The organism is Lachnospira rogosae (ex Hitch et al. 2025) (assembly GCF_040096455.1).
GTDB classification, from domain to species: domain Bacteria; phylum Bacillota; class Clostridia; order Lachnospirales; family Lachnospiraceae; genus Lachnospira; species Lachnospira rogosae.
Map to the genome: position 1 here is coordinate 57,672 of NZ_JBBMER010000006.1, position 57,671 is coordinate 115,342.

Consider the following 57,671-nt stretch of genomic DNA (forward strand, 5'->3'; position numbering starts at 1 on the left):
CTTTACTAATATATTACAAAGTGGTGACGAGATTGTATGCAGTGCAAGTTTATATGGCGGAAGCATTGATTTATTCAGGGATTTAGAAAGCTTTGGAATTAAGACACATTATGTTAATAATAATGATGTGGAACAGTTCAGAGCAGCTACGAATGAGAATACCAGGCTTTATTTTGCAGAGACAATTGGTAACCCAAGACTTGATGTAACAGATATCAGATTAATAGCTGATGAAGCTCATAGGGCAGGCGTTCCATTTATCGTTGATAACACAGTTGCTACAGCATATCTTATTAAGCCAATAGAGTATGGTGCGGATATAGTTGTTAATTCAACATCGAAGTATGTTAATGGCAATAGTAATTCAATCAGTGGTGTCATAACTGATTCTGGTAATTTTAAATGGGATATTATAAAATATCCTGGTATGAAAGATTTTAAGAAATATGGTCCATATGCGTATACAGCCAAGTTAAGAAATGGAATATATCGTAATACAGGGGCTTGCTTATCACCACAGAATGCATTTTATAATATTCTTGGAATGGAGACACTTGGAATAAGAATGGAACGTGTCTGTAGCAATGCAATGATATTAGCCAAGTATCTTAATGATAATTATGGTAATCTTAGTGTTAATTATCCTGGACTTGAGAATAGCGAATTCTATAATATTGCTAAGAAAGAACTTAACAATGGGTTTGGTGGCATAATAACAATCCGTACAGGAAGCAAGGAGAAAGCATTTAAGTTTATTAATGCATTACAGATTCCTCTTAACGTATCTAATATAGGTGATACTAAGACATTGGTTATACATCCAAGCTCAACAATCAGTGCTCACAGCACAGAGGAAGAGAAGAAGATTGCTGGTGTATATGATGATCTGGTGAGAATAAGCGTAGGAATAGAAGATGTGCAGGACCTTATAGAAGATTTCACACAGGCGTTAAAAGCAGCTAATTAAATATCAAAAAATGACTAAGAAAAGAATAGAAATGAGGTAGAATTATGGCTAAGATTGATTATGCAGCACTTAAAAAGGGCGGATTTATGAGACAGAAGCAGAAAGGATATTTTTCATTAAGAATACAGGTAGTTGGTGGTAATCTTACATCTGAGAATATCAGAGCTGTAGCTGATGTAGCTGATAAATATGGAAAAGGCTATGTACATATGACATCAAGACAGGGTGTTGAAATTCCATTTATTAATTTTGAAAATATTGAAGAAGTTAGAGCAGCTTTAGCAGATGGTGGTGTTAAGCCGGGTGTATGTGGACCAAGAGTTCGTACAGTTACTGCTTGTCAGGGTAATGAAGTCTGTCCAAGCGGCTGTATTAATACATATGAACTTGCTAAGAAGCTTGATGAACATTACTTCGGAAGAGAACTTCCACATAAGTTCAAGTTTGGCGTAACAGGTTGTCAGAATAACTGTCTTAAGGCAGAGGAGAACGATATCGGTGTTAAAGGTGGTATGGACGTAACCTGGGTAGAAGATAAATGTATCAATTGTGGCGTGTGTGAGAAAGCTTGTAGAATGGGTGCTATAAGCTGTGCTAATAATACAGTTACTATTGATAGAACTAAGTGTAATAACTGTGGACGTTGTGTAAAGGCTTGTCCTACAGAAGCTTGGGAAGGCCAGAGTGGTTATATTGTATCATTTGGTGGATTATTTGGTAACCAGATATACAAAGGCGAACAGCTTCTTCCACTTATTAAAGATGAAGAGACACTTTTCAGAGTAACAGATGCAGCAATCGGCTTCTTTGAAAAGAATGCTAACCCAGGAGAGAGATTCAGACTTACATTACAAAGAGTAGGTGAGGATGAATTTAGAAAAGCTATTAAAGCTGCTTACGAGGGTAAATAATAAAATTTATAGTCAAAAGATTATAAATTCGTATATGCTTACACGATAAGGCTTTTGAACTTATACGGTTTAAGAAAAAGGAGGACTAATATGGAGATTGAAGGAATTAAGATTGACGATACAGTAGATATTACAGATAAGGTTTGCCCACTTACATTTGTAAAGGCAAAGGTTGCTATCGATGAATTAGATGATGGTGAAGTTATTGCAATCTGTATGAATGACGGAGAGCCGGTAGCTAATGTTCCAAGAAGTATTAAAGATGAGGGACATCAAATCCTTAAACTTGTTAATAATAATGATGAGACATATACACTCATTGTTAAAAAAGTTGAAGAATAAGGAGAAGATTTATGGCTGAGAGAATAAAGTTATCAGATTTTGAAGAGAAGGTATTAAATAGTTCAGTTCCAGTTCTTGTTGATTTTTATTCAGACAGTTGCGTTCCTTGCAAAAGGCTTGCACCAGTTGTTGGAACAGTGGAAGATGAGAGGGCAGAAAGCCTTTCGGTATACAAGGTTAATATTAACTTTGATGCAGATGCAGCTTCTGAATATGAAGTAACAGCAGCACCTACACTTGTTCTTTTTAAAGATGGAAAGGAAACTGCAAGACATACAGGCGTATTCAGAAAAGATGAACTTACAAGCTGGATAGATGCTAATATTTAATTGATTTTAATAAAAAATAATTATGCCTAAGAGGCAGGAAAGAGGTTTAATATGCAGTTAACAGTATCAGGAGTAAAGAAAGAATATGAAGAGGGAATTACACTTCCAAAGCTTTTTGAAATTGAAAATGTTGAAACACCAGAATATGTTACAGTTTCAATCAACGAAGAATTCATTCCAGGAGACCAGAAAGAAACATACCAGTTAAAAGATGGTGATAATGTTGAATTCTTATACTTTATGGGTGGCGGACAGAGATAATTATAATAGTGTAATTAACTATAATGTCACAAGATAGTATTAAAATATCAGATTCAAGTAAGAATTACTTTAAAAGGAGTAAGATCTACTTTAAAAGGAGGTATATATGGCTTTAACAGATGAGCAGATAGAACGTTATTCACGTCATATCATTTTAAAAGAAGTTGGTGCTAAGGGACAGAAGAAGCTTCTTAATGCCAAAGTGCTTATAATAGGTGCAGGTGGACTTGGAGCACCAGCAGCTATGTATTTAGCAGCAGCAGGTGTTGGAACAATAGGAATTGCAGATGCGGATGAGGTAGATCTTAGTAATCTTCAGAGACAGATAATACATCAGACAGCAGATGTAGGCAAAGCAAAGGTTCAGTCAGCTAAAGAGACAATTAATGCTATGAATCCAGATGTAACAGTTAACACATATAGAGAATTCATTACAAGTGATAACATAATGGATATTATCAAGGACTATGATTTCGTAATCGATGGAACAGATAATTTCCCAGCTAAGTTCCTTATTAATGATGCCTGTGTAATGGCTAAGAAGCCATTCTCTCACGCAGGAATAATCAGATTTAAGGGTCAGCTTATGACTTATGTTCCGGGAGAAGGACCTTGCTACAGATGTGTATTTAAAAATCCACCACCAAAGGATGCAGTACCTACATGCAAGCAGGCTGGTGTTATCGGAGCTATGGGTGGTGTTATCGGAAGCCTTCAGGCTATGGAAGCAATCAAGTATATACTTGGTGTAGGGGATTTACTTACAGGTCATCTCCTTACATATGATGCTATAACACAGGAATTCCATAAGATTAAGTTGCCATCTGATACTGATGGCTGTGCTGTATGTGGAAAGCATCCAACTATCACAGAACTTATTGATTATGAGCAGGTAGTTTGTGAAGACCACTGATAATTATATCCAATCATAAGGACAATAAGGAGGCGTCACAAAGTGATTACATTTAATAAGAGTGATTTTGATACAATACTTGAATATGCTAAGAAGAATCTTCCAGAGGAGGCTTGTGGTCTTATTGGAGGAACAACAGAAAATGGGGATAAGCACATAAAAAAGATATATCTTCTTACTAATATTGACCATTCCAATGAGCATTTTTCAATGGATCCTAAGGAACAGTTAGCGGCAGTTAAAGATATGAGAGCTAATGGTTTAGTTCCTCTTGGCAACTGGCATTCACATCCAGAGTCACCATCAAGACCATCTGATGAGGATAAGAGACTTGCATATGACAGCAAAGCAAGTTATATGATACTTTCACTTATGAATATAGATGAACCAGTGCTTAATTCATTCCATATTGAAGGCAATGTATCAAATAAAGAAGATCTGAGAATAATATGATAAAGCATTGAGCCGTGCCGTAATAAACTATTAACCATTGCTGTGCTTGCACAAAGCGATGGTTAATAGTTTATTACGATAGGGCGAAAGCCCGGCAGTTCCATAAAGCTTTGCTTTATGGAACGTGCACGGCGAAAAAGGCGTTGTGCACGGCGAAAAGCCGGCGTGCATGGCGAAGAAGGCATTGTGCACGGCGAAGAAGCGAATAAATAGTGGTTCAGTGCGATAGGAATGGAGATTTATTATGAGTAATCTAACGGATATTTCAGATGTTATTATTATAGGAAGTGGTCCGGCAGGACTATCTGCTGCTATATATGTTGTCAGGGCTGGATTATCAGTTACTGTTATAGAGAAAGAATTTATGGGAACAGGACAGATAGCTGACAGCAGTAAGGTAGACAATTATCTTGGTATTCCAGCAATAAGCGGTTATGACCTGGGTGAAAGTTTCAGGGAACACGCACTTTCGCTTGGAGTAACAATAGAAGATAATAATGTTACCAGACTTACCACTGTTGATGACATATGGGAATTAGAGTTATCAGACGGAAGCACTAAGAAAGCCCAATGCGTAATATATGCGGCTGGCTGTAGCCATAAAAAGTTACAGGCAGAGAATGAAGAACAGTATACAGGCAAAGGAATATCATATTGTGCCGTATGTGACGGAGCATTTTATAAGGATAAAGATGTCGCAGTAGTAGGTGGCGGTGACACAGCACTTTCTGATGCACTTTATCTTTCAGATATATGTGCCAACGTATATATTATACACAGAAGGGAAGAATTCCGTGGAGCGGCTTCACTTCTTGCAAAGTTAAAGGAACGTACGAATGTGCACATATGCACTAACAGAACAGTAAAGAAAGTGGAAGGCAGTAATAATCTTGAGAGGATAATACTTGATAATGATACAGGCATTGACGTTAATGGATTATTTGTTGCCGTTGGAATGAGCCCACAGACAGAGCTTCTTAAGGGTATTGCAGAACTTGATAATTCAGGATATGTAATAGCAGGTGAAGATTGTGTTACATCAGCCAGAGGTTTATTCGTGGCAGGTGATGTCAGAACGAAAATATTAAGACAAGTAATAACAGCCGCAGCAGATGGTGCTATGGCAGCAACACAGGCAGTACAGTACCTTAGATAAAAGGTATGTACTGCCTGCTGGCATTTTCATATAAGTATAGTTTAGCTGTGTATATTTATATAATATGTATTTATTATATATTTATTGTATCTATTATATCTAGTTATTTAGTGCGTTATAGCTTCATATATATAATCAAGAACCTTTATGTTATCTTTTTCGTGTAAAATGTCGTGGCGCATATTATTAAATATCACGATATCTTTTATATTAAATCCCTGTTTAGTCATTAAATTTACGGTAGTTTTAATATTTTTTCCATACTCACTTACAGCATCATCACTGCCGCTAAGAATATATACAGGTGCCAAGCTTGCTGTCTTAGCCTTTTTAGATACACAGTTAATCATTCCTGATAATAGTTCATACATAAGGCTTGCTGTAATCTGTGCTGGAATATGAGGGTCGTTAAGATATTTATCACGTTCTTCTTCATTATAGAGAAGCCAGTCTGCACGCGATGTAGCATTTTTAATCTTATTATTGTACATTCCAAATGCAATGAACTGTATAAGCGGACTGCAATTCTGTCCGTTAGCCTGCATACAGGCGTGGTCGATATAACTTCTTATTGCTTTGAGAATAAAACGTGGCTGAGAACCAGTTCCGATAAGGAAACATCCGTCAATCTTAGTCCTTAAGTGAGGAGATAAAAGCATATCCCTTACGATGAATGAGCCCATAGAGAAACCAACAATATAATAAGGAAGTTTAGGGTAGCGTTTCTTCATTTCGGTGTAGCAGGTATGAACGTCTTTAACCACATATTCCCAGCTTCCTTTCTTGCCAAGATATGCTTTCCTGCTGCCATTCTGTAGTGAGTGGCCGTGTCCTATAATGTCAATACCGCATACAACGTATCCTTTGCTTGTAAAATACTGGGCAACTTTGTCATATCTTCCCATATATTCTGTTATTCCGTGTACAAGCTGTATTACGCCGATTGGTTTGCTTTCAGCTTTCCATACAGCTGCCTGTATAGTTGTCTTATTATCCGATGATTTAAAATTAAACATATATAACCTCAATTCTTAGCCAGTAGGCCTTTGGTACTAAAAAGCATTATACGACAAAATATTTAATAAAACTACATAAAAATTGCTAATTAAAACATATAATTATTTATTGAAAAAGAATAATAAATGTGTTATAGTCAGTATCCGTCTGAATGGCTTGATTTGCTTAATAAAATAAAGAATATCGAGGTATATATGGGTAACGATAATACAAAAGCACTAAGCGGTATGGATATGACTACAGGTTCGATACCGGTTAAAATACTAAAGTTCAGTATTCCACTTATGCTGGCACAGATTTTGGAAGTTCTGTTTAATATGTCAGATGTGGCAGTTGTTGGTAAATTTTCAAGTTACGAGGCACTTGGAGCAGTTGGCTCTACATCATTGCTTGTAACATTATTTACAGGATTTCTTATAGGTATGGGATGTGGTGTCAATGTAAGAGTTGCACAGCAGCTTGGTGCAGGTCAGAAAGAAAATGTACGAAAGACTATTCATACATCATTTCTTCTCTGTCTTATTGTAGGACTTACAGCACTGGTTCTTTGTATATTGGGTGCTGAATTCTTCCTGTCACTTATGAATACTAAAACAGAGCTTATAGATGGGGCGGTGCTTTATTTTAGAATATACGCACTTGGTATGCCGGCTATGGCTATATATAACTTTGGTAATGCGGTTATGAGTGCGAGCGGAGATACTAAGAAGCCTCTTATATATCTTACGTTTGCAGGCGTTGTGAATGTATGCCTTAACCTTATACTTGTTATAGGGATAGGTATGGCTGAGGATGGTGTCGCATTTGCTAGTATAACAGCCCAGTACATATCAGCAATACTTGTAGTGGTTAATCTGTTAAGAAGAAGTGACACAGACAGATGCCGGTTAAGAGTAAGAGAATTAAAGCTTTATCCGGGTGTGCCAAAGGTAATACTTATGCTTGGAATTCCAGCAGGTATCCAGAATGCTATATTTGCTATGGCTAATCTATTTATCCAGACAGGTGTTAATTCATTCAGTGCGGTTATGGTGTCAGGAAATGCCGCCGCCGCTAATGCAGATATGCTTATATATAATGTTATGATGGCTTTTTATACTGCGTGCTCAAGCTTTATGGGACAGAATATGGGAGCTTGTAACAAGAAACGAATGTTAAAAAGCTACCTTATAAGTATGGCTTATGCTTTCTTAGCGGCGGCGATACTTGGAGGACTTCTTATAATATTTGGAAGACAGTTCCTGTCATTATTTACAAGTGAGCCAGAAGTTATAGATGCAGGTATGCAGAGGATTATGATTATGGGCTTATCGTATGCTGTATCCTCATTTATGGATTGTACGATAGCGGCATCAAGAGGACTTGGCAAGACTATAGTTCCAACAATAGTGGTTATTATAGGTTCGTGTGTGTTCAGAGTAGCATGGGTGTATACAATATTTGCACATTTCCACACTATACCATCATTGTTCCTGTTATATCCATGTTCGTGGATAATTACAGCTGCCGCAGAGATAACCTATTTCGTGCATATATTTAAGAAAGTGACATTTTAAGGATAGTTACATTATGATTGCCACATAATATGTGTTAATAATATCTATATTCAGGTTCATCATCTGTAAGTTATAGCAATAACAATGCAGGACAGATTCGTTTCTTTGTTGCTGACAGCAAGGATTCGTTAATGGATACTGAAAAAGTAACTAACAAGTATGGCAGCTATACAGATTATGACTGCTATAATGTATTCAATGATGATGTAGTAAATGGTATTATTTCAAATAATAATGGTTATACATATTATAGCAGTGCATACTATGCAGGTGATAAGATTAGCTTATCAAAAGAAGCAGCAGAAAAGCTTATATCAGCAAGACGTAGAATTTCTGTGACAGCTTTTGATAAAGCTAGTAAGATATCTGGAATGACTGTTGAATTCGATGGCTATTTCCTTAATAATGAAGCTGTTTCTGTAGATATACCTAAGATTACATTAAGTAAAGATGCAAGCACATTATCAACTACATTTGCAGGCGGAACACCTGAATATGTATATAAGGTAGGAACTATACCATCAATTAAGGGCGTAAGCTTTAGAAGCACATTTTACAATTCAGGTGATGGAAGATTTAACGTATATGCTGTAGATGATGGAAGCTGTATTCCAGTGGTACAGAGAACATACGGATATACAAGGAACTTTACAGAAAGTGATTCTAATAGTGAATACTTCACAATATCTTTAGATAATGATAACTTTATAAAGACTGCAACAGTATCAGGTGGAGATTATGATGGTACAGAATATTCATATATTGCTAATCCTGATGTTCAGACAATAAAGAATATCGTTAAATACAATGCTAAGAAAAATATATCATCATCAATTAATGTATGCACAGATAAGGTTACATTTGATGCTGAGACAATTAATATGATTAAGAATGCTGAGGATGCAGGCATAACAGTTAACTTCTATGATTCTAACATCGGAAGAAGTGCAGGTTCAGCTACAACTTCAACATACAAGCTTGAAAATGTTGAAGCTAAGGATGTTACTATAGAAAGACCAGCAGTTGAAATTACATCAAACAATGCTGATTTTGAAAAGGTTATGGATCCAACATTAGCAGTAAGATATGTATCAGCAAGCAGTGCATTAGCAGATGGATTTACATATAGATTTACTGATCCAACTGTATTAAATGCTAAGTTTGATAATGAACAGACTTATGTAAAGCTTTCATTAGTAGATGGTAAATTAGTGAGAAGCGGATCTTTAGTTCCAAGCAGAACTATCGTTGTAGAAAAGAATACATATGCTTTAGTTCGCTCGGCAGATTACTCAACACCAGGTGATACACCAAGTACACCTAGTGACACACCAAGTACACCTAGTGACACACCAAGCGAACCAGAACAGCCAAGTGAGCCAGAGCAGCCAAGCCAGCCAGAACATCCTGCTCAGCCAGAGCAGCCATCTGATAATGGCGATACAACAGGCAAGAATGTTGAAGCAGAAGTTATCTCTGCGGATAAGCTTACTAATGTAGAAAATGTAAACAACGAACTTACAGAGCGTTTAACTAATTCATCTCTTTCAGAGGTAAGCATTGTAAGTGCCAAAGCAGCTCCTACACTCAGCTCTAATGTATTCTCTAAGATGAAGGAAAACCAGAAAGACATTACAGTTGGTGTAACAGATGAGAATAACAGACTCCAGTATCAGTGGAAGTTCAACAGTGATACAATTACACAGCCAGATATGGATATTGATTTAACAATTTCATTCGATACAGATAGAGAAAATGAGGTTAAGGAAATTACAGGACGTGATGATCTTATGTATCTTTCATTCAGTCATCACGGAGCATTACCTGGACCAGCTACAATCAAGACATATGTTGGTAACAAATATAAGGATGGAGATATAGTATACCTCTACTACTTCAATGAAGAACAGAACAGAGTTGAATCAGTAGGCGGTGTTAATAAGGGGCTCGTTGTTAAGGACGGATATGTTGAGTATACAATTACCCACTGCTCATTATACTTCTTATCACAGGATACAGCAGAAGTAATAAAGGCTGTTGACCCGGATACAGCAGATAATAATGGACAGGTAGCAGATGTGGCTGATACAGCAAAGGATTCAGCTGCAACAGGAGATACAACAAGAGTATTCTTATATGTTCTTGAAACATTAATGGCTGCAGTATTAGTTGCAGGACTTGTAGTTGCTGATGTGAAGAAGAACAGAATTAACAGGTAATTAAACAGCTATAACATAAAACAGCCGTTATAATGATAGATTAAATAGCTATCATTAACCGGCTGTTATTATATTAGCATCATATATTACTTAATGGCTTCTGCCAGCTTGTACATATTGGCAATATCTTCATCTTTCATAGTAGATTTGATAGTTACTGTATCGCCACATATAGTTATGTTCTTCATTCCTTCAAATGCTGTCTTAATACATTTGCCGGCAGTAGGTGCCCACGAGCCATTTTCGATGATTCCGACTTTACGGTTCTGATAAGCTTTGTGGGAAAGACGGTTAAGGAAGTCTTCCATAGGTGGGAATACACCACCATCATAAGATGCTGCAGCAACAATAAGCCTGCTGTATCTGAAAGCATCTTCAATAGCTTCTGCCATATCATTTCTTGTAAGATCAATAAATGCAACTTTGGCAAATCCCTTTTCTTTAAGAATATCAACCATCTTTTCAGCGGCTGTCTTAGTATTGCCATGTATTGAAGCACATGCTACAAGTACGCCGTCATCTTCAGGTTCGTAACTGCTCCATGTAAGATATTTTCCAATGTAGAATTCAAGGTTCTCTTTAAGTACAGGACCATGCAGAGGGCATATAGTCCTTATATCAAGTGCGGCGGCTTTCTTGAGTAAAGTCTGTACAGGTGCACCATATTTTCCTACTATATTAAAATAGTATCTTCTTGCTTCGCAAGTCCAGTCATCAGAAGCACTTAATGCACCAAATTTGCCGAAAGCATCAGCAGAGAAGAGTACTTTTTCAGTTGTTTCATATTCAAGCATAACCTCTGGCCAGTGAACCATAGGAGCCATAATAAATTTCAGGTTGTGAGTTCCTAATGATAATTCCTGTCCCTCTGCAGCTATAATACATTTGTCATCAAGATTATCCATAGCAAAGAACTGAGGAAGCATAGCTTTGGCTTTAGCACTAAGTACAAGCTTAGCATCTGGATATTTGTCTGAAAGTGCTTTGATATTAGCGGCGTGGTCAGGTTCAAGATGTGAGATTACAATGTAATCAACATTTCTTCCGGCAAGAACATTAGAAAGGTTATTAAACCATTCCTCTGACTTTCTTGCATCTATTGTATCCATAACGGCTACCTTTTCATCAAGAATCACATATGAATTATAGGAAATGCCGTTAGGAATGATATATTGGCTTTCAAATAAATCCAAAGTAGTATCATCAGCTCCTATATATTTAATTGATTCAGAAATTGTAACATTACTCATAATTAAATCCTCCTTATTAATGTTTAGTAATACTTGTTAGTTGTTAATTATTTAATCTATTATTTAGTGTATTAATTAATTCATCTTGAGTATTAATATTTTCATCAGCAAGATTAATACAGGCTGTTGAAATCTCAAAAGGTATCTTATTACTTTTGAATAGAATATGTTCTGGAATGGCTGCGGCTATAAGATTATTAATTCTATTTTCAAAATCTGTGTACTTAAGATTAGTGTCTAATATAAAGAATAAATCTTTGTCGTAGCGAACAAGCATCAATTCGCCATCAGATATATCTTTAAAAGTATGTGTAATTAAATTGTACAGACAGCATACAATTCCATTAGAAGCGATATCACCATATTCGGCTATTGTGTCAGCAAGATTAGTAATCTTTACAAATGCTGCATTAGACTGGTGGTTATTCTCTGCCTTATATAATTCATAAGGAAGATGTTCTGAAAGATAAGAACGGTTGTAAGCACCAGTTTCCTCGTCAAGCAGAAGGCTCCTGTTGGCATTTTGTATCAGAGATATTAAAGCGTTGTTAGTATTGCCGGCTTCAAGCTGTCGGTAAGTGTATGAGAAATGCTGGACGGTTTCAAGAACAAGCAGGGAGTTATTGACTCTTACTGGCCGCGAAGTGACATGGTATACAGTATCATCGCTTACATCAAGTTTGGATTGTATATTACCGGTAAGAAGTGTTCTTGCAGAAGTGCAGTTAATACATTGAAATATACATTTCCAAGAGTCATAACAGGAAATCGGTGTATCAGATGGTGTAAGACAAGTATCATTAATATCAATAATCTCACATTTGAATGGATTGACAAGTCGCACTACATCATATAGTGGTGATAGCAGCTCCATTTCTTTCTTTAATTCTTCAAAAGTATATTCAACAATTTCGCTCATACTTAAACCTCGTTTCCTATGTTAAAGTACATAAAGTAATATATATCATGGTGTGTTATATATATTATTCTGCATAACTTTATCTATGATATAGTGATATGAACAATGTTTTATATAGTTATATTCATATAATATGGCTGTACATATATAATTATAATAATTGATATGTGATGCAGCAATATAATAATATAACTCCATATGTATAATTGTGTTAATATATCCGTATTCATACATAACATAGATTGTATAAATTCTAACACATTTAATTAAACTTGCCAATTGAAAATTTGCATAAATAATAGATGATTAAACAAATTATTCGGCTTTATAGATACATTTATTGACATTTAATTATCAAAAATGTACTATCAATATAATAAGCGAAAGGACGTGGGTATATGATTGATAATGTGTTGCAGATATCAAGAGAACAGATAGAAAAAGCAATTGCGATATTAAATCCGTGTATGAATGATTATATTTATGTGTATGATTTGATAGATGATTATTATGTGATTTCGGAACATGCTGTGGAAAGGTTTATTCTTCCAGAAGACAAATTCTACGATGCAGCGGCAAAGCATAAAGAGTTCGTATATGAAGATGATTACGAAATGCTTAGTAAGGAACTTCAGGATATAAAGGATGGCAAGAAAGTATTTCATAATATGAAATACCGCTGGTTAGATAAGAACCACAATCCAATATGGATTAATTGCAGGGGAAGCGTGCTGTTTAAAGATGGAAGACCACATTATCTTATGGGCTGTATTAATGAGATTGGTGTTAAGCCTGAGGCAGATAACGTCAGTGGTCTGTTAGGGGATGTGGGACTTGCTGATTATATCAGGGAAGCATATGCGGCTTTAACACCTAAAGGTTTTATAATAAGGATAGGAATAGATAATTTCAGTGCCATTAATACCAATTATGGTATGGCTTACGGAGACTACATATTAAAGAAGACGGCAGATTGCATAGCAAATACCCTTAATTCTAATCAGAAACTTTTTAAGCTTGTATCAGATGAGTTTATGATTGTTGATTTTAGCGGCAGCAATATAACAGAAGCAATTAAAATCTATATGAATTGTAAAAAGAATGTCAATAAATTTATAGAGGACAATAATTACAAAATAATGTATACATTATCTGCGGGAGTTATTGATGCATCACACATAAAAGATGAGGACGATTCATATATAAAATTATCTGAATTCGCCTTAAAGCAGGCGAAGGACAGTGGAAAGAATACATATTATATATATAGGAATGAAGATTTTGAGCATTACAATAGAAGAAGGGTTATTAATACAGCACTTCATAATGCCGTAGATGATGATTTTGCAGGTTTTGAAGTATATTACCAGCCTATAGTTGATACAAAGACTTACAGGCTTATAGGTGCAGAAGCACTTATGAGATTTTTCATGCCTGACCCAGATGGTGGAAGCCCACAATTTGTATCACCGGTTGAGTTCATTCCGCTGTTAGAAGAAAGCGGACTTATTATACCGGTAGGCAAATGGATATTAGAGCAGTCAGCCAGACAATGTGCTATATGGACTAAGCAGATAGAAAGTTTCCGCATAAATGTCAATGTATCATATATTCAGGTCATTAAAAGTGATGTGTTAACAGATATTATGGCAGCTATTAATGACAACGGAATAAAGCCATATAATATAGGAATAGAGCTTACAGAGAGTGGTTATTTAGACTCCAATCCACATTTTAATGAATTGTGGTCAAAGCTTAAGGATAATGGTGTTGTGGTTGTTCTTGATGATTTTGGTACAGGATATTCTAATCTGCATTGCCTTAGTGATTTAAAGCCGGATTACATTAAGATTGACCGTTCATTTACAGTAAAAGCTCTTAAGAACCATTATGATTATGAATTGCTTACATATATAATTCAGATGACACACAGTCTGTCACTTTCATTATGTATAGAAGGTGTAGAGACACCGGAGGAGCTTGATGAGTTAAGAAGAATAAATCCCGACTATATACAGGGATATTTATTTGGAAAGCCTTATCCGGCAAATGAATTCGATGAAAGATTTATGTAGTGTATCATGGGTCTTAATGAGATGTGAATATTTATGCAACGTAAAGAAAATGGTTGATTTTAGAGGTTGATATAGTGCATTTTGTCAAAAATCAGTGTATAATATCTAAAATATAGTGATACAGGGTTAGGAGAGGCTCTGCATTAGAAAAGGAGGCACTAATATAATGAAAGATAATAATTTTATAAAAAAGCTTATACTTGCGGCAGCAGCTTTTATAGCACAAATATTAATCGTTATGATTATAATATTTATATTGCTTAATAAGAATATTATTAATGTATTGACTGCTTTTGTATTAATTACAGTTGTATTTGCGATATTTGTTGTGTTAATTCTTAATATTTTAAGAAGCATAGTTGTTCTATTAAGGGGAGCAATAGCAGGTACTGCATCAAGTGATGATAAGACTGCTGAAAAGATTAAGAAGGTTTCAGCAAGAAATGATGAAGTTGGAGAAATCGTCCGCAATGTAACAGTTGCATTTGAGGGTATTACAGGAACAGTTGCTGCAATAAGAAATGCTACAGTTGAACTTGAACAGGTTTCAGAAGAATTTGTTGCAATGTTTGATACAATGCACACAGTTGCCGACAGCACCAATGCAGCGGTAACAACAATTACAGATAATACTACAGTACAGGCTGATAAGGTAGCCGATATTAAGGTAAAGACTGACTCAATAAGCAAGGCTGTTGATAATATACAGACTAATATTGAAGGGCTTAAGGAAAGCATAGATACACTTAATGAGTGTAACAACAGAGCTGCTGATATTATGAAAGAGCTTATTACAATAAGTGAAGAAAGCGGACACGCTATGGACGAGGTAAGTAATGAAACAGAGCGTACTAATGCCTCAGCCCAGGAGATTAGAAAGGTAACTGAGATTATTGCCGGTATATCTAACCAGACTAACCTTCTGGCTCTTAACGCAAGTATTGAGGCGGCAAGAGCAGGTGAGAATGGCAAGGGCTTCGCAGTTGTAGCAGAGCAGATAAGAGAGCTTGCAGATCAGTCAAGAGAGTCTACAGAGCATATTAACCAGATTGTCAATGGACTTATTGAGAATTCTAATATCAGTGTGGAAACAGCTAAGAAGGTATCGGAAGCATTTGAAAAGCAGGATGCCAAGATTAAAGATACAGAAGCTATATTTGCAACTCTTAATTCAGAGATTAACAGAGTTGGAAGTGCTGTAAGCGGCATAGCGGCAGAAGCCTCTGACTTAGAGCAGCATAAGAACACAATAGCTTATGGTGTTGATAATCTTGCACAGTTTGCAGAAGAAAATGCAAGCAGTGGACAGATTACCAAGGAGAATATGAATAATCTTGAGCAGGTTATGGAACAGTGTAAAGGTTCTACAGATAAGATTGCTAATGTATCCGCAGAGCTTGTTACACAGATAAAGAAATTCAGCGGTAACGGGTTAAAGAAGAGATAATATAATTAATATTATTTGATGAATAGGTTAAATATGCAGGTGAAATATGTTTTCGCCTGCGTATTCATTTGTATGGTTGACATATTGTACGAAAAATGGTAAAACATACAATAATGATATGAATTTTAAAATGCCTTATTTTGTCGTTAAGGTACAAAGGTTAGTAAAGGAGATATTAGAATATGCAGTATTCAGATAAAGTTATAGAGCATTTCAGCAATCCTCATAATGTAGGTGAGATAGAGAATGCAAGTGGTGTCGGTACAGTTGGTAACGCTAAGTGCGGAGATATTATGAGAATATATCTTGATATAGATGAGGATACTAAGATAATCAAGGATTGCAAGTTCAAGACATTTGGCTGTGGTGCAGCTATTGCAACAAGCAGTATGGCTACAGATATGGTTATTGGCAAGACAATATACGAAGCTATGGAAGTAACTAACAAGGCAGTTATGGAAGCACTTGATGGACTTCCACCAGTAAAGGTACACTGTTCGCTTCTTGCTGAGGAATCAATCCACGCAGCTCTCTGGGATTATTGCAAGAAGCATAATGTTGATATTCCTGGTCTTAAAGAGCCTAAGAAAGATGTTCACGATGGCGAGGAAGAAATAGAGGATGAAGAATAATATTATCAATGGATATGATAATTTACAGCACAATCTTATTGATTTAATCAGGGAAGAAGAAGCTAAGCTTGGTTACAGAAAAGAGAATATAAGATTATATTATCCTTTAAGCTCATTATGTCATATGTTTGGGTGCGATGTTAGGGATACAAGCTATAGTGATATGGTAAAGCTTCTTGAAGGCGATGATGAGGATTTCAGGCAATATACTTATATTCTTGGCGGTGTCACATTCAGTAATAAAAAAGACAGGTTCTGCTTTGAGATTAATGAAAATGGAGTGGAATATATTCACAATAATACTGACGAGAATGAGTTTATAAGAAAGCTTGTTGATCTTATTAGAAGCCATAGTACATCTATGAAAGATATAATTACATTTTTTAAAGACAGTTATGATGGAATTACTATTGAGTATATCAAAGATGGTGAGTTTGATGTTCTTATAAAGTTTGCAGATAAAGCAGATGACAGATATTATTACTGCTTTAAGGATGAAGGATGTCATATTATATATCATAGATTTCTTCCAGAAGATTACGAAGATTTACAGTTATAATTAACTATCAATATAATAATTCAGAATTATGAGAAATATCAGAAGCCTGACAGGATTACATTGGATAATCTTGTCAGGTTTTTTTGTAGATAAATTTGGAGTAAAATAGCTGATTGAGAAAAATTAAACAATAACTTATTGAGAAAATTGTAACAATAACTTATTGGAAAATAAGTAAAAGCTATTGACAAACAATTAAACATTTGTTTAAATGTTTATATGAAGTAAAGCATAATATATAAGTGCTTCACATAATATTAAATTTATAAGCAAAGCGGGCTGGATAACAGGTCTGCAGTGTCGGTTAAGACACAGAAAGGTGGTTTGTTATGAAGAAAACATATGGTATTGAGGTTGATTGTGCTAACTGTGCATTAAAGATGGAAGATGCAGCTAAGAAGACAGCAGGTGTTAAAGATGCAACAGTTTCTTTTATGACACAGAAGATGAAGGTTGAATTCGATGAGGGAGCAGATGTGGCTTCTGTAATGCAGGACGTATTAAAGAACTGTAAGAAGGTTGAATCTGATTGCGAGATATTTATTTAATTAATAATTAGTTAATGTTAATTAGGAGAATGCTTCGCAGGAATGGAGGATAATATGACTAAGAAGCAGAAAAAAGTATTAATAAGAATTATTATATCAGCCGTTCTTTTAGTAGCATTTAAGCTTATATGCTATCTTGCTCCGGTTAATAAATATGTGGAACTGGTGCTTTTCCTTATTCCATATCTTGTAATAGGATATGACATTTTAAAGAAGGCTGTTCACGGAATATTCCATGGTGAAGTATTTGATGAGAATTTTCTTATGGCAATAGCTACTGTCGGTGCAATAGCACTTGGTGAATATGTAGAAGGTGCAGCAGTTATGCTTTTCTACCAGATAGGTGAGCTTTTTCAGAGTTACGCTGTAGGCAAGAGCAGAAAGAATATCACAGCGCTTATGGATATAAGGCCTGACTATGCAAATATCGAGCAGGAAGGTGGGTTAGAACAGGTTGATCCGGATGATGTGGAAATCGGGACAATAATAGTAGTAAAACCTGGTGAGAAAATCCCAATCGATGGCATTGTTGTAAGTGGTGAATCTACACTTAACACAAGTGCACTTACAGGTGAGAGCCTTCCAAGAAGTGTAAAGGTCAAAGATGAGGTAATAAGCGGCTGTGTCAATCTGACAGGCCTTTTAAAGATAGAGACAACTAAAGAATTTGGCGAGTCTACAGTATCTAAGATATTGGATCTTGTTGAGAATTCAAGTATGAAAAAATCCCGTTCAGAGAATTTTATCACAAGATTTTCAAAGGTGTATACACCAGCGGTATGTATAGGAGCTTTGGTGCTTGCGGTTATTCCACCAGTAGTAAGTCTTATTATGGGCAATCCTGCTGAATGGTCAAAATGGCTTATAAGAGCTCTTACAACACTTGTTATAAGCTGCCCTTGTGCCCTTGTAATATCTATTCCTCTCAGCTTCTTTGGTGGAATAGGCGGAGCTTCTTCTAGAGGTATCCTTATCAAAGGTTCTAACTATCTTGAGAATTTATCTAAAGCCAAATATGTTGTATGCGATAAGACAGGAACACTTACTAAAGGTGTATTTGAAGTTACAGATGTTATAACTGCCAATGGATTTACTAAGGAAGATATTATTAAATCGGCAGCATATGCAGAAAGCTATTCAAGCCACCCAATCAGTAAGAGTATACGTGATGCTTATGGTATGGAAGTTGAAACCGGACAGGTTACAGATATAGAGGAGATAAGCGGACACGGCGTAAAAGCTGATATAGGCGGTAAAGAAGTATTAGCTGGTAACTTAAAGCTTATGAATAAGTACAACATTGATAGCAGTGCCGGGAAAGATAGCATAGAAAATGCTCTTGGCACACTTGTATATGTAGCTATCGGTGGCATATATGCTGGTTGTATTGTAATATCAGATGTTATCAAGCCTACATCACAACAGGCGATTGCAGCACTTAAGAAAGCGGGCGTTAAAAAGGTTATTATGCTTACAGGCGATGCTAAGAAAGTTGCAGAACAGGTTGCAGGAAAGCTTGGTGTTGATGAAGTTAAGAGTGAGCTTTTGCCGGCAGATAAAGTTATTGAGGTTGAGAAGCTTCTTAACAGCAAGGGTAAAGATGAAATGCTTGCGTTTGTTGGTGATGGAATTAATGATGCACCAGTACTTTCAAGAGCAGATATTGGTATAGCAATGGGTGCACTTGGTTCAGATGCGGCAATTGAGGCGGCTGATATTGTTCTTATGGATGACGACCCTGCAAAGATTGCTACAGCAATGAATATTTCGAGAAAGACATTAAGAATAGTTCACCAGAATATAGTATTTGCACTTGCAATAAAGATAGCCTGCCTTGCACTTGGAGCAGCAGGTGTTGCTAATATGTGGATGGCTATATTTGCAGATGTAGGTGTTATGGTGCTTGCAGTTCTTAATGCAACAAGATGTCTTTCATATAAAGATTAGCCTGCGAATAAGACAGACAGATTACAGTATGCAGATTAGGAGGAATGGGAAATGTCAGAAGTAAATCTTCCACACGACCACGGACAGAATATTGAAAAAGTTCTTGAAAGAATGCCAGACACAGATGAATGTGTAGTAGTGGCAGAAGTATTCAAGCAGATAAGTGATGGAAGCAGAATCAGGATATTATGGCTTTTATGTCATTGCGAGGAATGTGTAAGTAATATCGCGGCAGCTATGAATATGAGTGACCCTGCGGTTTCACATCATCTTAAGCTGTTGAAAAAGAGCGGGCTTATAACAAGCAGAAGAGAAGGTAAAGAGATATATTATAAACTTGCGGATAGTGAGACGGCACAGCTGCTTCATCATATAATAGAGGAGATGTTCAGGATTACTTGTCCGTTGAATTAATAATCTTCAATGGCTCTGCCAGGAGGTGTGTGGCGGACGGATGTTGTGAAGGCTGTTTATTGCCGCTGGGCACGTTCGCACTGCTTGCAGCCGTAGCGGACACGTAAGCGGCTAAAGGACAGCCGCTAAGTGCCGACGGCTGCAAAAGCACCCAGCTTGTAATATAACACGCCTGCACAACTGGGGTGCGACAGACGGCGGGATGCGATCGGGAGATTATTAATTTAACGAGGGGGCGGTGTTTGGCTGGAGTAGTGTAATGAGAGATGGTTGTAATAATTAGCGGTGGCTTTTTGGCTGCCGCTTTTTTGTGTGTTGGGTTATAGGTAAAAACTATAATGGGTTATATTTATTAGGAATAATATCTACTATTGACTTGGTAGGTTAATGGCTGTAATATAATGACAACGATAACAAACACATATATGAATTATATGCTAAGACTTATTAGACAATAGATATGGAGGATATTATTATGGCAAAGAAACATTACGAAGACAGAAATCTTAAGTTTGAAACATTACAGTTACATGTAGGACAGGAACAGCCTGATCCAGTTACAGATGCAAGAGCAGTTCCAATCTACCTTACATCATCATATGTATTCCATAACAGCCAGCACGCTGCTGACAGATTCGGTCTTAAAGATGCAGGTAACATTTACGGACGTCTTACTAACCCAACAGAAGATGTATTTGAAAAGAGAATTGCAGCACTTGAAGGTGGTGTAGCAGCACTTGCAGTTGGTTCAGGAGCAGCAGCACTTGCATATGCTTTCCAGGCACTTGCACACGCAGGTGACCATATCGTAGCAGCTAAGAATATTTATGGTGGTACATACAACCTTTTAGCACATACATTTCCAGATTACGGAATTGAAGCTACATTCGTAGATCCATTTGATTATGATGCTATCGAAGCAGCTATCAGACCTAACACAAAGGCAGTACAGATTGAAACACTTGGCAATCCTAACTCAGAAGTAGTAGATATTGAAAGAATAGCTAAGATTGCACACGCACACAACATTCCGCTTGTAGTTGATAATACATTTGCAACACCTTACCTTGTAAGACCTATCGAATATGGTGCTGATATCGTAGTTCATTCAGCAACTAAGTTCATCGGTGGACACGGTACAACACTTGGTGGTGTAATCGTAGACAGCGGTAAGTTTGACTGGGTTGCAGCGGCAGATAAGTTCCCATGGTTAGTAGAGCCAAATGTATCATATCACGGCGTAAGCTTTGCAAAGGATACAGCTCCAGCAGCATTTGTTACATACATCAGAGCTATCCTTCTTCGTGATACAGGTGCTACAATTTCACCTATACATTCATTCATTTTCCTTCAGGGACTTGAAACATTATCACTTCGTGTAGAAAGACACGTTGAGAATGCATTAAAGGTAGTTCAGTACTTAAAGAATCAGCCATTAGTAGAAAAGGTTAACCATCCATCTATCTCAACTAATGCTGAGCAGCAGGAACTTTACAAGAAGTACTTCCCTAACGGTGGTGGTTCTATCTTCACATTTGAAATCAAGGGTGGAGCAGCAGAAGCACAGAAGTTCATCGATAATCTTGAGTTATTCTCACTTCTTGCAAATGTAGCTGATGTTAAGTCACTTGCTATACATCCAGCAAGCACAACTCATTCAGAGTGCAACGAAGCAGAACTTCTCGACCAGGGAATTAAACCTAACACAATCAGACTTTCAATCGGTACAGAGAATATTGATGATATTATCGAAGACCTTGATGAGGCATTTAAGGCTATTCAGGAATAATAATTAATAATAAAATCTTCTGATTAGATAAGTAGAATAGGACACGGGTATTATGCTGTAGTTCAATCTCAGGATTGGATATGGCGGATATCCGTGTTTTGTTGTGTAAGGTTGGAAAGTTGTTAGAAAAGTGTTGAAACTTGTATCATATAGTGCTACAGTTTATATAAGAAATTTTTTAAAAGACACGAAAGGGGTTTTTAACAATGATTTATGCATCACTTAATGCCAAGAAAGGCAATTATCAGTATCCAGCAGCTATTGCTACAGCTTTAGAGTTTCTTGCTAAGCCAGAAACAGCAGAGCTTCCAGTGGGAAGATATGAGCTTGACGGAGATAATATTTTTGTACTTATTCAGGACCAGACAACAGCTCCAGTTGAGAATAAGAGAGCAGAAAGCCATAGAAATTATATCGATATCCAGTATCTTTTCACAGGAAAGGAAGTACAGGGCTATGCACCACTTCTTCCAGGTGTTACAGGTGAAGAACCAGCAGGTAAGGATAATATTTTCTATGCAGATGTAGAGAATGAGCAGTTCGTAACATTACATCCGGGTGAATTCACAGTATTCTTTACTAATGATATTCATCGTCCTAACTGCACAATGGATGAACCAGTTAACATTCATAAGGCAGTTGTTAAGATTAAAGAAAGTCTCATTAAGTAATTGACAGATTATATACAAAATATATAGTTTTTTTATGAGTATTGTGACCTTTTGGTTGCAGTACTCATTTTTTGTACTTTTCTTAATAAATAATTGAAATTTTATTAAGAATGAATTAGAATATATTAAAATTAGAATAGTGATAATATAGTAAGGAGAGATATGTATGTTTAGTCAGTTATTTGGAAAATATCTTGTGGACAATAAAGTTATTACTAAGGAACAGTTGGATGAAGTTATTAGCAAGATGGAAAATGTAAGGGCAAAGCTTGGCTTTATTGCTGTATCAGAAGGTATTCTTACTAAGGAAAAGGCTGAGGAGATTAATATTCTCCAGACACAAAAGGATGCTAAGTTCGGTGATATAGCGGTTGAAGAAGGCTATATAACTAAGGAACAGCTAGAGGATATGCTTAATAAGCAGGGAAGCACTTATATCAAATTTATGCAGGTGCTTGAAGAGGTAAGTGGCCTTTCACAGAACGATATTGAAACACACATTGAAGAATTCAGAAAGAGCATTGGTTTTGCACCTGAAGAACTTGAGGCTTTAAAGAATGATGATATTGATAAGATTGTGCCTATGTTTGCATATGCTTCAAAGCCATATATAACAGATATTGCGGCACTTGCATTAAGAAATATTACAAGATTTGTTACAAGCAATTATTATATTGGAAAGATTGAGCATGTAAATAATTTTGAATATAGGGCATTTGCTGGACAGAGATGTGAAGGTGATGTTAATTCAGTGATAGGTTTTGCTGTAAAGAACGACCCACAGGCATTTATTGATATTGCAAAGGGATATTCTAAGTCAGATGATTTCCAATTCGGACTTGAAAGTTACGATGCAGTAGGTGAATTCATTAATTGTATAGATGGACTTTTCTCATCAGCATTATCTAATGAGAATATTGATATCGAAATTCTTCCTCAGTTCGCATATGAGAATCAGATTGCCAAGGGTAATGCTTATGTTCTGCCTATATATATCAATGGCTGTGAAGTATCATTATATATTGCTGTAGACAGTGATGTTACTATAGGGCAGATGCCTGTAACAAGAAAGCTTGCTGTTAAGGCTGGTTCGGTAGATGAGGGTGACAAGCACACAGTTCTTATCGTAGATGATTCAGGTATGTCAAGAATGATGTTAAGAAATATTCTTGAAGATGCTGGATATTGTATAGTCGCAGAAGCCTCTGATGGTCTTGAAGGTGAACTTGCTTATAAGCAGTATGCTCCGGATGTTGTTACGCTTGATATTACAATGCCTAATATGGATGGTATAGAGTGCCTTGAGAAGATTATGGACTATGATCCGGATGCTAATGTTATTATGATAACAGCCGCAGGACAGCAGAATAAGGTTATTAAGGCACTTAAAGAAGGTGCTAAGAAGTTCATTACTAAGCCTTATAATCTTGAAGATGTATTAAAGAACATTGGAGATATGGTTGAATAATATTAAACTTTCTATTAAAGTCTGTTAAATAATTATAAAAATAGACTGGTCAAAGTTAATAAATGTATGTTATAATCGAGTGTAAACGCTATATAAGCATACGTAATAATTTAAGGAACGGAGACTTAATAATGGAAAAGTTTTTTAAGGTAAAAGAACACGGCTCAACAGTAAGGGTTGAAGTTCTTGCCGGTATCACAACGTTTATGGCAATGTCGTATATCCTTATGGTTAATGCAGGTATGTTTTCTGCACTTCCAGAAGTATCCTACAATGCTATATACATTGCTACAGCTCTTTCAGCAGTTGTTGGAACATTTGCAATGGCATTTCTTGCTAACCTTCCGCTAGGTCTGGCATCAGGTATGGGACTTAATGCTTTTTTCGTGTATACAGCCTGCTTTAATTTTGGGTTAAGCTATGCTAATGCACTTGTATTAGTTCTTTTAGATGGTATTGTATTTATTATTCTTACAGTAACAGGAATAAGAGCTAAGCTTTTTGCTGCTATACCTGACGCAGTAAGAATGGCTATACCAGCTGGTATCGGTCTTTTTATTGCATTTCTTGGTTTACAGAATGCAGGACTTATTGTTAATGATGAGTCAACACTTGTAAATCTTGCTTCATTTAATGTACTTAATGGTAATGCAAGCTGGGCAACAATTATGCCAAAGATTGTAACTATAGCTGCTCTTGTTATAATAGCAGTTCTTTCAGTAAGAAAGATTAAAGGTTCAGTACTCTGGGGTATTCTTGGTGGAACGGTTATTTACTATGTATTAGGATTTACTATACCAGGCTTTTATGATGGATTTTTTGAGGGAATGACTCTTAATCCATTTGCTGCATTTGGTGATTGGGCTTCAATGTCATTTGGCAAGGTATTTACACAGGGATTTGATTTCTCACATTATCTTGCTAATCATACAACAGCAGACCTTGTACTTATAATTGCTACAACAGCTCTTGCTTTCTGTATGGTAGATATGTTTGATACTCTTGGAACACTTTATGGTGCATGCTCAAGAGGTGATATGCTTGATGAGAATGGACAGGTTCCTAATTTTGAGAAGGCTATGTTATCAGATGCCCTTGCAACTTGTGTAGGTGCTGTATGTGGTACATCTACAGTTACAACATTCGTTGAGTCATCATCAGGTGTTGCAGAAGGTGGAAGGACAGGTTTATCATCATTCACAACAGGATGTTTGTTCTTTGTGGCAATGTTCTTAAGCCCTATAGCAGCATTAATTCCAGGTAGTGCTACAGCAGCAGCTCTTATATACGTTGGTGTACTTATGATGGGTGGTGTAGCTAAGATTGACTGGAATGATATATCAGTTGCAGTTCCAGCATTCCTTACAATTGCATTTATGTCATTTGCATATAATATAAGTTATGGTATTGCATTTGGTCTTATATCATATATTCTTATAAAAGTATTTTCTGGCAAGTCTAAGGAAGTTAAAGCATTTACATGGGTAATAGCTATATTATTTACCCTAATGTTCTTCCTTACACATTAATCAGATGTAGAATATAAAAAATATATTAATATATGCCAGATTGGTGTCGGTTATTCACTTAAAGTGTGACCGGCACCAATGTAGCAATATGGGATTTACTAATTAACAATATTATATATGAATAAGATGTGATTTTAATTGAAATATATTAATAACAGAAGTATCGGTTGATTAATTAAGGTTTAATTGAAATGGTATTTATAAGGAATACCGATTGATTAAGAATTGAAAAGAACGTAGAGAGGAATAGAGAGTTGTATGGAAAAGCTTAAAACCTATTTAGAAGCACATAAGTTAATAACGGACGGAGCATTTGGTACATATTACTCAAGAGTTTATGATACTAATGAACTGCCAGAGTCTGTTAATATTACTATGGGCAGACGTGTCACAGATATTCACAAAGAATATATTAATGCAGGGGCAAAGCTTATAAGAACCAATACATTTGCGGCTAATACTGTTAATCTTGAATGCAATTTTGATGAGGTTAAAGCTAATATAAAAGCAGCTGTTGCCAATGCAAGACAGGCAGTTAAGGAATGTGGCAGGGAAGTATATATTGCCGCAGATATAGGTCCTATACCTAATGATAATCTTTTTGACAAGCAGACAGTAGTAGATGAATATGTAGATATTGCGAAGGTATTTCTTGAAGAAGGAATTAATGTATTCGTGTTCGAGACATTTGCAGATTTATCTAATATATCTGATGCCATAGATTATATAGGAAGTGCTGCGATTGGTGGAATTAATATAGCAGATAGTGTTTTGACAGACAGACCATTTGTTATAACACAGTTTGCAATCAACCAGTTTGGATATAGTAATTGTGGACTTAGTTCGTCTAAGCTAGTTAAGCTTGCAGATGATAATCCGTATATCGATGCTCTAGGATTTAACTGCGGAATTGGACCGGGACATATGGAACAGTTCATATTAAAGGAACGCCGTCATACTGACAAGTATTTAAGTGCACTTCCTAATGCAGGTTATCCTCAGGCAGTCAGCGGACGTATGATATTCTCTGACAAGAATATGGATTATTATTCTGATAAAATGTGTGAATTGTTAAATGCAGGTGCTGATATAATCGGCGGCTGCTGTGGAACAACACCTGACTATATTGACAGAATAGCTTCCAAAGCAGATTTTACACAGAACATACAGGGTGAAGGCTGTGATTGGGAGACTGATAATTCAGTACAGGCAGTAAACACAGCATTTTATCACAATAAGGAGGGGAAGAAGCTTATCGCAGTTGAGCTTGCACCTCCATTTGACAGTAATGCTGATAAGCTCTTAGATGCGGCACATTATCTTAAAAGCAAGGGTGTAGATGTATTGACATTTCCTGACTCACCATCAGGAAGAACAAGAGCAGACTCTATTCTTATGGCAGAAAAAGTGTCAAGGCAGACGGGAATGTGTGTTATGCCACATCTTTGCTGTAGGGATAAAAATGCCATCGCAATCAGGTCACAGATATTAGGTGCTGATATTAATGGCATTAATAATTTTCTTGTCATTACAGGTGATCCAATACCTTCGGTAATGAGAAGCAGTGTTAAGAGCGTATTTAACTTTGACTCTGTAGGCTTTATGAATATATTAGATGATATGAATTCAGAACAGTTTGCAGACCAGCCTGTTACATATGGCGGAGCTATTAATCAGGGCAGAAAAAGACTGGATATAGAGATTGGACGAGTAAAGAAGAAAATGGAAGCAGGAGCTACATTTTTTATGACACAGCCAGCATTCTGTGATGAGGATATAGAAAGAATTGCCACAATAAAAAAAGAAACAGGTGCAAGAATTCTATGTGGAATAATGCCGTTAGTGAGCTTTAAGAATGCTTCATTTATGAAGAATGAGATGACAGGCATTAATGTAACTGATGAGGTTCTGTTAAGATACAGACCGGATATGACTAAAGAAGAAGGAGAACAGGCAGGAATTGATTTGGCTGTTGAAATTATTAATAAATCCATCGATATAGTTGACGGATATTACTTCTCTTTCCCATTTATAAGAGTACATATGCTTGATAAAATAATTAAACAGTCAGAACTATATGTTAATAACTAGATACATAAGACATATGGAGGTGGGGAATTATGAATGAGGCACAAGTTAAACATTTTATAGTTATGGAAAGACAAAAAGGTACAACAATAGAAGAATTAATATTCATTCTTCACGATAATGGTGTGCCAGAATATGAGATATCTAATTATCTTGAAATTTCAATTAAATATGTTGAGGAAATCTTAAGTGATTATTAATAAATGAAGCGGTATTAATGGTTGCAAATAAGGCATTTTGGGGATATAATCTATTAAAAGCACAGTTAATGGAGGAGTCTTATGGAAGTATATGAGATGCCTATTACGGTTGAAGAGTCAAGGAATTATCACAAGCTGTTATATCAGTTAAAAGCACTTAATCTTGTTGAATGGATTAAGACTTACATATTTACGGTTATATTTAATATGATATTTGCATTTGTTATATTTACATTTTCAACAAATTTAGCATTATATATCTGGAATAATGTACCAATGGGTATTAAGCTTCTGTTATTTGTTGTTGTATTCTTTCTTGTAGCATTGCAGAGATCTAAGAATATGCAGTTAAAAGCTATGTTACAGAAGTATTTTATTAATAATATTCCTCAGGAATTCTTATCAGGTGGAATACAGTTAAAGAAGATTAAAGTATCAAAGAATTCTTTAAAGGTGTATTATAGAAGATTTCACACACAGGATTTCCAATGATATTTCAGAATTGTAAAAGCTCCTTTTTGAATAAGAAAGGGGCTTTTAATATGCACAAGAATGGAGATAATATATGAGTTTATTAAATGTTGAACATCTTACACACGGATTTGGTGACAGAGCGATATTTGATGATGTATCGTTTAGATTATTAAAGGGTGAACATATCGGACTTGTTGGAGCTAATGGTGAGGGAAAGTCCACATTTATGAATATAATTACAGGGAAGCTTATGCCTGATGAGGGCAGGATTGAATGGGCTAAGAATATTAAGGTGGGATATCTTGACCAGCATTCTGTACTTGAAAAAGGAATGACTATAGGTTCTGTAATGCGGCAGGCATTTGATGATTTATTTGTTATGGAAGAACGAATGAATGAAATCTGTGACAAGATGATGGATGCAGATGACGAGCAGATGACTGAATATATGGAAGAATTAGGTACAATTCAGGATATGCTTACTAATCACGATTTCTATATGATAGATGCTAAGGTTGAAGAAGTTGCAAGGGCATTGGGGCTTTTGGAGCTGGGACTTGATAAAGATGTAACAGATCTTAGTGGTGGACAGAGAACTAAGGTTTTATTAGGAAAGCTGCTTCTTGAAAAGCCTGATATTCTGCTTCTGGATGAGCCTACTAACTATCTTGACAAGGAGCATATTGACTGGCTTAAAAGATACCTTTTAGATTATGAGAACGCGTTTATATTAATATCACACGATATTCCATTTCTTAACAGCGTTATTAATATAATATACCATATGGATAACCAGCAGCTTAACAGATATGTTGGTGATTATTATAAGTTCCAGGAAGTGTATGAGATGAAGCAGGCACAGATGAAAGCAGCCTACGACAAACAGCAGAAAGAGATTGCTGATTTGAAGGATTTTGTTGCAAGAAATAAGGCCAGGGTTGCAACAAGAAATATGGCTATGTCAAGACAGAAAAAGCTTGATAATATGGAGATGATTGAGTTAGCCAAGGATAAACCAAAGCCAGAATTCAATTTTAAAGTTGCTAGAACTTCTGGCAAATATGTATTTACAACTAAAGATCTTGTAATCGGATATGATGAGCCTTTATCAAAGCCTCTTAATTTCGAGATGGAAAGAGGTAAGAAAATAGTACTTACAGGTGCTAACGGAATTGGTAAATCTACATTGTTAAAGAGCCTTTTAGGTTTAATTAAGCCGTTATCAGGTGAGGCAGTTATGGGTGATTATCTTGAGATAGGATATTTTGAACAGGAGATGCCACCTGATATTAACACAACCTGTCTTGAAGAGATATGGCAGGAATTTCCTGGTTTTACACAGTATGAGGTAAGGTCAGCATTAGCCAAATGCGGACTTACAACTAAGCATATTGAAAGCAAGGTAAGAGTGTTAAGTGGTGGTGAACAGGCAAAGGTAAGATTATGCAAGCTTGTAAATAGGGAGTCTAATATTCTTGTGTTAGATGAGCCTACTAACCACTTAGATGTAGATGCCAAGGAAGAACTAAAAAGAGCACTTATAGAATACAAAGGAAGTATACTTATGGTATGCCACGAGCCAGAGTTCTATGACGGACTTGCAACAGACGTGTGGGATTGCAGTGAGTGGACGACAAGACTTTAAGTATAAGGAAATGAGGTGTGGACCGTGAAGATAGGTATATTTGATTCAGGAATTGGCGGCTTATCACTGCTTCATCAGGCAATGATAACATTGCCTGAAGTTGATTATGTATTTTATGCAGATGTTGATAATGTGCCATATGGAGAAAAGACTACAGAACAGATAAGAGAGTATGTAGACAGGGCAGTTGATTTTCTTGTATCAAAGGGCTGTAAGGCAATAGTGTTAGCGTGCAACACAGCTACTAGTGCAGCCATTACATTTTTAAGAAATAAATACCAGATTCCAATAATCGGCATTGAACCTGCAGTTAAGCCAGCCTGTGCACATAACAGGGGTAAGAGGATAATGGTTGTTGCAACTCCGGTTACGGCTAAGGGAGTGAAACTTAAAAATCTTATTATGAAGTATGATATAGACTCAAAGGTAGATGTTATTGCACTTCCTAAGCTAGTAAGATTTGCACAGCAGGATGAATTTAATTCAGCAGAGGTTATGAATTATCTTAACAATCAGTTTGCAGGACATAACTTTAATGATTATTCAGAACTTGTGCTTGGCTGTACACATTTTAATTATTTCAAAGATTCATTTGCGAAGCTGTTTCCGGATGATATTGAGATAATAGATGGTAATATCGGAGTATCTAATTACTTAAAAAATATACTTATAAAGAATGGTGTTCTTGATAATAATGATGATAAACTGTGTGGAACTGTGGAATACTATTATTCTGGAAGAGCAGTTGACGATAAGGAACTGGAACATATTAAAATGCTGCACCGCAGACTTGAGGTTATGCGTAAGATTTAATTGTGGGGAATGATTAATGCAGAATAACCATATGTATATAGCAATAGATTTAAAGACATTTTATGCATCTGTGGAGTGTGTCGAAAGAAATTTAGACCCACTTGATACCAATCTTGTAGTTGCTGATCCCCAAAGAACCGAAAAGACGATATGCCTTGCCGTATCACCATCATTAAAGGCTTTCGGAATATCAGGAAGGGCAAGGCTTTTTGAGGTTGTACAGAAAGTCAAGGAGGTCAATGCACTAAGAAAGAGCAGGTTAAGAAACAGGCAGTTTACAGGAAGCTCATATAGTTCAGAAGAACTGAAGAATAATGAATCTTACGAGCTTTCTTATATAATTGCACCTCCAAGAATGTCTTTATATATGAAATACAGTACACAGATATATAACATTTACCTTAAATATGTTGCACCTGAGGATATTCATATATATTCGGTTGATGAAGTATTTATTGATGTCGGGGCATATCTTAATACCTATAAGATGACACCGCACCAGCTGGCTATGACTATGATTAAAGATGTGCTTGAGTCGACAGGAATTACTGCAACGGCAGGCATAGGAACGAATCTATATCTATGTAAGATTGCTATGGATATAGTTGCCAAGCATATTCCGGCAGATAAAGATGGTGTGAGAATAGCTGAGTTAGACGAACGAAGCTATAGGGAAAAGCTATGGGGACACAAGCCTATTACAGATTTCTGGAGAGTGGGTGCTGGATATGCTTCCAGACTTAAAGAGTATGGTATATATACAATGGGCGATGTTGCGAGATGTTCGCTTGGCGGTGAGCAGGATTTCTATAATGAGGAACTGCTCTATAAGCTGTTTGGGGTAAATGCAGAGCTCCTTATTGACCACGCGTGGGGGTATGAGCCGTGTACAATAGCAGACATTAAGCAGTATAAGCCAGAAAGCAACAGCATATCATCGGGACAGGTACTTCACTGTGCATATGATTATGAGAAGACAAGGTTAGTTGTATGTGAGATGGTAGATCTGCTTATGCTTGACCTTATAGATAAAGGACTTGTGACAGACCAGCTTGTGCTTACAGTTGGATATGATATAGATAATATATCTACAGGAAGAAGCACGGGTGAGTATAAAGGCGAGGTTGTAAAAGACAGATATGGCAGGAAGATACCAAAGCACGCTCACGGAACGGCTAATCTTTCTCGTTATACAGCTTCAGTTGCACTTGCTACGCAGGCAGTTACCAGACTGTATGATGATATAGTAGATAAAAGGCTTTTATCAAGACGAATTAATATAACGGCTAATCATGTCATAACAGAAAAAGAAGCAGTTAATAAGAATTCTTCTTATCATCAGATGGATTTATTCACAGATTTTATTAATAAAGATGATAATGAGGAAGAAAGTGCTAAGCTTGAAAAAGAGAAGAAAGTCTTAAAGACTATGGTTGATATTAAGAAAAAATATGGCAAAAATGCAATTGTCAGAGGAATGAATCTTAAAGAAGGTGCGACAGCTATGGACAGAAACAGGCAGATTGGCGGTCATCACGAATAAAGCTGATAATTGGGAAATGAGAACTATTTTGAATGGATATGAAGATATAATTAATAAATCCCGTCCTGTAAATAACAGGCATAAAAGAATGTCTAATTATGAGCGTGCTGCTCAGTTTTCTCCATTTGCTGCACTTACCGGACTTGGAGCAGCTATATCAGAAACAGCAAGGCTTACAGATGAGAAAATAGAACAGGACGAGGAACAACTTAATATTCTTAATAATAAATTCGCCATATTACGAGCAAATATAGCCAGCCAGCCGGTTGTAACCATAACTTATTTTGTTAAAGATTTAAGAAAAGATGGCGGAGAATATGTTACAATAAGCGGCGTAATTAAAAAGATTGATGATTATCAGAAAATTATAGTTATGCAGGATAACATAATTATTAGTATTGATGATATCGCAGACATAAAATCAGATATATTTAACAGAATTATATAGAATATACTTTGAGGTAAAGATAATGAAACAGAGAGTACCATTTTATTATAACGAATTTGGATGTATAACAAGCGAATGTAAGGATAACTGCTGTATAGGCGGCTGGGAGATAGACATAGATGATGAAACCTATGAGCGTTATAATAATATGACAGGTGAGCTTAAAAGCAGGATTCTTGACAGCATAACACAGAATGAAGATGAGGAGTATTGCTTCAAATTATGTGACGGCAAATGTCCTATGCTTGATGATAATGGCTTATGTGAAATACATAAAAATCTTGGAGAAGATTATCTTGGTGTTGTATGTAAGCAGTTTCCAAGATATTCGGAATATTATGGTACAATAAAGGAATCAGGAATTGGTCTTGCCTGTGAAGAAGCAGCAAGGATTATATTGTCTGAAAATCGTCCTTTTAGTATGGAAACTGCTGCCTGTGATGAAGAATATGAACCGAGTTCAGAATATGACAGTTCATTTGCGTTGCAGATATTCGCGGCAAGAGAGGCTGTATTTAAGATATTAGCCAAGGAAAGCCTGTCAATACACGAAAAGCTGATTGTCATACTTGATATGGGAAGTAAAATCCAGCAGTGTATTAACACTGATGAGTATGATAATATTAAATCTGTTGTTAATGATTACCTCAAAGAAGGAATTGCCCATACTTTAGATGAAACAAGAAATCTAAGCGACAGCGGACAATTTGAGGATATATCATTACAACAGGGTATAAGACAGATTTTGTATCCTTATGAAGAAATGGAAGTGCTTAATCCTGAGTGGGAGGTCATACTTAAGGATATTATTGACAGCCTTTTTGAGCAGATGAGTGATGAAGAATACAATATACTCAATGAGGAATTTGGAACTTATATGGTTTCAAGGGCATATGAATACAGACAGCTTTTGGAGTATTTTGTGTTCAGATATTTTGCAAAGTCAATATATGATTATGATTTCCTTGGCAAATGCCAGATGTTAGTAACTAATTTTTTTGTTATAAGACAGATGGATATTATAAGGTGGTTGGATAACCACAGAGAGTATTCTTTCAAGGATAGAATGGATGTAGTGCACATTTTCTCAAGACAGGTTGAATATTCAGAAGATAATATAGAGAACCTTTATGAAGACTTTATTTTTGATGATATTTTCAAAACTGACAGTTTAATTGCTATTTTATGGATTGACAGCGAAAACATATAGGACTAATATGTAAATATATTTTTGAAAGGTTAGGGTTTTGGCGATGATTAAAGAAGCAATAGCTCAGTTAGTTAAAAGAGAAGATCTCACATCAGAGGTTATGGAACAGGTTATGGAAGAGATAATGACAGGAGAGGCTACAGATGCACAGAAGGCTTCATTCCTTACAGCATTATCAATGAAAGGTGAGACAATTGACGAGATTACATCAGCAGCTAAGGTATTACGTTCACACTGCGAGCGTTTCCTTAATGATATGGATGTGCTTGAGATCGTAGGAACAGGTGGAGATGGTTCTAATACTATCAATATATCTACACTCTCATCAGTTGTTGTATCTGCCGCAGGAATACCTGTTGCAAAGCATGGTAACAGAGCTGCTTCAAGTAAGTGTGGAACAGCCGATTGTCTTGAAGCACTTGGTGTAAAGATTGATTGTGCTCCAGCAAGAAGTGCCCAGATATTAAAAGATATTAATCTTTGTTTCTTATTTGCACAGAAGTATCACCCAGCAATGAGATTTGTTGGTGCTGTAAGAAAAGAGATGGGTATAAGAACATTATTTAATGTACTTGGACCATTAGCTAATCCAGCAGGTGCTACTATGCAGTTATTCGGTGTATATAGCGAAGAACTTGTTGAACCACTTGCACATGTATTAAGAAATCTTGGTGTTAAGAGAGCTATGGTTGTATATGGCAGAGATTCTATGGACGAGATTTCTCTTAGTGCAGAGACTAAGGTATGTGAATTCAAGAACGATGAATTCAAGTCATATGTTATTAAGCCAGAAGATTTAGGACTTACAAGATGCAATAAGGAAGATCTTGTTGGTGGAACACCACAGGAGAATGCAGCTATCGTTAATGATATATTAGGTGGTGCTAAAGGACCTAAGACAGATGTTGTATTACTTAACGCTGGTGCAGCTATATATCTTGCTTCAGACGGAATTACATTAAAGGATGGTATTGAGAAGGCAAGAGAGATTATTGTGTCAGGCAAGGCTAAGAAACAGCTCAAGGAGTTCATTGAAGAAACTAACAAATAATATTAAGTATTAATAAACAGACAGCCTCTTAAAGGATTGAAAATATCTTTTAAGAGGCTTTTTTAGTGATAATCAAGGCTGGCATAATATATAATTAGAAAAATGGGTTACAAAATATAGAAAATATAGTAAAATAATATAAAATAAAACCTGCAATATTCGGATAACAAACAGGGGCAGAATATATAAGCTGGTATATTTATTAAGGTATGTTAAATACAGGAAAAAGATTGGAGAATAAATGTATAATATATTAATTGTTGATGATGAGAGAATAGAGCGTAATGGAATAATAATGCTGTTAAAAAGGCTTTCAATTAATGCGGGCATAGTTGAGGCTGCTAATGGAAAGGAAGCATATGAATATTTATGCAGTGATGAAGCAGAGCATATTGATATTCTTCTCACAGATGTGAAGATGCCATTTATGGACGGAATAACACTTATTAAAAAGCTCAATGAAGATAATATAAAACTTAAAACAATAATATTTTCTGGATATAATGAATTTGAATATGCCAAGCTTGCGGTAAAGCTGGGAGTTAAAGATTACATTTTAAAGCCTGTTGACCCTGTGGAGTTTGAGAACACAATTAAGAAAGTGTGTGCAGAGCTTGATGAGGAACGTATTCATACAAGTAATTATAATAAACAGGCGGATTTTGTTAAGCAGTTCTATCTGTATTCGCTTCTTAATAAGGCTGATACCAAGGGAATATTAGAAAGCGATGATTTTCTTAGAAGCTATAACAGGCTTATTCTTATAGAATTCAATACCGATTTCTTTGGTAAATATGATGGTGGAGATGCCAATATATTAACCCTTGCGGATTGTATGGGAGATATTGAATATCAGTATCTTAATCTTAATACACAGCAGTCAGTTATACTTATTAAAGATGAAGCTAAGGCGTTAAGTATGGATTTATTAAAGAATATGCTTGAAAAGCTGCATAATTATATATTCGGTAAGACGGGACAGTTTATGTATGCAGCTGTGTCTGATATTATAGATGATTATCACAGGATATCTGATATGATGGACGAATTAGAAAACCTTATGAGCAATAAGTTCTACCAGACAAATAACTATATATTTACCAACGATATAAGTGATAAAATGCCTGTTTTCGTACAGATAGATGATGATGTTCTTATGAAGCAGATGAAGCAGGACATTAAGATGAAAGATGTAACATTTTTAAGAATACATTTTGATGCTTTATGCAAGAAATACAGAAGCCAGTCGAATTTTTCACATATATATATTAAGTTCGTATTCTCTAACCTGCTTAAAGATTTCTATGATGCACTTCCAGGGACCAATGAAGATGAATTTGCATCACAGATTGATAAGTTGTATACATCAGAGGATTTTAACTGCATAATGGATATTGTTAATCATAATATTGATATATTAGAGAAGAGTTTTATCAGTAATCCATTGACAATGCACAGAGAGATTGAAACGGTTAAGGAGTATATACATAATCATTATAGTGAGGAGTTAGGTGCACAGCAGTTAGCGGATATGGTATATCTTGCACCAAGTTATCTAAGTTCGCTTTTTAAGAAAGAGACAGGGCAGAACTTGAGCAAATATATAAAACAGTACAGAATGGAAAAGGCTAAGGAGCTGCTCACGGACACTAATATGAAGATTGTTAATATAAGTGAGAAGACAGGTTATCCGAATGTGTCATATTTCTGCCAGAGTTTCAGGGAATATTTCGGTGTAAGCCCTCAGAAGTTCAGGGATAAAGGTGAAGTGTTATGAGTGAACCATTAAAATTAAAGCAATGGGTGAATAATATAAAGCTTCAGAATAAGCTTGTTATAATATATGTCGTCACAGGTCTTCTGCCACTTATAATACTTTTTGTATTTGCGTATGGACAGATGCGCTCAATACTTATGGACAGGGATGTCCGTTCAATGGAAAGTGCATTAAGGCAGTCGGTTACAACAGTGGACGGACAGATAGAGGTATATGATAATCTGTCCAATTACATAACATTTAATGAAACTGTATCAGGAATACTTTCCTACAATTACAGCAACAAATATGAAATGTACAGCCAGATTGTTACGACATTTGACCCGCTTGTATCTTCATTGAAATATTTTCACAATGATATTAACAAGGTGACGATATACATTAATAACGGAATAAAGCACGACACTACACTTGCACCATTATCAGAGATTGAGAATGAAGCATTTTATAATTCAGCAGTTAATTCGACTAATATTAACTGGTATGTCGATAAAGATAAGAAAGAGCTTATATCAGCAAGGAAGATGTCTACGCTTGCCACTGCCGGCATTACTGGAATTATGTATATTAATGTAGATTATGACAGTATAATGGATATTTATGCAAAAGGACTTATAGATAACAGTGGCATTATAGTAACTGATGGCAATGGTAGTATTATAAGCAAAAAAGCAGCATTTTTGGATAATGCCGATAAATATATCCTTTCAGACAGCCGGTTTACTGAGTTTATAGAAAAAGCGGATTTTTCAGAAAATGTATGCAGTAATATAGCAGGTTATGTGCTTATTAAGCAGAACTCAGACGTTACAGGCTGGACAAGCTATGTGTATGCACCAAAGTCGCTTATGTTAAAATCAACTAATTCCATTATTACAATGATTGTGCTTGCATTAGTTGTTGCGTGTATTGGAATGGCTGCGGCTACAATATTTACATCTGATTTCATAACTAAGAGGATATATAAATTAAGAACAAGTATGGAAAAGGTTGAGAATGGAGATTTTGATGTTGTTATAAGGTCATCAGATAAGGATGAAATCGGTGCATTGATACACGGCTTTAATAGTATGACGGGTACGATTAATAATCTTATCAATGAGGTGTATGAGGGGAAATTAAGCCAGAAAGAGTCGGAGATGAGAGCATTAAGGGCACAGATTAACCCACATTTCCTCTATAATTCATTATCGCTTATAAACTGGAAGGCGATTGAGTACGGACAGGATGATATAAGCGGTATAACACTTGCCCTTTCTAACTATTACAGGACTTCACTTAATAAGGGTAAGAATACGCTGACAGTAAAGCAGGAATTAAGCAATATGGAGTCATATCTTAACATACAGCAGATTATGCACGATAATTCATTTGATGTTGTTATGGATATTGATGAAAATGTGCTTGAGTATGAATCGCTTAATCTTATATTACAGCCTCTTGTTGAAAATGCTATTGAGCATGGAATAGATCTTTTGACTGACAGAAGAGGAGTTATCACTGTTGCAGCAAAGCTTTATAACGGACTTATTCATATTGAGGTTAAGGATAATGGCATTGGTATGCCAAAAGAAACAGCTCATACATTCTTAACAAGTGAGTCTGGCGGTTATGGAGCAAGAAATGTCAATGACCGTATAAGGCTGTTTTATGGTGAGCAGTATAATCTTAAAGTAAGCAGTGATGAGAATGGAACGGTTATAACAATAGAGTTTCCGGCAAGAAAGCCAGTCTGATATGCTGTTTAGCAGATAAGCATAATAATATACTGATTAAATCAACGAATATACTTAATGAAAAAGTATGATAAATAGTATGAGTATAATAAAGAAATGTTGTCATTATTTGATAACATTTCTTTTTTGTTTATTTTTTATGTAAAAATTCCAATATGTTTCTAAAATTTCTTATATTTAATTTCTCATAAAATAAACATATAATTAAACTATCAAAAGAACTTGTAAATAAATTACAAAAAGATATGTACCAAATGAATTGTATAGAATATGTATTCAAGGTGATGGGTATTATATAAAGAGATGGTACATATCAGCGGTTAAACGCATTAAGAAATGGAGGTATGTTTATGAGGTTTAAAAGATTAGCGGCTGCGGTTATGGCAGCAACAATGTGTGGCTCATTGCTTGTGGGTTGTGGAGGAAGTGATAACAAATCAGCGGATAATAATGAGAATATCACAGCCACTATTAAGGTATGGGGCCCGGCAGAGGATCAGGCAGAAGAAAATGGCAAATGGCTTCAGACAATGTGCGAGCAGTTCAATTCAGAACATCCTGAATGGAATCTGACTTTTGAATACGGAGTATGTTCTGAGACAGATGCAGGTAAGACAGTTACACAGGATCCTGCGAATTCAGGCGATGTATATTTCTTCGCTAATGATCAGTTGCAGACACTTATTGATGCAAATGCTATAGCAAAGCTTGGCGGTGAAACAGCAGATTATGTTAAGAGTACTAATTCAAGTGCAATAGTTGATTCAGTATCAGTTGAGGGCAGTGTATATGGTGTTCCATTTACTACTAATACATGGTTTATGTTCTATGATAAGAGCAAATTCTCAGAAAGCGATATAAAGAGTCTTGATACAATGCTTTCAAAGAACAAGGTAGCATTTAATATAACAGAAGGCTGGTATATGTCATCATTCTATCTTGCTAATGGCTGTACATATTTCGGAAAAGACGGCAAGGATAATTCAGCAGGCGTAGATATTAAGGGTGATAAAGGAACACAAGCAACCAAGGCTTTAGTTGCACTTGTTAATAATCCTAACTTTGTCAATGATTTACAGGGTGTAGGTATTGCTGGTTTAAGAGATGGAAGCGTTGGTGCTTACTTCTCAGGTTCATGGGATTATAAGAGTGTTAAGGAAATATTAGGAGATAACTTTGGTGCAGTATCATTACCAACTGTTAAGATTAACGGAACAGATAAGCAGCTTAAAGCATTTGCAGGTTCAAAGGCTATAGCAGTTAACCCTAATTGCAAGTATCAGCAGGTAGCAGTTGCACTTGCTAAATATCTTGGAGGCAAGGATGCACAGGCTAAGCATTATGAGTTAAGAAATGTTATTCCTTGTAATACAGAGTTACTTGCAACAGATGTAATTAAGAAAGATGCTCTTGTATCAGCACAGAATGATACATTTAATAAGACATCTGTAATTCAGCCTACAGTTACAGGTATGAATGCTTACTGGACACCAGCTCAGAATTTTGCTAAAGCAATTGTTAACGGTGAGGTTACTGCTGATAATGCAGAAGCCAAGACATTAGATTTCTATAATCAGATTAATACATCAATTGTAAAATAGTAAATATCAATTCTAGCAATTCTGGGTCAGTATTAATTGACCCAGAATTTTACTTGACATCATATAATGGTCAGGAGGTGTGGTCAATGAAAGACATTACATTTCGTAATTCTATGAAATATGGCGATTTGACGACAAAACTCAGTTTATTAATACTCGGACTTGGTAATTTCAGGGGCAGACAGATAATAAAAGGAATATTATATATAGCTTTAGAGGCAGCATTTATAATATTTATGATAATAAAAGGAATCAGCTGTCTTGCAGGACTTCCTGGTCTTGGCAGCAGGGAACAGGAAGAGATATGGAATGAAAAGCTTGGAATATATGAGTATGTACAGGGTGATAATTCGCTGCTTATTCTGCTTTATGGAATAACTGTAATATTTATTATATGTGCCTATATTATTCTTGCAGTTAGTTCGTTAAAAAGTGCTTATAATGTAGAGTTAAGAATGAAACAGGGTAAGCATATTAATACATTTGTGGAAGATATTAAAGCATTGTTCAATGAAAATCTTCATAAGCTTTTACTTGTACTCCCAGTTACAGGAATACTTGTATTCACAATACTTCCGCTTGTATTTATGATTTCAATGGCATTTACAAGTTACAGCAAGGTAGACAGTCATCTTGTATTATTTGACTGGGTAGGGCTTGAGAACTTTAAGCTTATATTTAATTCAGGAAGTTCAATAGGACAGTCATTCTGGTCAGTGTTTGGCTGGACTATTATATGGGCAGTATTAGCTACATTTCTTAATTATATACTTGGAATTCTTGTGGCACTGCTTATTAATAGAAAAGGAACTAAGTTTAAGTCATTCTGGAGATTTATATTCATATTATCAATTGCAATTCCGCAGTTCGTATCACTTCTTATAATAAGAAGTATGCTGGCACAGGATGGTATTATAAATGTTGTATTAAAAAATGCTGGCTGGATAAGCAAGTCACTTCCATTCTTTACTAATGCAACATGGGCAAGAATGACAGTTATAATAGTCAATCTATGGATTGGTATTCCATACACAATATTGCAGGTAACAGGAATATTGCAGAATATTCCAATGGAATTATATGAGGCGGCAGATGTGGACGGAGCTAATGGCTTTGTCAAATTCTTTAAAATAACTATGCCTTATATGTTATTTGTAACAACACCTTACCTGATAACTACATTTACTGCTAATGTTAATAACTTTAATATCGTGTATCTGCTTACAAAGGGCGACCCAGTGCTTGCGGGACATACAGCAGGAAAGACAGATCTGCTTGTAACGTGGCTTTATAAGATGACGGTAGATTACCAGTATTATAATCTTGGAGCTGTTATAGGTATTATGACATTCGTATTTCTTGCACTCGGTTCACTTCTTGTATACAGGAGAACCAAATCTTATAAAGATGAGGAGGGATTCCAATGAAAAAGAAGAAAACTATAAAAAATATACTTGCACATACGGTGCTTACAGTGCTTGCGATTGTGTGGGTAAGTCCGCTTGTATGGATAATTCTTACAAGCTTCAGGGCACAGAAGGGAGCATATACAAGCTCATTCTTTCCTAAAAGTTATTCACTTGATAATTATATTAAGTTATTTACAGATACGGGAATACTTAATTTCCCACGAATGTTTACCAATACATTGATTGTGGCTGTATTTTCTTGTATTATATCTACATTTTTTGTATTATCAGTAGCTTATTGTATGTCACGACTTAAGTTCAAGATGAGAAAAGCTATGATGAATGTTGCAATGATACTTGGTTTATTTCCGGCATTTATGGCAATGATAGCTGTGTATTACATATTAAAGGCTATCGGCTTGTCAGAGGGAAGTATGATAAGAGTGGCATTGGTGCTTGTGTATTCGGCTTCGGCTGGTATTCAGTTCTATATCGCCAAAGGCTTTTTTGACACAATACCTAAGACTATTGATGAAGCCGCATTAATTGATGGTGCTACCAAATGGCAGGTATTTACCAAGATTACAATTCCATTAAGCAAACCTATTATTGTATACACGGTTCTAACATCTTTTATAGCACCTTGGGTGGATTTTATATTTGCAAGAGTAATATGCCGTGCTAATGCTGATTATTACACAGTTGCCATTGGTCTTTGGCAGATGCTTGAGAAGGAATATGTTGATGTGTGGTATACAAGATTTGCTGCTGGTGCAGTACTTATATCAATTCCAATTGCCGCCTTGTTTATGATTATGCAAAAGTGCTATAATGAGTCTATGTCAGGAGCAGTTAAAGGCTGACAGGAATAGGTGGAAAAATATTATGTTTGTGCATCATCAGATAAATAATAATTCTGGTATTAATATAATATATAAGCAAAGCAGTACCATATGTATTGCAAAGCTTTTATATACCATTATGATGTTAACAGTAATAACGCTTTTAGCCGGGTGTAACAGCCCGGCTAAAGGTGTTTATAATGACAGTGATTATAATGAAGCAGTTAGTACTGCTAAGACAACGCCATTTGGGGCTTATCCTGATATGATTGAATATACTCTTGGAAAGATGACAAGTGTCAATAATTCGAATATGCCAGCTATGGATACATATACTGATAATGCGTATACGAGATATATAAAGTCGGTTCTTAATGTGCAGAATGTAGATGTATTTGAGGCTAATGACAGTCAGTATAATACTAATGTATCAATGGCTGTTTCAATGAATAGGCTTCCTGATATTATGGTTGTGTCAAGCCAGAGTGAGCTGGAACAGCTTATAGAAAATGGAATGATAGAGGATTTGACAGACAGCTACAATAATTGTCTTACAGATAGAATAAAGAGTATGTATGCAAGTTATGGCAGTGCACTTATGGATATGGTAACATATGATGGAAAGATAATGGCACTTCCTGAGACTAATATTACTGACGGACCTAATCTTGTATGGCTCCGCAAAGACTGGATGGATATATTAGGACTTTCAGAACCGCGTACTGTAGACGATGTTGTTAATATTGTAAGGCATTTCATAACCTATGATCCTGGCAATAATGGTGTGGCAGAGGATGGCAGCAGTAATACAGTTGGACTTGTTGTAGATACATCGGTGGCAGGAGAATGTGGATATAGCAGTGAGTTCCTGCTTGATATAATATTTGCCAGCTTCAATGCTTATCCTAAGCAATGGATAGAGAATGATGACGGACAGATTGTATATGGTTCTGTAACTGATGAAGCTAAAAATGCACTTGAATATATCAACCAGTTATATAATGAGAAGATAATAGATAATGATTTCTTATTAAGGACATCAACTAATATATGTGAACTTATAGAAAATGGCTTGTGTGGCTCATTTTTTGGACCTTGGTGGGCACCTAACAATCCACTTGCCAATGCTGTCAGCATTAATCCTGATTCTAACTGGCAGCCATATCTGATATCAACAGGCGATAATGTAACAGAATACCATAGTCAAAATCCCTGCTACAAATATGTAGTTGTCAGAAAAGGCTATGAATATCCAGAGATTGCGGCTAAGATGATAAGTGTTATGTTTGATAAGATAAGATTTGATTGTGCAGACTCAGAAGAATTTGATAATTATTATCAGTTAAATGTTGAGCCAACAGCCAGACCATTATCAATTAATGTTGACTATAATAATGCTTTATCAATATGCTATAGAAATATATCAGATGCAATTGAGGGACGAAAAGATAGTGATAATCTGGAATTGCTGGAACGCTCATATTATAATGCCTGCAAATCATACCTTAACAATACAGGTCTTGCCAATACATCTTATGAATATAATACAGATGATTCATATAAGGAATATTCACAGTCAGGAAGAAAAGGTGCAACAAGCACGCAGTGGGCGGCGTATATGTCGCGAATTAAAGCCTGCCGGCTTTTAGACGAAGGCAATATAGTGATTAAGCAGTCGTTATATTTTAAGACGACAGACACTATGAAGAATAGATGGTGGAAGCTTAAAAGTCTTGAAAAAGAAGCATACCTTAAGATTATAAGTGGGGAAGCAGACATTGATTATTTTGATACATTTGTTAGCGAATGGAACGCACAAGGTGGTATAATAATTACGGAAGAAGTTCGGGAGAATATTGTAAGGTGAATTTTGTAAGAATTATAATATTGTAAATTTAGATTAGTTATTTCATATATAATATTATGGTTCCAGTAAGGCAATATTATATATAATATGTAATAAACAGGAGGTAAAAGTTATGGAAGACATATTTAATGGAAGCAAGAAGTTAGGATTTGGTCTTATGAGACTTCCACTTCTTAATCAGAATGAAGCTTCTAGCATTGACATTGAATTAACTAAGAAAATGGTTGATACATTTATTGAAAAAGGTTTTACTTATTTTGATACAGCGTGGATGTATTGTGGCTTTAAGAGTGAAAATGCAGCTAAAGAGGCACTTGTAGACAGACATAACAGAGATGAATATACACTTGCAACTAAGCTGCACGCAGGTTTTATAAAGACATTTGAAGATAGAGATAAAGTGTTTAACGAACAGCTGAGTAAAACAGGTGTTACATATTTTGATTATTATTTACTGCACGATGTTGGAGTTGACCATTATGAAGTGTATAAAAAGCTTGACTGTTTTAACTGGCTTGTTGATAAGAAGGAAAAAGGCTTAGTTAAGTATATTGGATTTTCTTTCCATGATAATGCAGATTTGCTTGATAAGGTACTTACAGAGCATCCAGAGATGGAATTCGTGCAGTTACAGATTAATTATCTTGACTGGGAAAGTGAGGCTATTCAGTCAAGAAAATGCTATGAGGTTGCAACAAAGCATAACAAACCAGTAATAGTTATGGAGCCAGTTAAAGGTGGCACACTTGCCAAAGTACCAGAAAAGGTTGAAAATAAATTCAAAGGATATAATAAAGATATGTCAGTACCATCCTGGGCTATCAGATTTGTTGCGAGTCTGCCAAATGTAAGAATGGTTCTTAGCGGTATGAGTAATATGGAACAGCTTCTTGACAATACAAGTTATATGCAGGATTTTGTACCCCTTAATGATGAAGAAATCAGGCTTGTACATAATGCGGCGGATATGATAAATGAAAGTATTGCAATACCTTGTACAGGATGTTCATATTGTACAGATGGATGTCCAATGCACATAGCAATTCCTAAATATTTCTCATTATATAATGCTGATAAACAGGAAATTGAGGACAAGGGCTGGACACCTCAGGGTGAATATTATGACAGACTTACTAATAATTTCGGTAAAGCAAGTGATTGTATTGAGTGTGGCCAGTGCGAAGGAGTCTGTCCACAGCATTTGCCAATTATTAATAATCTTAAAGAGGTTGCAAAGCATTTTGGCAAATAATCAGGTTGCTAAGCTGCAGAAAAAGTGGTAGTATAAAGATATGATAACATAACGCCGATAAATCCTGCTTTATCGGCGTTATACTATATTAAATGTATTATGTTGAATAAATTAATTATGACCACAAAGGTAAGGAAATATAAAGTATGGGAATTGATTCAGATTATTATAAGGAAAAGAATAAAAAACAGCTTACAAAGCTTCGTATGCTTGAAGCTAAGCTTCCGCCATATGTGACTTCTTATCTTGATGATAAGGAGTTGTCATCACAGGTTAATACGGTAATTGCGTATGCGTATGATTTGCAGACATTTTTCAGATTTCTTACAGAGAAAAACACTATGTTAAAAAATACCGTAATTAAGGATATAACAATAGATTTTCTTGAAAATCTTACATTTGAAGATATTAATGAGTATCAGAGATATTTAAGATTTAATAATGATGATGGAAGCACACATCAAAATCAGGATAAAGGAATAGCCCGCAGAATGGCGGCTTTAAGGGGATTTTTTGAATTTGCCTGCACACATCAGTATATGAAGAATAATCCAACAGTCGGGGCTGCCAAGCGAATTAAAATGCCTCAGAAAGACATAATCAGGCTTAATGATGAAGAAGTTAATGACCTCTTAAATGTTGTGTCCAATACGAATATTAAAGGCAATAAGCTTCAGATACAGAAGTGTCAGAAGACACAACTCAGGGATACAGCTCTTATCACATTGCTTCTTAACACAGGAATACGAGTATCTGAATGTGCAGGTCTTGATATTGATGATATTAATTTTAATTACAGAACAATCAATATTGTAAGAAAGGGTGGTTCTGATGCACATCTGTATTTCAATGAGATTACAGAAAATGCATTAAAAGACTATATTGATAATGAACGTCCGTTGCTTCTTGGTAATCCAGAGTCAGAGGAACAGGCAGTATTTATCTCAATGAAAAAAAGCCGTATGAGTGTAAGTGCAATTGAACGTATGGTAAAAAAATATGCAAAAAATGCAACACCTGATAAAAAAATCTCTCCACATAAAATGCGAAGCACATATGGTACAGCACTTTATAAAGACACAGGCGACATAAGACTTGTAAGTGATGTACTTGGGCATAAAGATATTAACACAACTGCGAAGCATTATGCGGCTATGGAAGAAGAACACAGAAGAATTGCTGCTACTATCCCACTCTATCAGGTCGATGAAGGGGCTGGGGAATAGTTTTGTCTATATTGATATTGCTGTTTGTATGTCTGTTTATATTGTGTTCTATTTGATTATGTTAATTTATAATTCTTTATTTATATTTATAGTATAATAATGCTTGCATTTATATTTATTATGTGATATATATAATATATATTTACGCGTAATAATTTATTATAACAATAATAATTTAATTGCAATTTAACTTATGAATTGGGGTTCATAATATTTTGTTATAATACTCTTCTGCTATAGCTTTTATCTTATAGCATAATTAACAATATCTAACGGTTTAACACACTTGTCATAACAATTCCCTGATGATAATATATACATATAGTTCTTCAATTTAGTAATGTATAAATTGAATGTATATTAATAGGATAATTAATTATATTTTTTGCACAATGTGTATGATTATAATTTTATATGAAATTTTTATATGACATAGTCATATGTTTAATTGTTTATTTGTTAATTATGCAGTCAAATATTATACATATGATTGGAGAATATATGAGAACAATAGATAATGACAATACTAAACAGACGACATTTTCTGAATTCAATAATAAAAATGTCGTAAATGCAGCTATTTCTGGACATCAGCCAACAACAATAAGACAATATAAGGATAATGTATTCTGTCTTTTGTACAGGGATAAGAATAATCTTCTGGACCTTTATAATGGGTTGAATGACACTAATTATACTAATGTAGATGATTTAACTGTTACTACTCTTAAGGGTGGTGTGTATATGAAATATAAGAATGATGCTTCATTTGTGTTTGGGCAGGATTTGTATATGTTTGAACAGCAATCCAGCCGCAATCCGAATATGCCGTTGCGATTTCTGCACTATTTATCTGATGTATATAGGCAGATGTATAACAATAGTGATTTGCACAGAAGTACAATGCTTAAAATTCCAGTACCACATTTTGTTACTTTTTATAATGGTAAACAGCCGCTTGAAGTGGAAAGTACTCTTCGATTATCGGATATGTATGAGAAGAAAATGGATTGTCCGGAGTTGGAACTTATTGTAAGAGTTATTAACATTAATACTGGAGCTATTATTAATAAAAAATCATTGGATAACGAGAAGAATGATATTATTAATGGTATTAATCAATCATATGATTTTGATAAATCCAATAAGAATATCAATGCAGGTAATACCATCAATTCACGGACATACAGCTCTGAATTTCTTTCTAAATGTGAAACACTTAAGGACTATATGACATTTGTTAATAAAGTTCGAGTTAAGACTGATATTGAGAAGATTGATATCCGTACTGCTGTTATAGAAGCGGTTGATGAGTGTATAGCTGAAAATGTATTGTCGGAATTTCTAAAAAATCACAGGGAGGAAGTGATTACTGTGAGTATTTATGAATATGACGAGGAAGGACATCTTGAAATAGTTAAGGAGGAAGGACGCCAGTTAGGTATCGCTGAGGGTGAAAAACTAGGCATAATTAAAGGAGAAGAAAAGGAGCGTTCTAACGGAATAAAAGTGTTTATTAAATTATGTAAAGATATGAACCTATCAGATGAAGATACGATAAATAAACTTGTTGAAGATTACCAGCTATCCAGAGATGAAGCTATCAATGCTATAAAGAATTATTAATGAAAAACAACCCCACAATATGTGCATGGAATATAGTGTGGGGTTGTTTTTATATAATTTTTTAATAATCTGACTTAGCTGTTTTGATTATTTATTGTTATATCAGTTACTTAATAATCTAGTAGTAATATTCTAACTGATTACTGAAGAAGTGTAAGAACACCCTGGTTAGACTGATTAGCCTGTGCAAGCATAGACTGTCCAGCCTGAGCTAAGATGTTATTCTTGCTGTAGTTAACCATCTCTTCTGCCATATCTGTATCACGAATACGTGACTCAGCTGTCTGAAGGTTCTCAGAAGCTGTATCAAGGTTGTTGATTGTATGCTCAAGTCTGTTCTGAACAGCACCCATCTTACCTCTTGAAGCAGATACCTTCTTGATAGCTGCATCAATAGCTGTTGTAGCTGTCTTAGCTGAATCCTGAGAACTTAAGTCTACTGACTTTCCACCAACACCAAGTGCATCAGCACTCATATCATCAAGTGTAAAGCTCATTGTCTGACCTTCATTAGCACCAATCTGAAGTTCAATTCCCTTACCTGTATTAGCTGTACCAGCCTTTAAATTAATTGTTTCCTTTGCTGTATTATCTGCCTCAGCATCAATACCTGTCTTAGCTTTAATTAAAGCTGCCATAGCAGATGCATCATCTTCTCCAACTGCACCAGCTGTACCAACCTTTACATAGTTAACATCTTTATAATCATCACCTAAGCTTGCTGGATCATCTACATATGCGAACTTTTCACCATTAACTGTAAATATCTTATCTTCAATATTACCAGTACCTGTATATGAACCTATAGCTTTTGTAATCTGTGAATAAGCATCTACGCCGGTTGTTGATTCAGCTGTCTTAACTGCTGCTGCATTATCCTGTGATAAAAGAATAGAATTGGCTGTCTTTCCTGCTTCCTTTGCTGTAAATTCAAGCTTACCATCTCCATTCACATTAAAATCATATGAATCACCAAGGCTTGATTCCTTTAAAGCATCTGCAAATGCCTGTGCTGTATTTTTTTCACCATCCGCATTATCTGCTGTCTTAGTATCTCCTGTAATTGTTACTTTAACTGTAGATGAATTACCATTCTTATCTATTACTGTAACTGCAAGTGTAGAGTCCTTTCCGCTTGCTAATGCATCAAAAGCATCAGCTGCTGTATTAACCTGTGTTGTAGCATCCACTTTAGTAAGTGCACTAGCAGCACTCTTGCTTACTGAAGCACTAACAGCACTACCTGAACGTGAACCATCAAGTAACTTCATAGTATTGAACTCTGTTGTTTCAGAGATTCTTGTCAATTCGCTCTGAAGCTGTTCAATTTCGTTCTGAACTGCTTCTCTATCGTCATCTGTCTCTGTACCATTTGAAGCCTGTACTGAAAGCTCTCTCATTCTCTGAAGAATTGAATGTGATTCATTTAAAGCACCTTCAGCTGTCTGGATAAGTGAGATACCATCCTGAGCATTAGTTGAAGCCTGATTAAGACCTCTGATCTGTCCTCTCATCTTCTCTGAGATAGAAAGTCCTGCTGCATCATCTGCTGCACGGTTAATTCTGTAACCTGATGATAACTTCTCTGTTGATTTTGACTGTGCAGATGAAACTCCGCTTAACATTCTGTTAGCATTCATAGCTGACATATTGTGTTGTACTACCATAGTGTGTACCTCCGTGTAAATATAATATTTGTTCGGGAATCCGTTCCCATCTCCCTTACCGGGAATGTATTAGAACTGCTGGCATCAGCCTTAACAGTTAATACGCATATATAATAAACAGTGTTACCATGCTAACCCTGTATATTATCCTGACTGATGTCCCCTTTCCTATCTACAACCTGCTTATTCATCTTCTTATCTTCTCTTATAAGCCTGCGGATTTTGGAAAGTGTTTCCGGAGAAAGTCCGCGTTCCGCATAATATGGAGATATATAGCGGGACTCCTTCTTGTCCGAATTGGCAGTATTTCTTGCAAGAACCTTGCTTCTTACAATGTTGAGTTCCCTTGGGGCATCTATTAAAAGATGAATGTTCCCTTCTGAGCCTCCCGAATAGATAACCCTTACGTCATCACCAATGTTGATGTACTCGCCGGGTTTGATTGTTAGTTTTAACACATTAACCTCCTTGTCTATGAATAGTCGCAGAGGATTGGACTATTCACATTTACTTCCTTGTTGATGCAACATTTTATATTAAAATGTTGCATTTATATATTGGAGGTATTGATTATTGAGTACAGCACAACCTATAAGAAGTAATGATGAATTAAATTTGTTTAAGGAATTTTATTTGAACAATAGACCGAATGTCAGAAACTATGCATTGATATGTATTGGGTTGAATTCTGCGTTGAGAATTAGTGATGTTTTGCAGTTAAGATGGGAAGATGTGTATGATTTTAAAAATGAACATTTTCTTAAACATATAATAATAATAGAAAAAAAGACTAATAAAGAGACCAGAATTGCAATTAATGACAATATAAAGCAGGGACTTGGTATGTATATGGATAGCTTATATAATATAAAAAAATGTGATTATATATTTAATGGGCAGAAAAAAGGTAAGCCACTGAGCCGTTCACAGGCTTTTAGAATTATTAAGAAAGCAGCTAATGAACTTCATATGGAAAGCGGGATAAGCTGTCATTCTATGAGAAAGACTTTTGGGTATTATGCCTGGAAATGTGGTACACCACCAGCAATATTAATGGATATATACAATCACTCTTCTTATGAAATAACAAGGAGATATTTAGGAATTAAGCAGGATGATAAAGACTCTGTATTTTTGAATATTAATCTATAATATTAATGATAATTTATATTAAATTAAATTAGTAAACAGGGTAAAGTATTTTAAATTGGTGACGATATATAGAATGTAAATAAGAATAGAATTATAAATTTTAATGCAACATTTTAATATAAAATGTTGCATTTTGTTTATTATAAGACATATTATATGACAGCAATAAGTTAATTAGTCATTAATTAAAGCTGAAATCAATAAAAATAGAAAAACTAATTCATATTTATTATACGAAATTAGTTTTTCTATTTCTGTATTTAATATTATATTATTTTATATCATTACTCCCGATTTCTCCTTGCTCTTGTTAACTGTAGCATTAAGTTTTCTGCAAGGTATGGCAACGACAAGTCCGATAAATAAGCATATACCTACATATATCAATAATGCAATAATACATTTCCAGTAATACCAGCTATATGTTCCACCGACACATTCTCTGAGGGCGTCCATAGCATAGGTGAATGGGAGGTATTTGTATATTGCCTGATATACAGTTGGAAGACATTGTATTGGGAATGTACCACCAGCACCGGCAACCTGAATAACCATAATAACTACAGCAACGGCTTCACCGACATTTTCAAAGGCAACTGTAAGTGAATATGTAATCATTGTAAATACGAATGAAGTAAATGATGCCGCTAACCAGAACTTAAATGGGTGAAGGCATTGTATTCCAATAAAGAATAAATCACCAAGTGTTATAAGTAATGCCTGTGCCTGTCCTATAAGGAAAAATGTTAAATATCTTCCAAAGAAAGCCTGAACAGAGGTAATATTGTATCCGCCAAAAGGATGAACCTTTACATGGATAATGGCAACTAATATTAATGCACCAACCCATATTGATAATACTGAGTAGAATGGTGACATAGCTGAGCCATAATTCTCAATTGGATACAAGTCAACTGTTCCGATAGTAACAGGAGCAGATATGAAAGATGCAAGTTCTTCTGTATTAAATGCGACGGCAGTCTGTAATAATGAATATGTACCACTGCTCTTAAAATCAACAAGCTTGGTTATTGAGTCTGATAACTGGCTCTCAAGGTTATGTACAAGCTCTAATGTATTAGCAATAGAACTGCCCATCTGGCTTATTGAATTATCAAAATCTGCAACATTGTATCCCATATCATCATATATTTCAGAGACAGAATTCATATATCCCTGAATTGTATTAATATCATTGGCAATATTAGCAAATATTGTTGAGTCTATAAGATTACTCTTTCCTATAGTATTATTCAATTCATTAAGAATTGCTTTTTCACTGTCAAATTTCACTGATAAATCTGGCGATATAGCTGCTGCAGTATCAGATGTTGACTGTGCTGTGCTTATTATATTGGAAACGGCAGTAAGCACGCTGTCAAATGTAGACACCTGTGTATTAACAACCTGTAATTTGGCTATTAATATATCTAATATTGAGTTGCCGCTTACATTTTCCTTATTAATATTATTACCATCAGAGTCTTTAATTGCACCTATATTATCAGCAATATCGGCAGATTTCATTATAGCTTCTGTAAGTGAGCTTATAAATGTAGCATTAACCTGTTGTTGTACTGCTGTCTTGGCTTTGTCTGTTATCTTAGGGGCAATGGCATTTTTCTTCTGGTTAGTATAATAGATAATCTCCGGATGTGTCATATTATCAGCTAAGAAGCTTACCATATCACGAGAGAAATCTTCAGGCATTATCAATGCTGCATAGTAATCTCCTGCCCATACACCCTCAATGGCTTCTTCTGACGTATCAGTAAATACCCAGCCGATAGTGTCATTGGTCTTAAGTGCTTCTATAATATTGGTGCTTATATTTACATTCATACCTGAAATATCAATTCCGGTATCATCATATGCTACAGCGACCTTTATGTTAGATGTTGAGTCAGAACCATAAGGGTCCCAGTTGGATAAAATGTTAAACCAGGCATATAATGATGGAAGAACAGAGAGTCCCATTACAACGACTAAAGCTACAACATTTCGCCCAATTCTTTTCCAGTCGTTAGCAAATACTCGAAATATATTTTTCATATTATTCTTCTGAACCTCCATTCTTGATATAATTCTTAGTAATATCTGATATGGCTTTCGCTGTATCAATAAGTGAGTCATCATACTCATTACCAACAATATCTTTAAGATTTTCGGTCATATTATAATCTTTATATTCAATGGCAATAAGATAGCCGCTTATAATAAATAAAGAAGCAATCCACATTACAAGAAATATAACTTTAGAGCTGTTTACAACAAATAAAAGGGTAAGGAATATAATGGGAATTACTAACATTGCTATTATTCCGTATTTAATTCTGTCTTTGTTACGTTTGTGTTCTCTATAGTAATAGTCTTTAATCATATCTACTGATTTCGCAGCAGTATCTATATTTACAGATATTTCATCTTTAATATCAGACATAAACTCCTCCTCATTCATCAATTAATCTACATAAGTTTAGTATCGTGCATACGGTGATGCATATAATGATTGAGCTTCATAAATGGCTTTCTTAGGAAAAGACCAAGGAATAAAGTACCTATAACAAATAGCATAAGCTGTCCCATAAGTATGAAGTAATCATATCTGTAGAAACCACTTACACATTCTCTTATGGCATTGATAGCATAAGGGAATGGGAAATATATATATACATTTCTAAAGAATGATGGTAACAGTTCAATAGGGTATGTACCACTTGAACCAGCAATCTGAATAACTACGAGAACAACGGCTAAAGCTTTACCGACATCACCAAACGAAAGTGTAAGTGTATATATAAGCAATGTAAATGCAAAGCTTACAAGTGATGCGGTAAGCATAAATATTCCTGGGTGCACACAGTATATTTTAAGTAAATATATATCACCAAGAACTGTTATAACTGCCTGAATCTGTCCCATAAGCCAGAATATTAAATATCGTCCGAAATATTTCTGTGTTAATGTAGCATTTTTAAATTCTTCCCTGTCATCAGGAGATGTCTTGATAAGTGCTGTAAGGAGAAGACCTCCAACCCATAAAGCAAGAGTTGTATAGAAAGGTGCTACTGCTGTTCCGTAATTAACAGCTTCGTATACATTTTCAGTTGTAACCTTAACAGGTGATGAGAAGAATTCGCCGTATTCAGATGAATCCTTGTCAAGAAGCTTCTGCATAAGCTCATACTTTCCATCGTCTTTTAATGCAGCAAGCTCTGTATTGGCTTTATCTAAAGTATTCTGTACATTGCCGATAAGTTCCCCCATAGTATCTAATGTGAAATTAACACTAGAAAGTGTACTGTCTACGCCATTAATAATAGTACTTATGGCAGAAAGGCTGTCTGAAGCAGATACAAGTGAGTCGTAGATAGAGTTGATGGAAGTCTTAAATAATTCACCAGATTTGCCAACTGAATCGTTAATACTTGATGTAAGTATGCTATTAAGTGAATTAATAGAGTTCTCACACTGTACAAGTGCATCATCCATATATGTAAATATGTTAGCAGGGTCAGCCTTAGAGTCTGTATACCACTGTGTAAATGTTGTCATATTCTGTGCGGCTGTCTTAAGAAGTGCAGGCATAAGGTCAAGTGAACTTATAAGACTGTCATATAAGAACTGGTTATTACCGCCGTTATCATTATCAATATCTTTGAAATGTTCAAGTATTGGTTTAAGGCTGTTATTAAACTCATTATTAGCATTAATAACTTCATTCATTAAACTGTTAAGTTCGCCAAGCTGTTTGATAATATCAAGCTTGGTAACAAGTGTGTGATTATTCTTATAGTCTGCAATCTTTCCGCGTAATGTTTCAATTTTGCCGGTGAGCTTAGTGTTAATATCAGTTAATCTGGTAAGAGATGCACTGATATTGGCAGTATAAGCATCAATTGCATTGTTAGCTGTATTCTTTGAAGCCTCAATATTCTCTTCTGACATATTACTCTGCATATCAGATACAAGTGCATCTGTCTTTTTAAGAGTATCTGAAAGGTTGTCATTACTTGCATTAAACATACTGATTGAAGCGTTGTATTCAGATAAGTTATTGCTTATATCCGTTAATTTATCTGATATGTCAGATAATACATTGGTCTTTGTAAGAGAAGCAGCATCAGTTGAATTAAGAATTGTAACTACAACTGTTTCAATAAATGTTTCATTAATAGTTTCCTGTAAAGTAGACTTTCCAGATTGTGTAATCTTGCTGGCAATAGCGTTCTTCTTGGCATTCTCATAATATGTAACAGAAGGAGTTTCCATATTATCATTAAGGAAATTAATCATTGAACGGCTGAAATTATCGCCGATTACTATTGCGGCGTAGTACTTGCCGCTTTTAACTCCGTCAATTGTGCTTTCCATATCTTTTGTAAATGTCCAGCCGAGTTTGTCATTTTCTTTGAGGTTATCAATAATACTATTACCCATATTCTGATATTCGCCATCCATATCAAAACCAGTATCCTCAGAGTATACAGCAATCTTAATTGAAGCAGTATTAGCATAGGGATCCCAGTTAGAATAAATATTAAACCACGCATATAATGATGGAATAATACATAATCCTATGGCAATAATAAGTGCAAATATATTGCGGCATATGCCACGCAAATCTTTTATAAAAATACGCAGAATTGTACTCATATTCAATCTCCATTTACTATAATTTGACAGTTAATTATATCACTAGATATTAGGACATACAAGCTTCATAATTTTAAAAATCATATAAAAATCTCATAAAATTAATAAAGGCTCTGGACATTATTGTTATAGTAATGTCCGGAGCCTTTGTAAGCTTAATATGCTAAAGCTGATAATGAATATTTATTTAAATTGTATCAAGTGCTGCAGATATATCAGCAATCAAGTCATTTTTATCTTCAAGTCCGCAGGAAATTCTTATAAGTCCTGCTGGAACACCAGCTTCTTTTAATTGTTCATCATTAAGCTGTCTGTGTGTGGATGTTGCAGGATTAAGACAGCATGTTCTTGCATCAGCAACGTGTGTTTCTATTGCAGCAAGCTTAAGGTTCTTTAAGAACTTTTCGGCTGCTTCTTTTCCACCTTTGATTTCAAAAGATACTACACCACAGCCACCTTTAGGCATATATTTTTTGGCTGTTTCATAATATTTATTACTTTTAAGACCAGGATAGCTGACATATTCAACTTTAGGATGATTTTCAAGAAATTCAGCTACTGCCTGTCCATTTTCAACGTGGCGTGGCATTCTTACATGAAGAGATTCAAGTCCAAGATTAAGGATAAAGGCATTTTGTGGGGATTGTATACATCCTAAATCTCTCATAAGCTGTGATGTACACTTTGTGATAAATGCACCCTCTTTTCCGAATTTTTCTGCGTAAGTAATTCCATGGTAACTTTCATCTGGTGTGCATAGTCCTGGATACATATCTGCATGTGCCATCCAGTCAAAATTACCAGAATCAACTATTGCACCTCCGACAGCAGCTCCATGACCATCCATATATTTAGTTGTTGAGTGAGTGACAATATCAGCACCCCATTCGATTGGTCTGCAATTAATAGGGGTTGGAAATGTATTATCTACAATAAGAGGGACATTATGTGTGTGTGCAACCTTTGCAAATTTCTCTATATCAAGAACTGTAAGAGCTGGATTGGCAATTGTCTCACCAAACATAGCTCTGGTATTATGTTTAAATGCTGCATTAAGTTCTTCTTCTGATGCATCAGGTGAAACAAATGTAACGTCTATTCCCATTTTCTTGAAAGTAACTGAAATAAGATTGAAAGTTCCACCATATATTGATGATGATGCAACGATATGACTGCCACATTCACATATATTAAAAAGAGCAAAGAAGTTAGCAGCCTGTCCAGATGATGTAAGCATTGCGGCTGTTCCACCTTCAAGGGCTGCTATTTTGGCAGCAACGTGATCATTGGTAGGATTCTGTAGTCTTGTATAGAAATATCCTGATGCTTCCAGGTCAAATAGCTTACCCATATCTTCGCTTGTATCATATTTAAAAGTTGTAGATTGGATAATAGGAATTTGACGAGGCTCACCATTCGATGGTGTATAACCAGCCTGAACACACTTAGTATTAATAGAATAATCTTTCATAATGACCTCCAGTGTAAATTATAGAATAATTAAATATTACTAATGTTATGTTATAAATAAATTACCCTATAATTCTACAGGATTATAGGGTAAAATGCAATAATTATTACTTTATGAAGTTAGTCTTAGCCTCTCTTTCAGTAGCCGGGAGTGCGACACCTGCATTTTTACCAGCTTCAATACACTTTAACATCCAAGCCATATTATGAGCTACGTTGCGCATTGTCTGTAAGCCTTCTAAATCCATAACGGCTTCGTTCTCATTGCGGCCATAGACGTTATTCCAGTATGTAGAGCTTACTACTGGCATCTGTGATATTCCATAATATTTATTTAATACGTCAAATGAAGCAACTGTTCCACCACGTCTTGCAACAGCTACGCTTGCGGCTGGTTTAAAAGCAAAGGTCTTAGAACTTGAATAAAATACTCTGTCTAAGAAAGAGAGAATTCTTCCACTTGGGTGGGCATAATATACAGGTGTTCCAAATACAAACGCATCAGCTTCTTTTGCCTTGGCAATGAATTCATTAACATTGTCCTTA

General features: G+C 35.5%; 50 protein-coding genes (2 of these 50 cut by a window edge). 40 read left to right on the forward strand and 10 right to left on the reverse strand.

The features are described 5' to 3' along the window. From WMO14_RS08945 to WMO14_RS08980, 8 genes are all read left to right on the forward strand, one after another. Window positions 1–967, forward strand: partial view of an O-acetylhomoserine aminocarboxypropyltransferase/cysteine synthase family protein gene (locus tag WMO14_RS08945; protein WP_349153695.1) — the 3' portion only. Its footprint begins 266 nt before the window's first position; 967 of the gene's 1,233 nt are visible here — the last part of the coding sequence; its start codon lies off the left edge, out of view; the stop codon is at window positions 965–967. A 44-nt stretch (window positions 968–1,011) separates the two neighbouring features. Further along, on the forward strand, window positions 1,012–1,878 hold the full coding sequence (locus WMO14_RS08950; RefSeq protein WP_022502835.1) for a ferredoxin-like domain-containing protein: 867 nt from the start codon (window positions 1,012–1,014) through the stop codon (window positions 1,876–1,878). A gap of 90 nt (window positions 1,879–1,968) precedes the next feature. Next, a complete protein-coding gene (locus WMO14_RS08955; protein ID WP_349153696.1) occupies window positions 1,969–2,220 on the forward strand; it encodes a sulfurtransferase TusA family protein in 252 nt (83 codons plus the stop codon). A gap of 11 nt (window positions 2,221–2,231) precedes the next feature. Then, window positions 2,232–2,549 carry a thioredoxin family protein gene (locus WMO14_RS08960; protein WP_055175454.1) on the forward strand — a complete coding sequence of 106 codons (318 nt, stop codon included), beginning with the start codon at window positions 2,232–2,234 and terminating at the stop codon, window positions 2,547–2,549. 51 nt (window positions 2,550–2,600) lie between these two features. Continuing rightward, on the forward strand, window positions 2,601–2,810 hold the full coding sequence (gene thiS / locus WMO14_RS08965; RefSeq protein WP_090139513.1) for a sulfur carrier protein ThiS: 210 nt from the start codon (window positions 2,601–2,603) through the stop codon (window positions 2,808–2,810). A gap of 106 nt (window positions 2,811–2,916) precedes the next feature. Next, entirely contained in the window at window positions 2,917–3,723 is an 807-nt protein-coding gene (gene thiF, locus WMO14_RS08970) for a thiazole biosynthesis adenylyltransferase ThiF (RefSeq protein WP_022502831.1), read from the forward strand. 42 nt (window positions 3,724–3,765) lie between these two features. After that, entirely contained in the window at window positions 3,766–4,176 is a 411-nt protein-coding gene (locus tag WMO14_RS08975; protein WP_349153697.1) for a M67 family metallopeptidase, read from the forward strand. Window positions 4,177–4,420: 244 nt separating this feature from the next. Further along, window positions 4,421–5,332, forward strand: a complete 912-nt coding sequence (locus tag WMO14_RS08980; RefSeq protein WP_349153698.1) for an NAD(P)/FAD-dependent oxidoreductase — start codon at window positions 4,421–4,423, stop codon at window positions 5,330–5,332. Between the two features lie 107 nt (window positions 5,333–5,439). Here the strand turns inward: WMO14_RS08980 and WMO14_RS08985 are convergent, their stop codons facing one another. Beyond that, the gene (locus tag WMO14_RS08985; protein ID WP_090139515.1) at window positions 5,440–6,348 is read right to left on the reverse strand and encodes an alpha/beta fold hydrolase; all 909 of its coding nucleotides are present in this window, start codon (window positions 6,346–6,348) and stop codon (window positions 5,440–5,442) included. A gap of 195 nt (window positions 6,349–6,543) precedes the next feature. Here WMO14_RS08985 and WMO14_RS08990 point away from each other — a divergent pair, with 195 nt between their 5' ends. Together WMO14_RS08990 and WMO14_RS08995 are read left to right on the forward strand one after the other, a co-directional pair. After that, window positions 6,544–7,905, forward strand: coding sequence for an MATE family efflux transporter (locus tag WMO14_RS08990; RefSeq protein ID WP_055306524.1), 1,362 nt, complete (start codon window positions 6,544–6,546; stop codon window positions 7,903–7,905). A 131-nt stretch (window positions 7,906–8,036) separates the two neighbouring features. Continuing rightward, complete coding sequence (locus tag WMO14_RS08995; RefSeq protein WP_349153699.1) at window positions 8,037–10,124, forward strand: hypothetical protein; 2,088 nt, start codon at window positions 8,037–8,039, stop codon at window positions 10,122–10,124. A gap of 86 nt (window positions 10,125–10,210) precedes the next feature. Here WMO14_RS08995 and WMO14_RS09000 read toward each other — a convergent pair whose 3' ends face one another. Both WMO14_RS09000 and WMO14_RS09005 read right to left on the reverse strand, forming a co-directional pair. Then, complete coding sequence (locus tag WMO14_RS09000) at window positions 10,211–11,374, reverse strand: FprA family A-type flavoprotein (RefSeq protein ID WP_349153700.1); 1,164 nt, start codon at window positions 11,372–11,374, stop codon at window positions 10,211–10,213. A gap of 43 nt (window positions 11,375–11,417) precedes the next feature. Further along, window positions 11,418–12,293, reverse strand: a complete 876-nt coding sequence (locus WMO14_RS09005; protein WP_349153701.1) for a diguanylate cyclase domain-containing protein — start codon at window positions 12,291–12,293, stop codon at window positions 11,418–11,420. Window positions 12,294–12,691: 398 nt separating this feature from the next. Between WMO14_RS09005 and WMO14_RS09010 the strand changes: the two genes are divergently transcribed. The 29 genes from WMO14_RS09010 to WMO14_RS09150 all read left to right on the forward strand — a co-directional run bounded on the left by WMO14_RS09010 (window position 12,692) and on the right by WMO14_RS09150 (window position 48,180). After that, window positions 12,692–14,368: a bifunctional diguanylate cyclase/phosphodiesterase gene (locus WMO14_RS09010; RefSeq protein ID WP_055306458.1), complete on the forward strand. Its 1,677-nt coding sequence runs from the start codon at window positions 12,692–12,694 to the stop codon at window positions 14,366–14,368. 166 nt (window positions 14,369–14,534) lie between these two features. Beyond that, on the forward strand, window positions 14,535–15,815 hold the full coding sequence (locus WMO14_RS09015) for a methyl-accepting chemotaxis protein (protein WP_055175420.1): 1,281 nt from the start codon (window positions 14,535–14,537) through the stop codon (window positions 15,813–15,815). A gap of 182 nt (window positions 15,816–15,997) precedes the next feature. Then, window positions 15,998–16,447, forward strand: a complete 450-nt coding sequence (nifU, locus tag WMO14_RS09020; protein WP_022502820.1) for a Fe-S cluster assembly scaffold protein NifU — start codon at window positions 15,998–16,000, stop codon at window positions 16,445–16,447. Then, the gene (locus WMO14_RS09025; protein WP_055306459.1) at window positions 16,437–17,006 is read left to right on the forward strand and encodes a DUF3877 family protein; all 570 of its coding nucleotides are present in this window, start codon (window positions 16,437–16,439) and stop codon (window positions 17,004–17,006) included. The genes nifU and WMO14_RS09025 overlap by 11 nt, the downstream gene beginning before the upstream one ends. Window positions 17,007–17,335: 329 nt before the next feature. Further along, window positions 17,336–17,554 carry a cation transporter gene (locus WMO14_RS09030; protein WP_349153702.1) on the forward strand — a complete coding sequence of 73 codons (219 nt, stop codon included), beginning with the start codon at window positions 17,336–17,338 and terminating at the stop codon, window positions 17,552–17,554. A gap of 54 nt (window positions 17,555–17,608) precedes the next feature. Continuing rightward, window positions 17,609–19,501, forward strand: coding sequence for a heavy metal translocating P-type ATPase (locus tag WMO14_RS09035; RefSeq protein ID WP_349153703.1), 1,893 nt, complete (start codon window positions 17,609–17,611; stop codon window positions 19,499–19,501). Between the two features lie 51 nt (window positions 19,502–19,552). Next, on the forward strand, window positions 19,553–19,915 hold the full coding sequence (locus WMO14_RS09040) for an ArsR/SmtB family transcription factor (RefSeq protein ID WP_022502816.1): 363 nt from the start codon (window positions 19,553–19,555) through the stop codon (window positions 19,913–19,915). Between the two features lie 475 nt (window positions 19,916–20,390). Then, a complete protein-coding gene (locus tag WMO14_RS09045; RefSeq protein ID WP_055306462.1) occupies window positions 20,391–21,704 on the forward strand; it encodes an O-acetylhomoserine aminocarboxypropyltransferase/cysteine synthase family protein in 1,314 nt (437 codons plus the stop codon). Window positions 21,705–21,910: 206 nt separating this feature from the next. Next, on the forward strand, window positions 21,911–22,375 hold the full coding sequence (locus WMO14_RS09050; protein ID WP_055306463.1) for a NanQ anomerase/TabA/YiaL family protein: 465 nt from the start codon (window positions 21,911–21,913) through the stop codon (window positions 22,373–22,375). Between the two features lie 166 nt (window positions 22,376–22,541). Further along, window positions 22,542–23,843: a response regulator gene (locus WMO14_RS09055; RefSeq protein WP_082437100.1), complete on the forward strand. Its 1,302-nt coding sequence runs from the start codon at window positions 22,542–22,544 to the stop codon at window positions 23,841–23,843. Window positions 23,844–23,974: 131 nt separating this feature from the next. Beyond that, window positions 23,975–25,372, forward strand: coding sequence for an NCS2 family permease (locus WMO14_RS09060; RefSeq protein WP_349153704.1), 1,398 nt, complete (start codon window positions 23,975–23,977; stop codon window positions 25,370–25,372). 258 nt (window positions 25,373–25,630) lie between these two features. Further along, window positions 25,631–27,463, forward strand: coding sequence for a bifunctional homocysteine S-methyltransferase/methylenetetrahydrofolate reductase (locus tag WMO14_RS09065; RefSeq protein WP_349153705.1), 1,833 nt, complete (start codon window positions 25,631–25,633; stop codon window positions 27,461–27,463). Between the two features lie 29 nt (window positions 27,464–27,492). Next, window positions 27,493–27,660, forward strand: a complete 168-nt coding sequence (locus WMO14_RS09070) for a hypothetical protein (RefSeq protein ID WP_022502810.1) — start codon at window positions 27,493–27,495, stop codon at window positions 27,658–27,660. Between the two features lie 81 nt (window positions 27,661–27,741). Further along, the gene (locus WMO14_RS09075; RefSeq protein WP_090139536.1) at window positions 27,742–28,152 is read left to right on the forward strand and encodes a hypothetical protein; all 411 of its coding nucleotides are present in this window, start codon (window positions 27,742–27,744) and stop codon (window positions 28,150–28,152) included. Between the two features lie 73 nt (window positions 28,153–28,225). Next, window positions 28,226–29,779, forward strand: a complete 1,554-nt coding sequence (locus WMO14_RS09080; RefSeq protein WP_022502795.1) for an ABC-F family ATP-binding cassette domain-containing protein — start codon at window positions 28,226–28,228, stop codon at window positions 29,777–29,779. A 24-nt stretch (window positions 29,780–29,803) separates the two neighbouring features. Continuing rightward, window positions 29,804–30,592, forward strand: coding sequence for a glutamate racemase (gene murI, locus WMO14_RS09085; protein WP_349153706.1), 789 nt, complete (start codon window positions 29,804–29,806; stop codon window positions 30,590–30,592). Window positions 30,593–30,608: 16 nt separating this feature from the next. Continuing rightward, a complete protein-coding gene (locus tag WMO14_RS09090; RefSeq protein WP_349153707.1) occupies window positions 30,609–32,135 on the forward strand; it encodes a Y-family DNA polymerase in 1,527 nt (508 codons plus the stop codon). 28 nt (window positions 32,136–32,163) lie between these two features. Further along, window positions 32,164–32,583: a YolD-like family protein gene (locus WMO14_RS09095; RefSeq protein ID WP_242854129.1), complete on the forward strand. Its 420-nt coding sequence runs from the start codon at window positions 32,164–32,166 to the stop codon at window positions 32,581–32,583. Between the two features lie 22 nt (window positions 32,584–32,605). Next, a complete protein-coding gene (fliB, locus tag WMO14_RS09100; protein ID WP_349153708.1) occupies window positions 32,606–33,793 on the forward strand; it encodes a flagellin lysine-N-methylase in 1,188 nt (395 codons plus the stop codon). A 43-nt stretch (window positions 33,794–33,836) separates the two neighbouring features. Further along, window positions 33,837–34,844, forward strand: coding sequence for an anthranilate phosphoribosyltransferase (gene trpD, locus WMO14_RS09105; RefSeq protein WP_022502790.1), 1,008 nt, complete (start codon window positions 33,837–33,839; stop codon window positions 34,842–34,844). Window positions 34,845–35,085: 241 nt separating this feature from the next. After that, window positions 35,086–36,621: a response regulator transcription factor gene (locus WMO14_RS09110; RefSeq protein WP_055175392.1), complete on the forward strand. Its 1,536-nt coding sequence runs from the start codon at window positions 35,086–35,088 to the stop codon at window positions 36,619–36,621. Beyond that, complete coding sequence (locus tag WMO14_RS09115) at window positions 36,618–38,357, forward strand: sensor histidine kinase (RefSeq protein WP_349153709.1); 1,740 nt, start codon at window positions 36,618–36,620, stop codon at window positions 38,355–38,357. The genes WMO14_RS09110 and WMO14_RS09115 overlap by 4 nt, the downstream gene beginning before the upstream one ends. A gap of 350 nt (window positions 38,358–38,707) precedes the next feature. Next, window positions 38,708–39,958, forward strand: coding sequence for an extracellular solute-binding protein (locus tag WMO14_RS09120; RefSeq protein ID WP_349153710.1), 1,251 nt, complete (start codon window positions 38,708–38,710; stop codon window positions 39,956–39,958). A gap of 86 nt (window positions 39,959–40,044) precedes the next feature. Beyond that, the gene (locus WMO14_RS09125) at window positions 40,045–41,385 is read left to right on the forward strand and encodes a carbohydrate ABC transporter permease (RefSeq protein WP_055175386.1); all 1,341 of its coding nucleotides are present in this window, start codon (window positions 40,045–40,047) and stop codon (window positions 41,383–41,385) included. Continuing rightward, window positions 41,382–42,230, forward strand: coding sequence for a sugar ABC transporter permease (locus WMO14_RS09130; protein WP_055175384.1), 849 nt, complete (start codon window positions 41,382–41,384; stop codon window positions 42,228–42,230). Before WMO14_RS09125 ends, WMO14_RS09130 begins: the two co-directional genes overlap by 4 nt. After that, a complete protein-coding gene (locus WMO14_RS09135; protein WP_349153711.1) occupies window positions 42,199–44,076 on the forward strand; it encodes a type 2 periplasmic-binding domain-containing protein in 1,878 nt (625 codons plus the stop codon). Before WMO14_RS09130 ends, WMO14_RS09135 begins: the two co-directional genes overlap by 32 nt. 112 nt (window positions 44,077–44,188) lie before the next feature. After that, window positions 44,189–45,328 carry an aldo/keto reductase gene (locus WMO14_RS09140; RefSeq protein WP_349153712.1) on the forward strand — a complete coding sequence of 380 codons (1,140 nt, stop codon included), beginning with the start codon at window positions 44,189–44,191 and terminating at the stop codon, window positions 45,326–45,328. 146 nt (window positions 45,329–45,474) lie between these two features. Beyond that, window positions 45,475–46,554, forward strand: a complete 1,080-nt coding sequence (locus WMO14_RS09145; RefSeq protein ID WP_090139547.1) for a tyrosine-type recombinase/integrase — start codon at window positions 45,475–45,477, stop codon at window positions 46,552–46,554. A gap of 501 nt (window positions 46,555–47,055) precedes the next feature. Then, entirely contained in the window at window positions 47,056–48,180 is a 1,125-nt protein-coding gene (locus WMO14_RS09150) for an RpnC/YadD family protein (protein ID WP_090139549.1), read from the forward strand. 140 nt (window positions 48,181–48,320) lie between these two features. Here WMO14_RS09150 and WMO14_RS09155 read toward each other — a convergent pair whose 3' ends face one another. Together WMO14_RS09155 and WMO14_RS09160 are read right to left on the reverse strand one after the other, a co-directional pair. Next, window positions 48,321–49,847 (reverse strand): flagellin N-terminal helical domain-containing protein, encoded by a 1,527-nt coding sequence (locus WMO14_RS09155; RefSeq protein WP_349153713.1) that lies wholly within the window; start codon window positions 49,845–49,847, stop codon window positions 48,321–48,323. A 131-nt stretch (window positions 49,848–49,978) separates the two neighbouring features. After that, window positions 49,979–50,305: a carbon storage regulator gene (locus WMO14_RS09160; RefSeq protein WP_055306476.1), complete on the reverse strand. Its 327-nt coding sequence runs from the start codon at window positions 50,303–50,305 to the stop codon at window positions 49,979–49,981. A gap of 175 nt (window positions 50,306–50,480) precedes the next feature. Here WMO14_RS09160 and WMO14_RS09165 point away from each other — a divergent pair, with 175 nt between their 5' ends. Continuing rightward, entirely contained in the window at window positions 50,481–50,999 is a 519-nt protein-coding gene (locus WMO14_RS09165; RefSeq protein ID WP_349153714.1) for a tyrosine-type recombinase/integrase, read from the forward strand. 276 nt (window positions 51,000–51,275) lie between these two features. Here WMO14_RS09165 and WMO14_RS09170 read toward each other — a convergent pair whose 3' ends face one another. The 5 genes from WMO14_RS09170 to WMO14_RS09190 form a co-directional block, all read right to left on the reverse strand. Then, complete coding sequence (locus WMO14_RS09170; protein WP_055175365.1) at window positions 51,276–53,051, reverse strand: YhgE/Pip domain-containing protein; 1,776 nt, start codon at window positions 53,049–53,051, stop codon at window positions 51,276–51,278. Between the two features lies 1 nt (window position 53,052). Further along, window positions 53,053–53,439: a hypothetical protein gene (locus WMO14_RS09175; protein ID WP_022502525.1), complete on the reverse strand. Its 387-nt coding sequence runs from the start codon at window positions 53,437–53,439 to the stop codon at window positions 53,053–53,055. 26 nt (window positions 53,440–53,465) lie between these two features. Beyond that, the gene (locus WMO14_RS09180; protein ID WP_349153715.1) at window positions 53,466–55,655 is read right to left on the reverse strand and encodes a YhgE/Pip family protein; all 2,190 of its coding nucleotides are present in this window, start codon (window positions 55,653–55,655) and stop codon (window positions 53,466–53,468) included. Between the two features lie 187 nt (window positions 55,656–55,842). Beyond that, on the reverse strand, window positions 55,843–57,126 hold the full coding sequence (locus WMO14_RS09185) for an O-acetylhomoserine aminocarboxypropyltransferase/cysteine synthase family protein (protein WP_055306478.1): 1,284 nt from the start codon (window positions 57,124–57,126) through the stop codon (window positions 55,843–55,845). Window positions 57,127–57,232: 106 nt separating this feature from the next. Then, window positions 57,233–57,671, reverse strand: partial view of a flavodoxin family protein gene (locus WMO14_RS09190; protein WP_022502528.1) — the 3' portion only. It continues 182 nt past the right edge of the window; 439 of the gene's 621 nt are visible here — the last part of the coding sequence; its start codon lies off the right edge, out of view — the gene reads right to left on this strand; the stop codon is at window positions 57,233–57,235.

Bases quoted from the DNA above. Each gene is read 5' to 3' on its own strand.
- WMO14_RS09150 (WP_090139549.1), top strand. From the start codon at position 47,056: ATGAGAACAATAGATAATGACAATACTAAACAGACGACATTTTCTGAA.
- WMO14_RS08995 (WP_349153699.1), top strand. From the start codon at position 8,037: ATGGATACTGAAAAAGTAACTAACAAGTATGGCAGCTATACAGATTAT.
- WMO14_RS09005 (WP_349153701.1), bottom strand. From the start codon at position 12,293: ATGAGCGAAATTGTTGAATATACTTTTGAAGAATTAAAGAAAGAAATG.
- WMO14_RS09025 (WP_055306459.1), top strand. From the start codon at position 16,437: ATGAAGAATAATATTATCAATGGATATGATAATTTACAGCACAATCTT.
- WMO14_RS09130 (WP_055175384.1), top strand. From the start codon at position 41,382: ATGAAAAAGAAGAAAACTATAAAAAATATACTTGCACATACGGTGCTT.
- WMO14_RS08980 (WP_349153698.1), top strand. From the start codon at position 4,421: ATGAGTAATCTAACGGATATTTCAGATGTTATTATTATAGGAAGTGGT.
- WMO14_RS09045 (WP_055306462.1), top strand. From the start codon at position 20,391: ATGGCAAAGAAACATTACGAAGACAGAAATCTTAAGTTTGAAACATTA.
- WMO14_RS09140 (WP_349153712.1), top strand. From the start codon at position 44,189: ATGGAAGACATATTTAATGGAAGCAAGAAGTTAGGATTTGGTCTTATG.
- WMO14_RS09115 (WP_349153709.1), top strand. From the start codon at position 36,618: ATGAGTGAACCATTAAAATTAAAGCAATGGGTGAATAATATAAAGCTT.
- WMO14_RS08985 (WP_090139515.1), bottom strand. From the start codon at position 6,348: ATGTTTAATTTTAAATCATCGGATAATAAGACAACTATACAGGCAGCT.
- WMO14_RS09000 (WP_349153700.1), bottom strand. From the start codon at position 11,374: ATGAGTAATGTTACAATTTCTGAATCAATTAAATATATAGGAGCTGAT.
- WMO14_RS09060 (WP_349153704.1), top strand. From the start codon at position 23,975: ATGGAAAAGTTTTTTAAGGTAAAAGAACACGGCTCAACAGTAAGGGTT.
- WMO14_RS09035 (WP_349153703.1), top strand. From the start codon at position 17,609: ATGACTAAGAAGCAGAAAAAAGTATTAATAAGAATTATTATATCAGCC.
- WMO14_RS09155 (WP_349153713.1), bottom strand. From the start codon at position 49,847: ATGGTAGTACAACACAATATGTCAGCTATGAATGCTAACAGAATGTTA.
- WMO14_RS09055 (WP_082437100.1), top strand. From the start codon at position 22,542: ATGTTTAGTCAGTTATTTGGAAAATATCTTGTGGACAATAAAGTTATT.
- WMO14_RS09010 (WP_055306458.1), top strand. From the start codon at position 12,692: ATGATTGATAATGTGTTGCAGATATCAAGAGAACAGATAGAAAAAGCA.
- WMO14_RS09030 (WP_349153702.1), top strand. From the start codon at position 17,336: ATGAAGAAAACATATGGTATTGAGGTTGATTGTGCTAACTGTGCATTA.
- WMO14_RS09175 (WP_022502525.1), bottom strand. From the start codon at position 53,439: ATGTCTGATATTAAAGATGAAATATCTGTAAATATAGATACTGCTGCG.
- trpD (WP_022502790.1), top strand. From the start codon at position 33,837: ATGATTAAAGAAGCAATAGCTCAGTTAGTTAAAAGAGAAGATCTCACA.
- WMO14_RS09170 (WP_055175365.1), bottom strand. From the start codon at position 53,051: ATGAAAAATATATTTCGAGTATTTGCTAACGACTGGAAAAGAATTGGG.
- WMO14_RS09125 (WP_055175386.1), top strand. From the start codon at position 40,045: ATGAAAGACATTACATTTCGTAATTCTATGAAATATGGCGATTTGACG.
- WMO14_RS08960 (WP_055175454.1), top strand. From the start codon at position 2,232: ATGGCTGAGAGAATAAAGTTATCAGATTTTGAAGAGAAGGTATTAAAT.
- WMO14_RS09050 (WP_055306463.1), top strand. From the start codon at position 21,911: ATGATTTATGCATCACTTAATGCCAAGAAAGGCAATTATCAGTATCCA.
- WMO14_RS09075 (WP_090139536.1), top strand. From the start codon at position 27,742: ATGGAAGTATATGAGATGCCTATTACGGTTGAAGAGTCAAGGAATTAT.
- fliB (WP_349153708.1), top strand. From the start codon at position 32,606: ATGAAACAGAGAGTACCATTTTATTATAACGAATTTGGATGTATAACA.
- thiS (WP_090139513.1), top strand. From the start codon at position 2,601: ATGCAGTTAACAGTATCAGGAGTAAAGAAAGAATATGAAGAGGGAATT.
- WMO14_RS09135 (WP_349153711.1), top strand. From the start codon at position 42,199: ATGAGTCTATGTCAGGAGCAGTTAAAGGCTGACAGGAATAGGTGGAAA.
- thiF (WP_022502831.1), top strand. From the start codon at position 2,917: ATGGCTTTAACAGATGAGCAGATAGAACGTTATTCACGTCATATCATT.
- WMO14_RS09070 (WP_022502810.1), top strand. From the start codon at position 27,493: ATGAATGAGGCACAAGTTAAACATTTTATAGTTATGGAAAGACAAAAA.
- WMO14_RS09185 (WP_055306478.1), bottom strand. From the start codon at position 57,126: ATGAAAGATTATTCTATTAATACTAAGTGTGTTCAGGCTGGTTATACA.
- WMO14_RS09090 (WP_349153707.1), top strand. From the start codon at position 30,609: ATGCAGAATAACCATATGTATATAGCAATAGATTTAAAGACATTTTAT.
- nifU (WP_022502820.1), top strand. From the start codon at position 15,998: ATGCAGTATTCAGATAAAGTTATAGAGCATTTCAGCAATCCTCATAAT.
- WMO14_RS09015 (WP_055175420.1), top strand. From the start codon at position 14,535: ATGAAAGATAATAATTTTATAAAAAAGCTTATACTTGCGGCAGCAGCT.
- WMO14_RS08955 (WP_349153696.1), top strand. From the start codon at position 1,969: ATGGAGATTGAAGGAATTAAGATTGACGATACAGTAGATATTACAGAT.
- WMO14_RS08950 (WP_022502835.1), top strand. From the start codon at position 1,012: ATGGCTAAGATTGATTATGCAGCACTTAAAAAGGGCGGATTTATGAGA.
- WMO14_RS09065 (WP_349153705.1), top strand. From the start codon at position 25,631: ATGGAAAAGCTTAAAACCTATTTAGAAGCACATAAGTTAATAACGGAC.
- WMO14_RS08990 (WP_055306524.1), top strand. From the start codon at position 6,544: ATGGGTAACGATAATACAAAAGCACTAAGCGGTATGGATATGACTACA.
- WMO14_RS09080 (WP_022502795.1), top strand. From the start codon at position 28,226: ATGAGTTTATTAAATGTTGAACATCTTACACACGGATTTGGTGACAGA.
- WMO14_RS09145 (WP_090139547.1), top strand. From the start codon at position 45,475: ATGGGAATTGATTCAGATTATTATAAGGAAAAGAATAAAAAACAGCTT.
- WMO14_RS09110 (WP_055175392.1), top strand. From the start codon at position 35,086: ATGTATAATATATTAATTGTTGATGATGAGAGAATAGAGCGTAATGGA.
- WMO14_RS09120 (WP_349153710.1), top strand. From the start codon at position 38,708: ATGAGGTTTAAAAGATTAGCGGCTGCGGTTATGGCAGCAACAATGTGT.
- WMO14_RS09040 (WP_022502816.1), top strand. From the start codon at position 19,553: ATGTCAGAAGTAAATCTTCCACACGACCACGGACAGAATATTGAAAAA.
- WMO14_RS09180 (WP_349153715.1), bottom strand. From the start codon at position 55,655: ATGAGTACAATTCTGCGTATTTTTATAAAAGATTTGCGTGGCATATGC.